We start from the raw sequence: 57,671 nt of genomic DNA on the forward strand, positions 1-57,671 counted from the left end.
TTCCGCCGCCGTCCGAAACTTTCTTAATATCCTGATTGCAACGGGTAAACTAGGCAAGCCGAATTGCGGCTACGGAGCGGTTACCGGGCAAGGAAATGGTCAAGGGGCAAGGGAGCATGGCCAGAAGGCAGACCAGCTACCGGGTTATCGGTCTATTGAAAATGAGGAACATCGGGCATACGTGGCCAATGTGTGGGGAATCGACCCCGATGAGCTGCCGCGTAAAGGGGTTTCTGCCTATGAAATATTTGAGAAAATCAATGAGGGCGACATTACCGGCATGTTTTTAATGTGCTCCAACCCCGTTGTCTCCAATCCCAATGCTGCCTTTGTAAAGAAGGCATTGCAGAAGTTAAAATTCCTTGTAGCTGTCGATCTCTTTATGTCTGAAACAGCTAAACTAGCAGATTTAATTTTGCCCACGTCCTCATATTTAGAAGATGAAGGAACGATGACAAATGTAGAAGGACGAGTAACGTTACGAGAAGCAAGCTATCCATGTCCGGGGGAAGTGAAACATGACTGGCAAATCATTGTGGACATCGCTCGTGTCTTAGGAAAAGAGAAATATTTTTCTTTTTCATCTGCAGAAGAAATCTTTAATGAATTGCGCGTGGCAAGCCGCGGCGGAATCGCTGATTATTATGGAATTACTTATGAACGGCTGCGAAAAGAAGGAGGAATATTGTGGCCATGTCCTGATACGGAACATAAAGGGACCGTAAGGCTGTTTGAAAAGTCGTTTGCCCATCATGATGGCAAGGCTAAGATGGTGGTGGTAACAAACAAACCAGTTGTTCCGAAAGAGGATGTATGCAAGGAGTTTCCACTGCATTTGACCACTGGAAGAGTGATGTCACATTACTTAACCGGAGTACAAACAAGGAGAAGCCCGGCATTAGCTGCAAGAAATTTTGAATCGTATCTGGAGATTCATCCAACGACAGCCGTAAATTACCTAATTCCAGACGAATCTTTAGTGAAAGTGGAATCGCGAAGAGGAAGCATTATTGTGAGGAGCAAATACTCGGAAACGATTCGACCTGATACCGTTTTTGTCCCTTTTCATTGGGCAGACTCGCAAAACGTCAATATCCTTGTCGGAGCAGACTTAGACCCAGTCTGTCGAATGCCTGGTTTCAAACTAAGTGCTGTAAAGATAAGTCCTTTAAATTAGAAATCAATGGGGACGGTTCTCTTGATTCGCTGGAATCAAGAGAACCGTCCCCATGATTTTTGTCTAGCTCCAGCGCCCTACGATAAGTCAACATCGAATCGCTACCGCTCTTCGTGTTTCCTTTATCTCAGTTGGAGCGCTCCATAAGGAACGCTTCGGCAGCAAAGCATCGCACGAAGGAAAAGCGATAGCTTTTCCGAGGAGGCCATACGCCGCTAAACAGGGCGCTTGCGCTTTTCTTATTATGCTAATCTCATTTTAAAGTCTTGATAGCCAAACTCGCGTACTACTTCACAATCTCCATCCGCCTTTTTTACGGCGATGGCTGGTAATGGCATGCCGTTGAAGGTGGTGTTTTTAACCATTGTATAGATGGCCATATCACCAAAAACTAAGCGATCGCCGCTTTCTAATGGCTGATCAAATGAATAGTCTCCAATGACATCACCAGTTAGACAGGTTTGTCCACCTAATCGATAGGTATATGGCTTTTCGCCTGCTTCGCCTGATCCAAAAAGAGGTGGGCGATAAGGCATTTCCAATACGTCAGGCATATGACAAGATGCAGACGTGTCAAGGATGGCAATATCCATTTTGTTTTGGTGTGTATCAAGCACAGTTGTAATTAAATAACCAGCATTTAAAGCCACAGCTTCACCAGGCTCAAGATAAACTTCTAAACCGTATTTGTCTTGCATTCTCTTAATGCAAGCTTCTAATCTCGGAATATCATAATCTTCTCTAGTAATATGATGTCCGCCGCCAAAGTTAATCCATTCCATTTGCGGGAGCCATTCACCAAACAATTCTTCCACTGCATTTAAAGTGGTTTCTAAGTCATCAGAGTTTTGCTGACAAAGTGTATGGAAATGCAATCCTGAAACACCGTCAAGCAACTCCGGACGGAAATTCTCTTTAATCTCACCGAATCTAGATCCTGGTGAACATGGGTCATAGATTTCGTGCCCTATTTGAGTAGAGCATTGAGGATTGATGCGCAAGCCGACTTTTTTGCCAGCTTGAAGAGCTTTCTCTTTAAATTTTTCTAACTGTGAGAAGGAATTGAAGATGATATGATCACAAATTGAAATAATTTCATCTATTTCATCCGCACGATAGGCAGGGGCAAAGACATGATTCTCTTTGCCCATTTCTTCGTAACCCAAACGTGCTTCAAATAATCCACTTGCGGTTGTACCACTTAAATATTTTCCAATGAGGGGATACATTGTTGTCATAGAGAATGCTTTTTGTGCTAAAACAATCTTAGCTCCTGTACGTTGCATAACGCCATTAAGGATTTTTAGATTCTTTTCGACAAGAGCTTCATCGACGACATAACATGGTGTAGGTAGTTCTTCAAACCGCATTTTAACGAATTAGCTCCGCTTCTTTTGTTTTTGCAGGCTCATCATCAACAAGAACTGGATTAAAGTCTTCTACCCATGGAAGTCCCCATTTATTTAACTCTTCCATGAATGGATCTGGATCAAATTCCTCAATATTGAATACGCCTGGTTTATTCCATTTGCCAGTCAAGACCATCGCTGCCCCGATCATGGCTGGAACACCTGTTGTATAAGAAATGGCTTGAGAGCCGACTTCTCTATAGCACTCTTGGTGATCACAAACATTGTATACGTAATAAGTTTTTTCTTTGCCGTCTTTTTTCCCTCTGAAGATACAGCCGATGTTTGTTTTACCCACTGTACGAGGTCCTAGAGAAGCTGGGTCTGGTAACACAGCCTTTAAGAATTGAAGTGGAATGATTTGTTTACCTTCGAATTCGATTGGCTCGATAGAAGTCATTCCAACGTTTTCAAGGGCCTTTAAGTGCATTAGATAGCTTTGGCCAAATGTCATGAAGAAACGGATTCGCTTAAGTCCAGGGATGTTTTTCGCAAGAGACTCAAGTTCTTCATGATATAACAAGTACATATCTTTTTTGCCAACTTCTTTAAAGTCATAAACACGCTTAATTTCCATTGGCTCGGTTTCAATCCACTCGCCATTTTCCCAGTAACGTCCGTTAGCAGAAACTTCACGGATATTGATTTCAGGGTTGAAATTTGTAGCAAACGGATAGCCATGATCGCCGCCGTTACAGTCAAGAATATCGATATATTCGATTTCATCGAAATAATGTTTTAGTGCGTAAGCAGAGAATACACCAGTTACACCTGGGTCAAAGCCGCTGCCTAAAAGAGCAGTAATGCCAGCTTTTTCAAAGCGCTCTTTATATTCCCACTGCCACTTGTATTCAAATTTAGCCGTATCTTCTGGCTCATAGTTTGCTGTATCCATATAGTGTGTCTTTGTTGCAAGGCAAGCATCCATAATCGTTAAATCTTGGTATGGCAATGCTAAGTTCATAACGATATCTGGTTTTACTTCATTAATTAACGCGATTAACTCTTCTACATTATCTGCATCGACTTGTGCAGTCGTAATTTTTGTTTTGCCGCCATCAAGTTTAGCTTTTAGCTCATCACATTTTGATTTTGTACGGCTTGCAATACAAATTTCTTCAAATACGTCACTGTTTTGAACACATTTATGAACGGCAACAGATGCAACGCCGCCTGCACCGATAATAAGCGCTTTTCCCATTTTCTTATCCCCCAACCTAATAGATTTTTGAAAGCAAAACGGAACCCGTAACAATAAAAAAAGCAAGTGCAATAACGCATTAATAAACTGCGCACAACACTTGCTTTGATATATTCCATATTAAAAAGGGTATATCCATGACACAAATGGTCATATCTATACTCTACCAAGTCATTAGACATTTTGGCAGAAAGCTTTTTAATATTCATAATATATCGTTTTAGGATCAGAGTCTATATAGCAAATAATCACTTTTACCACTCTTATTGACCGTTTCACAAGTTGTGTGCATATGCACTGGTTGTAAAGTAACCAACTTATAAAATTTGAGCTTTTAACTCAATCAATAAGGCAACCAAAGTTGCCAATCGGCAGTTGACCCGGCTGTCCGTATGGCCTTAACTTCCAATTAGAAGTGGTCAAGGTTATCTGCTTGGAAAGATCCAGATATATTGAATATTAGCTTTCCAAAATCATGCTACTTTATAGTAGCAGTATATAATGAGAATGGCAAGTGAAAAATTATTTTTTTTATCAATTTTCTAAGGGCTATTTATTTTGTCAATTAATACGGGATCAATTCCAATACTTGAGCGACTGATGTGTTGCAATAATACCACTGCTGAAAGTACAAGGGTTTTGAAAAAATTTTTTGAAAATTTTCACTCGCTTGTTCGTTTTATGGTTTACCATAACGCTTGTTTTATGCGGAAATCAGTAAATAACTATCTATATTATGTTGCTTTTTTGCAAAAGTGCTTTAGATCTAAGTGAAATGCCTAATTTGTTTGGCCGAAATGCCGCTGGATATGCAAGCTAAATGGCTGCGGGTAATTGATAATAATGAAGTGCGGCGGCACACATTGTGCAAAATGTCCCAATCAACTGCAGTTTATCTTGGCGCCGAACCAAGATTTATGGAAAATGGTGAAGAAGGGACCTTACAGAGAAAATTTATATTACCGGATGTAATTCCTATCTGTTATTTATCGAAAACTGAAGAGAATGGACACTGTTATTGGCAGGAAGAATAATAAAAAAGGTTAAGATGACATTAACGGGTTCGGTTTTGAAGTACAAAATTAAAAAACAATACAATTAGGAGTCCAATTCGCAAATGAATTGGACTTCTTTTATTTGTTGATATATAAGGATTTATTCCATTTTAAAAAGCTGATTGACGCTTAAATTAGCATCTTAATTAGCAACTGTCTGCTGTCCATCAGATTGCCTCCAAAAGTCGTGTTAAAAATAGTGTTATTTTTATGACTAAAGGGTTGGTTTCTTATGCAACTAACGAAGCAGATTAATTAAACAAGGATAAAATAAAATAAGTTTGCTTAGGGAATGATATAAAAAAAGTGATAATGAAGAAAAAGAAAACAATGAAGGTATTTTCCTTAGCTATGATAATCATTCCGTGGCTTTCTGTTCTGTTTATGGATAAAAAATCATTAATAAGGTATTTACCTGTAGCAAGTTTTATTAATTTATTTATAAGTGTTTTTAGTGTCATCGCAAATAAAAGAAAATGGTGGATAAATAAAAATCCATTTTCTCCAGGTAAAGTAGATTTTACATACATATTAGGACCATATTTTGTAGCAACGTTATGGATTTTTAAACTAACTTACGGTAATTTCATAAAATATTTGATTACCAATGTTGTACTAAATACTCTTAACGCTTTTCCAATGGCACAAACGTGGGAAAAGGTTGGCACATTTAAATTTAAAAAAATTAATCACATTGGTTGGTATTTTATTTGTATAATACTTTCGATTATTATTTACGGTTATCAATATTTAGTTGAAAAGACAATTGTGAGTCAAAATAAGATGAAATCAGAATTATAATATCCATCCCTTAAGATACTTTTTGTCCTACTAACAAGGGCTTTTGTTCAGGTATACAGACGAAAAAAGGCATTGCTAAAATAATGATAAGTTTGTGAAGGAATATACTTAAACAATAGGATGCTTTAGTTCCATAAGCAGATATATAGAAAAATGCTCAGAGTTCTTATACCCTGGGCATTTTTTATGCTAATTATTGTGTTAATTTGCTTGTTAATTCAATTGCCAATTTAACTGTGATTTTAACATTTAAATTAACTTTTTGTACCTCAAAACCGACCCCGTTAAGATGACATTCATCCTTTTTTATTCCCATTCCCTTGGCTGATAGTTAAGATCATGAAATAATTGCTCTTTTTCTTTTTTACTTAAATCACGCCACTGACCGATAGACAAGTTTCCTAAATGGATATTCATAATCCTTGTCCGCTGTAGTCTGACGACCTCGTACCCTAACGCAGTACACATCCTGCGGATTTGACGGTTGAGTCCCTGTGTTAGGATGATTTGAAAGACATACTTCGATAGTTGTGTAACTTTGCACGGTAGTGTTTTGGTATCCAATATTTCTACACCACTCGCCATCTTTTTTACAAAATCGGCTGTAATTGGTTTGTTTACTGTGACAATATATTCTTTTTCGTGTTTATTTTCTGCACGGAGTATTTCGTTGACAATATCACCGTCATTAGTAAGCAGGATTAGCCCGTCCGAGTCTTTATCGAGCCGACCAATATGGAAAATCCTTAATGGGTGATTAACAAAATCAACAATGTTCCCCTTTATATGCCTCTCCGTTGTACTAGTAATCCCAACTGGTTTGTTTAAGGCAATATAAACGTATTCCTTTTTTACCTTAATAGGGTTACCATCGATTCGGACTACATCACCAGGCTCGACCTGGCTGCCCATTTGAGCCGCCTTACCATTAATTGTGACCCTGCCCTCGCCAATTAACTTATCTGCCCCTCTTCTAGAGGTCTTACCTGATTCACTAATAAACTTATTAATCCTAATAATAACCACAACCTTTAGTGGAATTGTTGGATTAAGAATAACCTAATGTCCCTGCCTTTTTCAAGGTGCCTGTCACCATTACTCTTAATTGCAAGTTAAAAACTTATCCTATCCAATCATATTATGAAAAAGAATGTCGAAATTTAAGTCGGTTTGTAATAAGGCACTTTAATATTTCTATTAATATGGTTCAATCTTCAAGTTTAAGTAAGCAAAAGGTATAGGATATGGGGGGCTTCAGTCATTTCGATAAGGCGACTGAATTGGTGAAATACAATAATAATTGATACCTTCTTTATAGGCTGCTGATTCAGGGGCATGCTATCGACCCTTTTTCTTTTAGATGCTCCGCCTCAGCAAAGGGGAGAAGGTGCTTTTTTTATTTCAATTTCTCTTGATTAGAGATATGTGTTTACAAGTATACAAAGTGTAAACGATAACTGTTTACTTGTAAACATTTTGTATACTTTAAGTTTACAAATTTGTACGCATGTAAACAAATAAGTACACATGTTGATATAAAGCTAAGTAAACAAGGTGTGTATTCATGTTTACAAAAATGTACACATTTCAGGAAATATTTATATAGTGATTGTTTTTTTAAAATTTAATTTCTTGGGTAGCCTATTATTGAAGAATTATATGGTGGAAAATGTTATGTTTAGCAGAATGATAAAATTGGAGAGGCTATATGAAATAATATCATTCTTATTTCAAAAAATATTCCAGGAAACTTCCAAAATTGTTGGATTAAAAATTGTTGGGTGAGTTTGTGAGCGGTTCACATGTAATTGGTATAGAATTAATAGAAAAATATAATTGGAATTAAAATGGATCTTCAATCAGGTGAATTTCCGCCTTAATATGTCTCTCCAGTTGTACTGTTGTTTCCAAGTGGTTTATTTAAGGCATATAGAAATAGTCTTTCTTGACTTAAATGGGACTTCCAACACTCCGTACCTCATCACCATTCTCGAACTAGCTGCTCATTTTAGTTTTTTGGTCATTATTCGTAACCCTGCTCTCGCTAATTAACGTATCTGCTCCTCTCCTGGAGGTCTTACCCGATTCACTAATAAACTTATTAATTCTAATGGTAACCTCAACCTTCAGAGGTATTTTTAGATTGGGAATGACCTAATTACCCTAACTTTTTCTAGGTGCCTGACACCATTATTCTTAATTGCAAGTTAAAAACCGATCCAATCATATTAGGAAGAAGAATGTCGAAATTTAAGTCGGTTTGCAATATTGCACTTTAATAAAACAATTAATAATGGTCAATCTGCGAGTTTAAGTAAGCTAAGGGTAAAGGAGATCAGGGGCAGCCAATTAGATAAGGAGACTGGATTGGTAAAAACAATAATTGGTAATTTCTTTAAGGATGCTGATTCAGGGGCATGCTATCAGCCCTTTTCCTTTTAGATGCTCCGCCTCACAATGGGAAGAAGGTGATTTTTTTATTTCAATTTCCCTTGGTGAGAGATATATGTTTACTAGTATACGGTGGATGTTTACTTGTAAACTTATGGTATACTTTCTGTTTACATACTTGCATACAGGTAAACAAATCAGTACACAAGTTGATATAAAGCCATGTAAACGATATGTGTATTCATGTTTACAGAATTATACACATTGCTGATAATATGTAAAAAATGTGTTTTAGCAGAATGACAAGGTTTAGTTCATATGAAGTAAAGTCGGTCTTGGGATAAAAGATATTCCAGGAAGGGTCCAGAATAACTAGGTTGAAAATTGTTGGGTGAGTTTGGGATTCATGAAAATATAAAAGGAAGTAAAAGGGACTTTCGAATAGGTGATCTTACTGCCTAGGTGCATGAAAACGGACTGGATTGAGGTCGGAGGTAAAAGGAATCACCTTGACTAAAATAGAAAAGGGTTTGCTCGATGAAGGAGGTTAAAGTATTTCAACTCCAACCGGTGAACTATTTTCGACATCTACTATATAATTATAGTGGTTTGGATATTGCTATGAGTTTATTTAGCTAAATAGATTGTTAGAGGCGACTGAATGTAAAATTTAATGACTTTTGTATGGTGAGATATAGCTGAGAACTTGATTAGCTATCAACATTCAGGTGCATAACTTATGATATTCCATTTTAGTTATCTGTCTCATCGACTGGTGAAGGAAATTTTTTTTGTAAGAATTTTTCTCTATCAGAAAGATATGTTTACTTGTATACAAAAACGTAAACAAAACTGTTTACAGGTATACAAATTTGTAAACAGTTTTGTTTACGAGTATACTTTTTGTAAACGTTAAGTTTACCAGAATGAAATACAAGTAAACAAAATGGTATACATGTTGATATAAAAGGATGTGTACTGTGTCGGTATTCTTGTTTACAAAAAAGTATACAATGGTGGTGGTAAAGTTTACGAAATGTTTACTTTTTTACACTTTTATTTCTGTTCTAAAAGTCCCATTGAAGAATCTTACAATTTGTTTTAGTCTAATAGATACAGAGATTTAATACATAAAACTCTTAAAACTGAAAGGGAATGATATATATGACTAAATCTAGAGTTGCAGCAATAGATGTAGGTAATGACTCCATTAAGGCTATTTTCGGAGAATTAGATTACGAATTGAATATTCCTAATATTATCGCTCGTGATACAGAGGACCGCCCTGTTATCGGGATTGAAGAACTTGATAGTAAAGATCCACTAGATGGTATTCATATCAAAGTCCACTCCCCTGCCCTCAAAGAGAACAACGTTATTTACCGTGTTGGTAATTTAGCAACCAAAACGGATAATGCAACCGAATTAGACCCAGGCAGCAGCAAATCAGAAGAAGATCAAACGCTAATCATGCTTCTTGCGACTTTAGCATTGGATGCAGTGCAACAAACTGGCTTTCCAAAAATTAAAAATGTGATTGATGCTTCTTATACATTGGGAACTGGTCTTCCACTTCGTGAAGTAAAGGAAGGTAAGGATGCAGGATATCGCTCAAGATTGGTTGGAAATGTTCACCAGGTTGAATTTTTAGTGACACCGAAATACCAAGGACTAAAGGTTAATATTAAATTTAATGAAGTTAAGGTTTATCCGGAAGGATTTGCCGCATATATTAATCTAGTAATGGACAACAATTCAAAGATCATTAACAAGGATTTAATTGATAAACGTATCTTAATACAAGATATTGGCGGATTATCAACTGATATCGCCGTGATTAAAAAGCGTAATGTTGATGATGATAAGGCGCAAGGTTTTAATCTTGGGGTTTCAGAATCATTAGAAGCGATTCGTGAGGAAATCCGCAAAAAGCACGGTGTTGAACTTGACAGCCGCCGTGATGTAGTTGAAATCATTACAAGAAAAAATGATCGTAATCATATAATGGTTAAAGGAAGCCGGACAAGCGTTCATGATATTACGGACCGTATCTTACTTGATTTAGCCAAAAAGCAATATCGCTTGTTACGAAATGTTTGGCAAAAAAATTCTCAGACAGAGATCTGCTATTTTGTCGGCGGTGGGTCCCATGTCTTAAAAGATTACATCAAAACCTTAAATAACAATTTAGATGGTTATAATATTGAATTCTTTGAAGACGATAAAGAAAGCATTTGGATGATGGCTAATGCGTACTATAAGCTAATCATGGATTTTGTGAGAAAATCGGAGAAGCCTAAAGAACCAGTACCAGTTAAAGCGAACTAGGTGAAATTGTATGAAAAAAACTTCCCAAAATGAAATTAAGAGAGGCCAAGCAATCTCCTTCCGTGTCCCTTCTGATGCGCCTGACCATATTGTGAAGCATTTGCAAAGGTTAAAGGAGACAGAGCGGAGAAATTTCTCCAGTTCCATTGCAGAGTTTGTTATGCAAGGGGTAAGTCAGTCTTTTTCACGTGAAAAAGAGACCATTACTATTCCTCTGCCTAAGAGGTTAACAAAGGTTCAGCGGGATTGGTTAAAGCATGAACATTCTGAAGCAATGCTTGGCAGTATTCTCTATCAATTAATAGCTGATCCGGTCCGGGCCACTTCTTTATTAGCCTCGTTGAATAGTAATTCTTTAGATTTGGATGAGGCCTTATACCTTCAGGAAAATCTTTCATCTGTGCCCATTCCAGCCTCAGCTGGGCGGGCTGAGCTCTCAAGCTCTATGGAAGAGATTGCGGTCGGTTTGGATGATTTGGACGACGACTTAAGTTCATTTGACTGGGAAACTGCAGAGAAGCCAGAGCAGCCTGAAGAGGAAAAAGAAGAGGATCTAGATCCAGATGATCTTCTTGGTGGTTTTTTGGCTAATATGAATAAATAAAACCGGAGCCCCGCCTTGCATAAGACGGGGCTTTCCTGATTAATGCTGCTTATTCGGTAATTTATAACCTTGATGTCCTTTACTTTGACGTTCCTTATTGTCTTTGTCCTTTTCTTGTCTTTCATGCAGCTTTTCAACAAACTCATGTGTTGTATTGTCTTCCATAATTTAAAACCCTCCTTTTAAAAATGAACCATAGTTAGTCTGCCCTAACGTTTGGGCAATATGTAATGAAAAATGAGATATAAACTTACACCTAAGGAATACATATAAGATATGGTTTTTTTAAAACTATGAATATATGAATAGGTGGTGGGCCAATGGGGCTGCCTGCTGATATTGTCCTTGGAAATGGATCCCTTAATGAAGCGCTAATTTTAAAAAGGGAAATCCTTTATAAAGGAATGAACGGCCGATTTGTCGAAAGGTTTTTTCTGTCTCCAACTAATAGTTATATTTTTAAACCATTGACCAATAATGACCAGTTAGGAAAAGAAGTCTGGATCCATGATCATATTCTCCCGCAATTTCCTGCCATCTATCCTAAGATTATTTCCTACAAAATATGTGATGAACCTGAATTGAATTGGATGATATTAGAGGACCTCGGGACACTCACCCATGAATTTAATGAAACAATTGGTTTAGAAGTCATTAAATGGATGGCTTGGTGGCATTCCATCCCGATTGAAAAAATAAAAGATGTTCCGACCACGGCATTAAAGCCAAAATTTGAAGACATTATAACCGATGTCTGCTGTTTCAAGGGTGAATTTCTACATCAACTTCCTGAACTGGGATTGGAAAGGAAGTCCATAGAGCATGTTTATTTGCTGCTAGAGAAAAACAAACTCTCAAATCGGAAAGTTTTATCCCATGGAGATTTACATTTAGGCAACTATTCAATAGTTGGAGATGAACTAAAGATTTTGGACTGGGAACATACACATTTAAATATGCCCTATTGGGATTTGTATCACTTAATTGATATGTCACATCCGCTTTTTCCGAAAAGGGTAACACAAGAGCATCGGCAGCAACTTTTGAAAGAATACGTTGACAGGGTAACTTTTGAATTGGATTGTGGCTTGTTTATGAGAGAGTACCATCTTTTTTCGGCCATCTTCTCTATTTGGATGATTGGACTAATTAAGAAGGATCTGCAGGCGAGTGAGCGTAAATGGCCTGAGGAGCAATTGAATAGGCAATTGGGGGAAACGGTTGTAAGCTTAAAGCAGTGCGCTGAGGCATTATTTTGCTAACCCGAGGGATAGGTCCCTGGGTTAGCTATTTTTGTTTAAGCTTTTTGTTCTGTTAGTTTGATGATTTCAACGATGGTCTGGGTTGCTTTAACCATGTTTTCTACAGAGATAAATTCAAACTTTCCGTGGAAATTTTCTCCGCCTGTAAAAATATTAGGTGTTGGGAGACCCATAAATGACAGCTGTGAGCCGTCTGTGCCACCGCGGATTGGCTTGGTGATTGGCTTAATATCTAGGCTGACCATCGCTTCATGGGCGATGTCGACGATTTCCTTGACCGGTTCAATTTTCTCTCGCATGTTATAGTATTGGTCTTTTAGTTCAAGCACGATTCGATCGGAGCCGTATTCGGCTTGCAAGACACTGACAATATTCTGTAGTGCCGTCTTGCGGTCATTGAATTTCTCACGGTCGTGGTCACGAATGATATAATGCAGATTCGTTTGCTCAACATCACCGTTGAATGCGAGTAGATGATAGAATCCTTCGTATCCTTCGGTATGTTCTGGTGCTTCATGCGGCGGAAGTTTGCTATGTAGTTCCATGCCAATTTTTATAGAGTTAATCATTTTGTTTTTGGCTGAGCCTGGGTGGATGTTGCTTCCATTGATAGTGATTTTGGCTCCAGCAGCGTTAAAGCTTTCGAATTCTAATTCGCCGAGCGGACCGCCGTCCACGGTGTAGGCATATTTTGCATTGAAAGCTGCAACGTCGAACTTATGTGGACCTCTGCCAATTTCCTCATCCGGTGTGAACGCAACGCGGACCTTACCGTGTTTGATTTCTGGATGCTGGATGAGGTATGCCATTGCGGTCATGATTTCTGTAACGCCAGCCTTGTTGTCTGCGCCAAGTAGTGTGGTGCCGTCTGTTGTGATTAGGGTGTGCCCTTTGTAATCCGGCAGGCTAGGGAATTCTTTTGGTGACAGGATGACGTTTAGTGCTTTGTTTAAGACGATCTCACCACCGTCATAGTTTTCGACGATTTGCGGGTTGACATTTTTCCCGGTGAAGTCGGTGGCGGTGTCAACGTGGGCAAGGAAGCCGATGGTTGGAACGTTCTTGTTGGTGTTGGCTGGCAGTGTCGCCATTACATAGCCGTTTTCATCGATGGTGACTTCTTGCATGCCAATTTGGTTGAGTTCGTCTACTAACATACGTAGCAGCGTCCACTGACCTTCGGTTGATGGACATGTGTCGCTGTTTTCATTTGATTGGGTATCTACTTTTACATAGGAAGTAAATCTTTCAATGAGCTCATTTTTCAATTTTGCTGCACTCCCCTATTATAGAGTTTTTGTGAATCATGAATATCATATCACTTTGAGGAGGTGGATACACGTTCTTGAGGTATTTTATATAGGTTCTACTCTTGAGATTGGTGATTATCCTTGGATGTGAGCCGTTTACTCTCGTATGAGAGCTGCTTCCTCTCGGATAAGAGCGGTTTACTCTCGGATAAGCAGTCAAAACTCTCGGATAAAGGTTAAATACTCTCGAGAAGAAAACATACTCACGTATGAGAGCGGTTTACTCTCGGATAAGCAGTCAAAACTCTCGGATAAAGGTTAAATACTCTCGAGAAGAAAACATACTCACGTATGAGAGCTGTTTACTCTCGGATAAGCAATTAAAACTCTCGGATAAAGGTAAAATACTCTCGAAAAAAAGCATACCCTATTAAAACTAGGGCATGCTTTTCTAAAAACATATCTACTCAAACATAAAATACGTCCTATCTTTAAAATTCCCCTCAAAACGCATATCCATACTCTTTAAAATTCGAATGGCAGTATGAATATCCTCCACCCCCAAAAACTCCCGACACTCCCTGTTCGTAATACTCCTCTTATGAATCAAAAACCATTCCCGCAACGTTCGCTCATGGGCGAGATGATCCTTGGCGTTGCAAAATGGACAAACCCAGGTTCGAGGCAGCTTCACCATCCCACTCCTACCGCATAACAAACATCTAACTCCAGGCTTAAAATCACTAAAAGGAATATGATAAGTCTCACAAATAGGTTTGGGAATATACATCTGGTGGCTGTTAATAAGCTCCGTTGACAGCCAATGAAAAGTATCTAGATCTACCTTCTGTTTCTGCCGTGGAATATTTTCCAGGTATGAAGGAATCAAGTTGGGAAATAAAATCTTTGTTTTCTTAGGGGGAACCGCCACAATTTGTTTCGGGAAAGCTAAGACAACGGCACCGTAAAGGGGAATCGTGATGTTCCGGCTCCTTAGCCAGTCGGAAAGTAACTCATAATTTCGCTCCAATTGAACCACTGGACTATCAAACCCATCCTTATGTCCATCCTCCCTAGTCCTAATCAATTGTGGAGGATTGTCCTTAAACTCTAAGGTCCCACCAATATTTTTAACCTCTAACACTGCGCCAAACCAGGGACTTAACGTAAATGTATCTATTTGAAAATCAGAAGTGGGAGACAAATCATGAAAGATGTGGGTGTCAAATGAAAAGGAGTACTTGCGAAGGACTTCAGCAACACGTTCTTCCCCACCTATTCCCGCTTCAATAGATGCTTGTTTAGATGCCAAAAGGGGTAAAGCGGAATGACCACTGGGAAGGCGGCTTTGTGCGGAAACTAAACCTTCTAGCTTCAATGAAGGATCACGACTTTTAAGACAAATATAAAACACCTCCTCTCAAACTACTTGCATCGTAACACATCCTCCTTACGGTAACTATTCTCCTTGAATCAATTTCATATTTTTGTAAAAAATATAGCCTATCCACCCATTGACCAGAGTAGTCAACGGGATTATAATAACTCCATTGACTGATGTGGTCAACGATTTAAAGGGAGGCTGCGCCAGTGTTCGAAAAATTTTTCAACCTAGACTCGGAAAAACAGGACCGAGTAATCAATGCTGCCATAAAAGAATTTGCCCAGAAAGGATATGATAAAGCGTCAACCAATGAAATCGTGAAAGAAGCCGACATTTCTAAGGGATTGCTTTTTCATTATTTTAAAAACAAAAAACAGCTGTTCTTATTCCTATTTGACCACTGCATCCAAATCATTACCGATGATTTTTACAAAAAAATTGATCTAACAGAGACCGATTTTTTCAAACGAATCAGGGAGGCGGTCTTAATCAAAATGGACCTGCTTGCGAAATACCCTGACATCTTTAAATTTATTGAAGAAGCCTATATGGATGATGCCGACGACATTAAATCGGAAATTGGGAAAAAAGTGAAGGAATTAACGGAGATTAACTTCGGAAAGATTTATGAGGGTATTGATTTTACCAAGTTCCGAGAGGATATCGATATTCAAAAAATCTTAAAGATTATTACCTGGACGTTTGAAAAATTGAGTGAAGAAGAGCTGAACAAAGCAAAGATGTTACCCAATCATGAGATTGATTATCCTGCGATTCAGCAGGAAGCAGAGCAATACTTCAATGTCTTAATGAAGGTGTTTTATAAATAAACAGGGGGGCAGGAACCATGAATGTGATTGAAATTAACAACCTAACCAAGACTTATGGCAAGTCAAGAGGGATTACGGATATCAGTTTTCATGTGGAACAAGGGGAGATTTTTGGCTTTATTGGACCAAATGGTGCCGGTAAATCGACGACGATTCGCACGCTGCTCTCCTTGATTTATCCAACAAGCGGCAGTGCCAAGATTTTTGGAAAAGACTGCATTCAGTATGCACCGGAAATCAAAAAGGAAATTGGTTACCTGCCTTCTGAAGTTTTTTACTATGACAATATGAAGGTGAAGGATCTCTTAAAATACTCCGCAAGCTTTTATAAAAAGGACTGCAGTAAGAGAATCAAAGAGTTAGCGGAAATAATGGACCTTGACTTGAATAAAAAAATTGATGATCTTTCCTTGGGAAATAAAAAAAAGGTAGGGATTGTTCAAGGACTGCTTCATGAACCAAAGCTGATTATTCTTGATGAACCGACAAGCGGGCTGGATCCGTTAATGCAGCAAAAATTCTTTGAATTGCTGGAAGAGGAAAATCGGAAAGGCGCTACGATTCTTTTTTCCTCGCACATTTTGAGCGAGGTTCAAAGACTATGCAATCGAGTAGCGATTATTAAAGAGGGCAAGATTGTTACGGTAGAAAAAATAAGTACCTTACAAGAAAATAATTATAAAAAGTTTAAGGTGGAGCTGAAATCGTCCCTGGATTTGCAGTATTTCAATATCAGCGGTGTTAGTAAATTGGAGGCTAAGGGGAATGTGGTCAGCTTTTTATTTAAGGGGAATATTAACGCGGTGCTGCGGAAGATAGCGGAAATGGAGGTTGGTAATCTCTGGATTGAGGAGCCGGATCTGGAGGAGATCTTTATGCATTATTACGAAAAGGAGGCTTAGGAAACGATGAATATATTTTTTCATGAGTTAAAGGCGTATCGAAAATCGACGCTGATTTGGACCTTTTCGTTAATCATGGTGGCGTTGTTGTTTTTGTCGATGTATCCCTCCTTTGCTAAAGATGCAGATGAGTTTAAAAAATTGTTAGCCGGCTATCCTTTAGCGATGCGAAAGGCAATCGGACTTAATTTGGAAAATATTTTTACGATATTGGGTTTTTATAGCTATGCCTTAACGTTTACGACTATATGTGCTGCGATTCAGGCAATGAATCTAGGAACAGGTATTGTCAGCAAAGAAGTTCGAGAAAAAACGGCGGATTTCCTGTTAACAAAGCCGGTTACCCGCACACAAATTTTGACTAGTAAACTACTGGCTGCCTTTACGTCCCTGCTTTTTACCAATATCGTCTATCAGATTGCCGTTACCTTCATCGCTTTTCAAGTTAAAACGGAGGAGTATAGTGTTAAAAAGCTAATGTTGTTGTCATTGACGATGTTTTTTATTCAATTAATCTTTTTGAGCATCGGTATCATCATCTCGGTGATTGTCCCGAAAATCAAGTCGGTCCTCACGGTGTCATTAGCAACCGTGTTTGCTTTTTACTTTTTGGGTGTGATTAGTGAGACATCAGGTGATGATGTAAAACGGTATATATCGCCGTTTAAATACTTTGATCACATCTATATTATGAAACACGCAAACTACGAAGAACCATTTCTCATTGTCGGCGCCATCATGGTCGTAGCAGCGATTGTGGCTAGTTATTTTATCTATGCTAAAAGGGATATACATGCCGTTTAGGGGGATTCGATTATGAATATATTTTTAAAGGAATTAAAATCCCATCGTAAATCGCTCATCTTTTGGAGTATTGGTGTGTTTCTGATGGTCTTATCCGGGATGAATAAATATGCTAATTTGTATTCTTCTAAACAATCGATGAATGACTTGATGGCGGATATGCCTAAATCCTTGCAGGTGATTATGGGGGTCGGCAGATTGGATCTTTCGAGGGCAAGCGGCTATTATGGTATGCTATTTGTGTATTTACTGTTGATGGCGACGATTCATGCGGCGATGCTTGGAGCTGGAATTATCGCAAAAGAGGAGCGCGATAAGACGTCAGAGTTTTTATTTGCTAAGCCTGTTTCGAGAACAAACGTTATTACCGCCAAATTAGCTGCGGCCTTGTTTAATATTGTGGTCTTTAATCTAGTCACACTTGTTTCGTCGATGGTCATAGTGGCTAAATATAGCAAGGGTGAAGAGGTAAATAGCGATATAAGCATACTGATGGTGGCAATGTTTATTTTGCAGCTGTTGTTTATGATGATGGGCAGTGCGATTGCGGCATTTAAAAAGAAATCGAAGAAGGCAGCTTCTTTGTCGGCGGGCGTTCTTCTGCTTACGTTTATTTTGTCTGTCGTGATTGATTTGAATGAGAGTATGAAAAGTTTGAAGTATTTGAGCCCGTTTAAATATTTTGAGGCAAAAAATGTGATGTATGGCGGCGGACTGGAGCCAGTCTTTTGTTTTATTTCCTGTCTATTAATTGTCGCTTTTACAACCATAACCTATCTGTTTTATAAAAAAAGAGATTTAACTATATAAAGACCGGGGGGATTTCCTCCGGTCTTTTTATTATTTTTCCCTAGCCATTTTGATCAGTGTATTCATATCGCTTGCGAGCTTTGTATAGTTGGTCTGATCTGCTTTGATATTTGCTTTGATTCCATCTATTAGCGGCATGGCTTTGGCATTCGTAATGGTTAAGATTTGAACTTGGCCGTCAAAGGCTTTGGTCATTAGGTCTTTCGCTTTGTCTAGGTTATCGTCGGTATTAAGTTTATCGGCGTCTACCCCATCCAGATTCCCTTTGCCAGAAAGTCCGGAAGTGTTGGTTAATACTTTTTGTTGCATTTCATCGTAGCGTGTAGAGGTGGTTGCGGCTTGCGCTCTTGCAAGGATTACGGTGTCGTCAAGGACAAATACCTTAATCCCTGGAATTCCTGCTGCAGAAAGCCGTGATTCTAAATGGGAGGATATTCCTCCGTCATGAAGGCTAGAGCTTCCAATTAAGCTGTAGACATTGGTCCCCAGCCCATTGGTTGTTTGACCGTTGGCATTGGTCGTTTGTTTCTTGGCTCGATCAACACTTGGAATCACGTTTGGATTATTAGTTGAACCGTGGACATGGCCATTTCCTTTTGTATTTAATGACTGGTCATGAAGCTTTGCGGCATCGACCTGGTTTTCTCGCTGCTGCATGGAGCACCCAGTCAGAACGAGAAAAGAAATCATAACCGGAGCATAGTAATTAGTCCAAATTCTCTTCATTTTTTTGTCCTCCTTTTTTTTATTAATTTTTCTCTTACCTTTTATAAGTATGAATGGTTTATTTTGGAACATAATAATCGCAAAGCAGGGATATTTCTGTCATTTTTGGATGAATGTCCAAACAATACTCTGGAGGTGCACATCTTGGTTGAAAAAAATAAAGAAAATCCAGATTCAGTATCTAGAAGGTCTTTTCTTCGTAACGCGGGTTTAACGGTTGGCGGACTAGTCGTTGGTGGTAGTATCGGTAGTCTATTCCCACGGAATAAAAATGATGGAACCACAAAAGTTACCGAGACCACGAAAAGTGAAGATTTAAATCAAGCTCTGATGTATTTCACGAAGGAACAATTCCTTGTCATTCAAGCGGCAACAGAGCGTATTTTTCCCGAGGATGATCATGGACCAGGTGCAAAATCTCTTGGTGTAGCTTATTTTATCGACCATCAATTAGCAGGCTATTGGGGTTTTAATGGCCGTGAGTATATGCAGGCCCCCTTTTATCCAGGTGAAAAAGTTCAGGGATACCAGGGGCGGTTAAAGCGAAGAGAAGTATTTGATATAGCGATTCGTGAAATTCAAAACCACAGTAATGCTGTCTACAAAAAAAATTTCACGGATCTAACAGAAGAAGAACAAGATGCCATTCTTACAGACTTTGAGGGCGATAAGGTGAATATTACAACGATTTCTCCAAGTGGTTTTTTCCAAATGCTGCGAAGTGTCACTTTAGAAGGTGCCTATAGCGACCCGTTATACGGGGGAAATTTGAATATGAATGGCTGGAAGATGAAGAATTACCCAGGCAGCCAGATGGCATATGCCGATATTATTGATAAGGACTTTAAAAAGATAGCACCACAAAGTCTAAAAAGCCACATGAATCAATAGAAAAGCGGAAGCGCCTTGCTCAGGGGCGACAGGCGTAAGACGAGCCGGCGAGAAGGCTGCTCTTTAGCCTTCTTGACGGATTGCCTTACGACCCCGAGCCCCTAGGCGCTGCAGCTAGCCAATAGAAAAGTGGAAGCCATATAAAATTATTTTTATAAAAAGAAGGTGGAGTTATGGCACGAAAACTGCCAAAAGTAGATGTTGTCATCGTGGGTGTTGGTTGGGCAGGAGGAATTATTGCCAAAGAACTGACCAAAAAGGGATTAAAAGTTGTCGGCTTAGAAAGAGGAAAAGAACGAAAAACAGAAGATTACTATATGGTTCATGATGAATTACGCTATGCCCTGCGCTATGAGCTCATGCAGGACCTGTCACGTGAAACCATTACCTTCAGGGGCAATGAAAAAATACGAGCTCTTCCAATGCGGCAATATGGTTCGTTTTTGCTCGGGGATGGGCTTGGCGGATCTGGCGTACACTGGAACGGGCAAACGTTCCGCTTTTTGCCCTATGATTTTGAGATTTATAGTAAGACCGTCGAGAGGTATGGCAAAAAGAAAATTCCAGCCGACATGTCACTTCAGGATTGGGGCATTACATACGACCAGCTTGAGCCCTATTACGATCGATTTGAGAAAACAGCGGGCATATCAGGAGAGGAAAATCCACTTGGTGGAAAACGGTCTGATAAATATCCGACACCACCCATGAAAAAGACACCTGCGATTCAGATGTTCGAAAAGGCAACGAAAAATTTAAAGCTTCATCCGTATATGATGCCATCAGCTAATTTATCAGAGTCTTATAAGAATCCTGATGGAATCCAGAGGGCTGCTTGTCAATATTGTGGTTTTTGTGAGCGTTTTGGCTGTGAATATGGCGCCAAGGCCGATCCGGTTGTCACCGTGATTCCAGTTGCCAATAAAACAGGGAACTTTGAAATAAGAACCCATTCGAATGTAAGACGAATTTTAAAAACGGGTAATAAAGCGACAGGTGTCTTATATACAGATGTCACAACCGGTGAGGAAATTGAGCAGCCTGCAGATATAGTGGTCGTAACAAGCTATGTATTTAATAATATCCGCCTTCTCTTAATGTCGGGAATCGGTAAACCATATGACCCTAATTCGGGAACCGGTGTAATTGGGAAAAACTATGCCTACCAAGTAATTAAAGGGAATGCGATTGGCTTTTTTGATGACAAGGAATTTAGTACCTTTGCAGGAGCGGGTTCACTGGGAATGTTGGTTGATGATTTTAATGGTGACAACTTTGACCATAGTAATGTGAATTTCATTCATGGCGGGATGATTTCATTACAGCAAACCGGTTTAAGGCCGATTCAGAACAACCCTGTACCAGGAGGAAAGCCAACCTGGGGGAAAGAATTCAAGGCAAATTCCGTGAAATATGCTAATCGCTTTTTAACGGTTGGCTCTCAAGGTTCTTCGATGCCGTTTAAGCGACACTTTCTCGACCTTGATCCCACCTATAAGGATGCATTTGGCGATCCGCTTATTCGAATTACCTTTGACTTTGAGGAACAGGACCGGCAAATGTCTAAATACCTTGCAGGTAAATGTGCCGATATTTTAAAGGAAATGGGTGCCAATCATATTGATACGATGAAAGATTTAGGTCCATATGATATTACTACTTATCAATCCACCCATAATACCGGCGGTGTCATTATGGGGGCTGATCCGGCGACCTCTGCTGTCAATAATTATTTGCAAATGTGGGATATGGATAACCTATTTGTCATCGGTGCATCGGCATTCTCGCACAATTCTGGCTATAATCCAACTGATACGGTCGGAGCTTTTGCTTACCGTGCCGCAGAAGGAATACTTAAATATCGGGATAAGGGCGGACAAGTGGTGTAAGCAGTGCTTGTTGATAGATTTACCTGTGCAGATAGTGTTAAGATGAAAAAATAAAATAAAGGGAGAGATATGCATATGACCGAACAGAATGAAAACGCTGTACTTCCACCGAAAACCTGTTCCATTGAACGGTTGGTGACGGTAAAAGCAGATGTGGAGAAGGTATTAGCAGGAGAAAAAACAGCAACACGCCGAAATGGTCGCTATGCCGACCCTGGTGAAATCATGACACTTGAGGGTCGCCAGTTCGTCGTCGAAAAAGTATATTCACAGAGCTTGGGCGAATTAACAGATGATGATGCCCGCCGCGAGGGCTTCAACACGGTTGAGGAGTATAAACAATCGATCCTTTCCTACCACCCTGGGATGCCTTGGCTGCCGCAAATGCGTGTCTGGGTTCATGAATTCCGCCCAGTAGAAGCTGAATAAGAAAAGCGCAGGCGCCTTGGTCAGCCCCGACAAGCATAAGACGCTCCCAAAACGAAGGCGTTTTTTGCCTTCGTTTTGGGAGTGGCTTATGACCTCGAGGGGCTAGGCGCTGGAGCTAGACAATTTTCAAAGTCAAAATTTAAACTTTCTTATCATAGGAAAACCAAAATGGTCCATTTATTGTAAATGGACCATTTTGATTTTATCATGCTTAAAAATTGTTTTATTACGGGAGTCGAAATTATAATAGGTTTATGAAAGTTTGCAGATAGATTGGGTGAGATCATGAGGTTTTTATCTAAATACGCAAAAAAATATTGGAAATCGTTTAGCATTGCTGTCCTGTTTCTCACCTTTGAGGCGATAAGTGATTTGATGCAGCCAACCATTATGGCCAAAATTATCGATGTAGGTGTGGTTCACAGGGATATTCATTATGTCTTAAAAATGGGCGGTGTGATGCTCCTGATTACGGCAGTCGGTGCCATTAGTGCGTCTACTCGCAGTATTATTGCCAGCATCGTCTCGCAAAATTTTGGCACCGAATTGCGCTCCGATTTGTTTAGAAAGATTCAAACCCTATCGTTTAAAAATCTGGATAAGTTTAACCGCGCCTCATTGATTACTAGATTAACAAATGATGTCACCCAAATGCAGGTGTTCGTGAATGGATTGATGCGGATTTTCGTGAAGTCGCCGCTGCTAGCGATTGGCGGACTCGTAATGGCCACGCGTCTTAATCTGCACCTCTCTGTTGTCCTCGCCGTGGTCGTACCGATTGTAGCCTTATTAATCTTTCTTAACCTGCGCCTTGGGTTCCCGCTTTTTTCGAAGGTTCAACAGGCTTTGGATCGGGTGAATTCCGTTATGAGGGAATATTTATCAGGTGTGAGGGTCGTCAAAGCTTTTAACCGTTTTGATGTCGAGATTACTAAGTTTGCCAATGCTAATGACCAGTTTAAAGATCAATCGATCGCCGCAGGGCGACTAATGGCAACCTTCAGTCCAGCGATTATGCTGACCGTGAATCTTGGGATTGTCGTTGTCCTTTGGATTGGCGGGTTGGGGGTGGAATCCGGTAATATACAGGTCGGGCATATCATTGCCTTTACCAATTATATGACGCAAATTCTCTTTTCACTAATGATGATTTCAATGGTATTTAATATGTTTGTCCGAGCAAGGGCTTCTGGCGGCAGGATTAATGAAGTCTTTTTACTAGAAGACACTTTCCTGCACGAAACGGAGGCGGTACCGCCTCCGTACGGTCAAGAAACAGGCCGGATTGATTTTGAGGATGTCACGTTTTCCTATGAAGGAACAAGTGGCGAGCCCGTCTTAAAAAGGATTAATTTAACGATTCTGCCGGGGGAAACGGTCGGGATCATTGGCTCAACCGGTTCTGGAAAAAGCACCCTCGTCGGATTAATCCCCCGTTTTTATGAGGTAACAAGTGGGATGATTAAAGTCGATGGTCAGGATATTTCACAGCTTCATCCGCAAACGCTTCGAGAAAAAATTGCGATTGTCCCGCAAAAAAATATTCTCTTTACTGGGACGGTAGCTGAAAATATCCGATGGGGAAATGAAAATGCCACGGACGATGAAGTCAGGACGGCTGCAGCCATTGCCGGTGCAGATGATTTTATCGCGGCGTCACCGGAAGGCTATGCAACAAGAATTGGCCAGGGCGGCGTGAATTTTTCTGGCGGGCAGAAACAGCGGCTTTCAATTGCTAGGGCCTTGGTGAAAAAACCAAGTATCTTAATTTTGGACGACAGTACGAGTGCCGTTGACGTGGCGACTGAGGCGAAGATCAAAGCGGCTTTGAAAAAATATGCCCAAGGTCTTACCTGTTTATTGATTGCGCAGCGGATTACTTCGATTATGGATGCTGATAAAATTGTCGTGTTGGATCATGGTGAAGTGGTTGGCGTAGGTACGCATAGTGAATTACTTGCGGAATGTCGTATTTACCAGGAAATCTATCAATCACAGATGGGCAAGGAGGTTTTGTAAATGTCCAATGCAAATGAAACAACACAAACTACCCCTCCTCCCCTACGACCTGGCGGAGCCAATCGCTTTCGTGGTCCTGTTGTGAAACCAAAAAACTTTAAAGGAACACTAAAGCGACTGTGGTATTATTTCGGCAATGAGCGAAAGATGCTAAGCTTGATATTCCTTTTTATAATTGTTGATGGCGTCCTGATGCTCCTTGCCCCGTATTTAATCGGAAAAGCGGTCGATGCGATGAGTCTGAATCAAGGAAAGGTCAATTTCACGATACTTGAAGTCACCATTATCGTGTTGACCAGTGCCTATGTTGCCGATGCAGCATTAACCTTTTTGCAGGGCTGGCTGATGGCTGGTGTGGCGCAAAGGGTTGTGAAGCGTCTTCGTGAGGCGATCTTTCAGAAACTGCAAAAGCTGCCGGTATCCTTTTTTGATTCGCGGACGCATGGGGAATTGATGAGCCGCTTATCAAACGATGTGGATAATGTCAGTAATACGATTTCTCAGTCCACTACACAGTTAATGTCCGGAGTCATCGTAATTGCTGGATCGTTAATCATGATGATTATCTTAAGCCCTATTTTAACGTTAGCAAGTTTAATGACCGTACCGCTTGTTTTTTTCCTAACCAAGACGATTGCGAAACGGACGAGTGTATTTTTTAAAGACCAACAAGTAAAGCTAGGTCAATTAAATGGCCATATTGAAGAAACGATCTCCGGTATTGAAGTCGTGAAGGCCTTTAATCATGAAAACCAGGTGATTGAAGAATTTGAAATGGTTAATACCAAGCTTCGTGATGTCGGCCTTAAGGCGCAAGTCTGGTCTGGCTTTTTAATGCCAATCATGAATGTGATTAATAATTTTGGCTTTGCGATTGTCGCGGTTATTGGCGGCGTCTTGGCTGTAAAAAGTATCGTAACAGTTGGGGCGATTGCGAGCTTCATCACGTACTCCCGGCAATTTGTCCGTCCGTTAAATGACCTGGCGAATATATTTAATATCCTACAGTCAGGTGTGGCAGGTGCTGAACGTGTTTTTGAAATCATGGACGAACCAGAAGAGCCAGTCGATGCAAAAGAAGCCGTTGAACTGCAACATCCGCAAGGTCATGTGGTGTTTGAAAATGTTAGCTTTGGCTATCGCCCGGATGTCCCGATAATAAAGAACGTTAATTTTGAAGCAAGTGTGGGCAGCAGTACGGCCTTGGTAGGTCCGACAGGTGCAGGAAAAACGACGATCGTGAATCTATTGACGAGGTTTTACGATGTCACCGAGGGACGAATACTGCTGGATGGACATGATATTCGTGACTATACAAGGGATAGCTTGCGGAAATGTTTTGGGTTTGTCTTGCAGGATACGTATTTATTTTCTGGGACGATTAAGGAGAATATTAAATACGGTAAACCTGATGCTACTGATGAAGAGGTCGTGCAAGCTGCACAAATGGCCAATGCGGATGTGTTTATTAACCGTCTGCCTAATAAATATGAGACGGTTTTATCAGAAAATGGCGGAAACCTTAGCCAGGGCCAACGGCAGCTGTTAGCGATTGCCAGGGTCATTCTTGCGAGACCGTCACTGCTGATTTTAGATGAAGCGACCAGCAGTATTGATACAAGAACAGAGCTTCATATTCAAGAGGCGCTGCTTAAATTGATGGAGAACAGAACTAGTTTTATCATCGCGCACCGCCTAAATACGATTCGGGATGCTGATAGGATTATGGTGATCGACAATGGGCAAATCATTGAAAAAGGCAGCCATGAACAGTTAATGAAAGCAAAAGGTCGTTATTATCAAATGTTTTTTAATCAGTTTAAAAATGTAGAAGGAGCACTTGATTAGGGTAACACTCCCAGTTGGGGATAAATAGTAGAAACAAAGAGAATTCACTATCGAACAACGGACCTCTTTAAGTTGCAAAATAACAAATCACAACAGAAAAAAGGGTACAAAATCAAAATGATTTTCGTATCCTTTTTTTATTGAACTCTCAACCTTTTTTAAATCACATAGTGGCAAATTATCATCGGTTGTATCCGAAGTCTGGGCATCTTCGGACAGAAGAAGGAAAATTATCATCAGCCGTGTCCGAAGTCAGAATATCTTTAGACAGAAGAAGGCAAATCTCATCGGCCGTGTCCGAAGTCAGAGTATCTTTGGACAGAATAAGGCAAAATCTCATCGGCCGTGTCCGAAGTCAGAGTATCTTTGGACAGAAGAAGGAAAATTAACATTGGCTGTGTCCGAAGTCAGAGTATCTTCGGACAGAAGAAGGCAAGATCTCATCGGCCGTGTCCGAAGTCAGAGTATCTTCGGACAGAAGAAGGAAAATTAACATTGGCTGTGTCCGAAGTCAGAGTATCTTCGGACAGAAGAAGGCAAGGTCTCATCGGCCGTGTCCGAAGTCTGGGCATCTTCGGACAGAAAAAGGCAAAATCTCATCGGCCGTGTCCGAAGTCAGAGTATCTTCGGACAGAAGGAGGCAAATTAACATTGGCCGTGTCCGAAGTCAGAGTATCTTCGAACAGAAGAAGGCAAAATCTCATCGGCCGTGTCCGAAGTCAGAGTATCTTCGGACAGAAGAAGGCAAGATCTCATCAGCTGTGTCCGAAGTCAGAGTATCTTTGGACAGAAGGAGGCAAATTAACATTGGCCGTGTCCGAAGTCAGAGTATCTTCGGACAGAAGAAGGCAAGATCTCATCGGCCGTGTCCGAAGTCAGAGTATCTTTGGACAGAAGGAGGCAAATTAACATTGGCCGTGTCCGAAGTCAGAGTATCTTCGGACAGAAGAAGGCAAGATCTCATCGGCCGTGTCCGAAGTCTGGACATCTTTAGACAGAAGAAGTCAAATTATCATCGGTTACGTCAAAAATCTAAATACAAGAAAAAGTATGCCGAATTCTTATGTGAATACTCATGCCTTTTCTTGCGTAATTTCATTTATTTTTTTGCTTTTTGCACCTCAAAAGAGAACCCGTTACTAATCATAGTGTAATCCCCTTTTTGACAATTATTAATGACAAGTGTCAAGACAACTGGTAGAATACCTATGTTTAATTTATTATGTCCGATACCTAAAAATATGGTTTTGGGGAATAATGTAAATACTTGTTACATATAGGGGGTTCTACATGAAAAACAAGAAGGAAGTATCTACTCGTAGACTGCTTGGTATAGCGGGAATGGGCTGGATGTTCGATGCCATGGATGTGGGGATGCTCAGTTTTATAATTGCTGCTTTAAAGGTAGAATGGAATTTAACGCCAGAAGAAATGGGCTGGATTGGCAGTGTCAATTCAATTGGCATGGCCGTGGGTGCATTTGTTTTTGGCCTAATGGCTGACCGAGTCGGCAGGAAAAATGTCTTTATCATTACCCTACTCCTTTTCTCAGTAGGTAGTGGAGGCTCGGCATTAACGACGTCTCTAACAGCCTTTTTAATCTTAAGATTCTTTATTGGTGCCGGTCTTGGCGGTGAACTTCCAGTTGCCTCAACACTTGTATCAGAGAGCGTTTCAGCCGATAAACGCGGAAGGATTGTCGTCTTGCTCGAAAGTTTTTGGGCTGGCGGCTGGTTAGTCGCTGCCCTCATTTCATACTTTATTATCCCGAAATTTGGCTGGCAGGTGGCGTTAATCATTAGTGCCATCCCGGCGCTTTATGCCTTATATTTACGGATGGGACTGCCTGACTCCCCTCGTTTTACGGCTGTAAAGGATAAACAGAAAGTTTCAGCTCTTGAAAGTTTACGAAAATTGTTCTCTAAGGATTATGGTCGTCAAACCGCCATGCTATGGATTGTATGGTTTTGTGTTGTCTTCTCCTATTATGGAATGTTTTTATGGCTTCCAAGTGTCATGGTTTTAAAGGGGTTCAGCTTAATCAAAAGCTTTGAATATGTTTTGATCATGACATTGGCTCAGCTGCCAGGTTATTTTACAGCGGCATGGTTTATTGAAAAATTTGGACGGAAATTCGTTTTAGTCATTTATTTAATTGGGACAGCGGTAAGCGCCTATATCTTTGGATCCGCCGAAACTACGGCAACGTTAATGATCGCTGGTATTCTGTTATCATTCTTTAACCTAGGAGCATGGGGCGGATTATATGCCTACTCACCTGAACAGTATCCGACGATTATTCGCGGAACAGGCACAGGCATGGCCGCTTCCTTTGGTCGGATTGGCGGAGTACTCGGACCATTATTAGTTGGGAACCTCGTGGCCCAGCATGTATCGATTTCAACGATCTTTATGATTTTCTGTATTTCGATCTTAATCGGGGCATTGGCTGTCTTTACTTTAGGAAAAGAAACGAAAAACCAAGAATTAGTATAGTAATATGTCAAAAGGGATTCCTTATGGGGAATTCTTTTTTTGTCATAACGAACAAAAAGGGATTCGACAAAAATATTAATAACATATCGGTATTGCTTTCAAAATATTGTTCACTAACACTTTACAGTGGTAAAGCGACTTCTGAGAAAAGTCGTTTTAATTTTTTTTATTCTTTAAATTATTTTAAAATACTGTATAATAGGACTAGACGAACTCCTATTTATTATGTACAATGTTTTCAGAATATTATAGCTTTTTAAACAGTTAGACAAAGATTTGGGGGATTTTTTTAAAAAATAGGGGGTAGTTGGATGAAAAAAAGGAAATTAACTGGAATCTTTATGTCTTTTTTTGTGGCAGCTGGGGTATTAGCAGGATGTAATTCAAGTGCTAGCAGTGATGGAGAAAAAGGCGGTACCATTAAGATTGGTGCTAACCTGGAACTCTCTGGCGGTGTGGCCTCCTATGGTCAATCGGCTAAGGAAGGTATTGAATTAGCGATTGAGGAAATTAACAAAAAAGGCATCGATGGCAAAAAACTAGAATTAGTGACCGTCGACAATAAATCAGATGCTGCTGAAGCAACAAGTGGTGCATTAAAATTAGCTACACAAGATAAAGTGTCAGCGATGATTGGTGCAGCAACAAGTACAAACACCCTTGCCCAAGTACAAATTGCCCAAGATAATAAAATTCCATTAATTACACCTACTGCAACCAACGCTACCATCACCTATAAAGATGGAAAATTGAATGATTATGTCTTCCGTACCTGTTTCATTGACCCATTCCAGGGTACTGTGGCGGCCAACTTTGCAACTAATAATCTTAAAGTGAAGAATGCGGCTGTTTTAATTGACAGTTCAAGTGATTACTCAAAAGGTCTTGCAGATGCTTTTAAAAAGGCATTCAAAGCAAATGGCGGCAAGATAGTGGCGGAAGAAGCATACGTGGCGAAAGATACCGACTTCCATGCTACCCTAACACGTATCAAAGCGGAAAATCCAGACTATGTCTTCCTTCCTGGTTTCTATGAAGAAGTGGGACTGATTGTCAAACAAGCTCGCGAGATTGGTTTAAACGTACCATTTATGGGCGGGGACGGCTGGGATTCTCCTAAACTTGTAAATATTGCTGGTGCTAAATCGCTAAATAACACTTATATTACGAACCACTATTCTTCAGGTGATAGTGATTCCAAGGTTCAAGCATTTGTTTCAGCATTTAAAGCAAAGTATGATAATAAATCACCGGATGCCTTTAGTGCATTAGGTTATGATACGGTGTACTTCCTTGCCGATGCGATTAAGCGTGCTGGAAGCAGCGATCCTCAAGATATCCAGAAGGCACTCGCTGAAACGGATGGCCTTCAGCTTGTATCAGGTAAAGTGAAGCTTGATGACCATCATGATCCAATTAAAGCCGCTGTTATTCTCGAATACGTAAATGGTCAACAACAATATAAAACGAAGGTTAACCCGTAACTAGAAAAGCAGAAGCGCCTTGCTCAGGGGCGACTGGCATAAGACAAGCCGGCGAGAAGGTTGTTCTTTAACCTTCTTGACGGATTGGCTTATGAACCCGAGCCCCTAGGCGCTGCAGCTAGACAGATGACAAATTTTATAGTTTGCCAAGGGATAGGGAGCGTTGACGTTCCCTATTCCAATTTTTAAGAATAATAAGAAAATATTGTAAGCTTGATTTTAGAAAAAGAAAAAGAGGAGTTCATTCATCAGAAGGAGTGTAAACATATGGAGTTAATACAACAGCTCGTCAACGGTATATCACTAGGCAGCATCTATGCACTAATTGCCTTAGGATATACAATGGTCTACGGAATTGTTAAATTGATCAATTTCGCCCATGGAGATGTCTTCATGGTAGGTGCATTTATTGGTTTTTATTCGATTACCATTTTTCATCTAGGATTTTTCCCATCACTACTAATCTCAATGGCCGTATGTGCCCTCTTTGGTGTTATTATTGAGCGTATTGCCTACAAGCCATTAAGGAATGCAACAAGAATTGCTGCCCTTATTACCGCTATTGGTGTATCACTGTTTATTGAATATGGAACGATTTATCTGCGCGGCGCACAGCCTGAAGCCTATCCTGACAATCTAGTTCCGTTAAAAGATCTAAATGTTTTTGGGGTAACGATCAGCGGTCAGTCTATTCTAATTTTAGGAACGTCCGTTGTACTAATGCTTCTTTTGCAGTTTATTGTCCATAAAACAAAAATTGGAAAGGCAATGCGTGCCGTTTCTCATGATATGGATGCAGCTAGATTAATGGGAATTAACGTAAATAACACGATCTCTGCTACTTTTGCCATTGGATCTGCATTAGCAGGTGCAGCAGGTGTTATCTTCGGAACATACTATACAAAAATTGATCCGCTAATGGGGATTATCCCAGGCTTAAAAGCCTTCGTCGCAGCTGTTTTAGGCGGTATCGGTATTATTCCGGGGGCCATGACAGGTGGGTTAGTATTAGGTGTTATTGAATCACTTGTCAGCGCCGCAGGTTACTCATTATGGCGTGATGGCGTTGCGTTTATTGTTCTTATTTTAATTTTAATTTTCCGTCCGGCAGGATTATTTGGTAAAAATATTAAGGAAAAGGTTTAAGGGGAGGCTTCTACGATGAATATTTTTGGACAAGCAAAGTTTTTCTGGACATCCGTCGTTTTAGCCGTTGTTTTGGCAGTGGTCATGCAATTTTTAATTGCCGGTGGTTCCATCAACCAGTTTTATGTGAATACCTTATTTTTTATGGGCATTAATATCATTCTAGCGGTTAGTCTCCATTTAATTATTGGGATTACCGGACAGTTCTCAATCGGACATGCCGGCTTCCTCGCAGTAGGTGCCTATGCATCAGCGATTATGACGATGAAATTAAGCATGCCGTTTCCAGTTGCTATCATTGTCGGCGGTTTAGCTGCAGCAGTAGCAGGACTTTTGATTGGAATTCCAACCCTTCGTTTAAGAGGAGACTATCTTGCCATTGCCACACTTGGTTTTGGTGAAATCGTGAGAATTGTCTTTTTAAATATTGATTATGTGGGCGGAGCCAGCGGTATGACGGTTTCCCACTTAACCACATGGCCTTGGCTAATCGGCTGTGTTTTGTTAACCATCATCGTGATTGTTAACTTTACAAACTCAACCCATGGCCGAGCTTGTATTTCGATACGAGAAAATGAGATTGCTGCGGATGCAATGGGTATCAACACAACGTATTATAAAGTTGCCGCCTTTGTGCTTGGTGCCTTTTTTGCCGGTATTGCCGGTGCCTTGTATGCTCATAACTTTTATATTATCCAACCAACTAACTTCGGATTTTTGAAATCATTTGATATTTTAATTTATGTAGTACTTGGTGGATTAGGCAGTATGTCAGGTGCGGTGATTGCGGCGATCCTATTAACGATTATTTCAACATACCTTCAAAGCTATCCGGAACTGCGGATGGTTATCTATAGTTTAGTCTTGATTGTTATGATGCTTTACCGCCCGCAAGGTTTAATGGGCACAAAAGAAATTACCTCATTCTTTAAAGTTGGTAAATCGGCTAAAGGGAGGAATGCAGCATGACGCAGTTGCTGAAAGTAGAAAATGCCGGAATCCGATTTGGCGGCTTAAAGGCTGTTTCTGATGTAAATTTAGAATTGAAAAAAGGCGAGCTTGTTGGTTTAATCGGTCCAAACGGTGCCGGTAAAACAACATTCTTTAACCTTTTAACAGGTGTATATGTTCCGACAGAAGGAAGCATTTCCTTAGACGGGGAAAAACTTAATGGCTTAGCTCCCTATAAAATTACGAAAAAAGGGATTAGCAGGACCTTCCAAAATATTCGCTTATTTAATGAGTTATCGGTTTTGGACAATGTTAAAGTCGCTTATCACGCTCTTGCGAAGCATTCAATCTTCAGCTCGATCTTCCGCCTCCCTTCTCACTTTTCTGGTGAAAAGGAAATGGAAGAAAAGGCAATTGAATTTTTGAAGATCTTTAAACTTGATAATGTATTACATGAAAAGGCAAAAAATTTACCGTACGGTCAGCAGCGCCGGTTAGAAATTGCCCGTGCCTTAGCGGCAAATCCTAAGCTGTTATTGTTGGATGAACCAGCAGCAGGTATGAACCCGCAGGAAACGGAAGAGCTGATGAATTTAATCGCCTTAATTCGTGAAAAATTTGATCTGACTATCCTGTTAATTGAACATGATATGCTTCTCGTAATGGGTGTATGTGAACGGATTTACGTACTCGACCATGGTCAATTAATTGCCAATGGTACACCAGAACAAATCAGAAATAATCCAAAAGTCATCGAAGCGTATCTTGGTGAGGAGGTCTCTTAATGCTTAAAATTAATGATATGAACGTGTATTATGGCAATATTCACGCATTGAAGGGAGTTTCCCTTGAAATCAATCAAGGCGAAATTGTCACCTTGATTGGGGCCAATGGTGCCGGGAAAAGTACGCTATTAAAAACGATTTCCGGGTTACTAAAGCCTAAAAACGGGGAAATCATCTTTGAAAATGAGCATGTCGCCGGTAAAGCAGCTCAATCCATCGTGAAACGGGGAATTTCCCACGTTCCTGAAGGACGTCGTGTTTTTGCTAACATGTCAGTAGAGGAAAATCTAGAATTAGGTGCCTACTTACGTAAGGATAAAAGTGGGATTAAAGAAGATTTTGAAAAAATCTATCAGCTATTTCCACGCCTTGATGAACGGCGTAAGCAGTTATCAGGTACGCTTTCAGGCGGGGAGCAGCAAATGCTTGCGATGGGCCGAGCTCTAATGGCGAGGCCGCGTCTGTTGCTGTTAGACGAGCCCTCCATGGGTCTTGCACCTCTTTTAATAAAAACGATCTTCGAAATTATCCAGGAAATAAATAAAACGGGGACAACCATCCTTCTCGTTGAACAAAATGCCAATATGGCTTTATCGATTGCCGACCGTGCTTATGTCATCGAGACCGGTAAAATTGTTGCTTCTGGAACAGCAGACGAACTCAGCCAAAGCGATCAAATTCGTGCAGCTTATCTTGGTGGGCATTAATCAAAAAAAGGTATCGGAATTTTTCCGATACCTTTTTGTTAGTAGAAAGTATAATTGACTTTGAGAATTGTCTAGCTCCAGCGCCTAGCCCCTCGAGGTCACAAGCTTATCCAGTTGCGGCTCCTTGGGACTCAAGTCATAAGCCACCCCCTGAAGAAGGCAAAGAACGCCTTTTCAGGGTGCGTCTTAGCCTAAAGTCCCAGAACAGTCGCCTCCACATTTAGATCAATCCGTCCAAAAGGTTAAAAGGCAACCTTTCGGCCGGCTTGTCTTTTGCTTGGCTACAGAAAGCTATCGCTTTCTGTACGTATTAAGGGCGACTAGTCTTTGACCCTGCTTTCACCGGCCAGTCGACAAGTCGCCCTATATCGGGGCTAATCAAGGCGCTTGCGCTTTTCTTTTTACCCCTTCACCTTCCGATACTCCGTTTCAAGCCTAAATTGCTCGCGGCGCCGCGGGCTAAGGAAATGCCTAATTTTATTAACATAATCTTCATACAACTGTTCTATTCCGACTAATGCAAGTGAAAAGAAGTTCGCATAATTCTTTTGGACTTCCCACTTCAGTTCATTTTTACCGCAAATACTATATTTATTTAATTCATCAATTTCTTCTTGAATCTTGGCGAATTCCACTGCCTGTTCTTCTGCAGGAAGTGAAAGAAAATGATCAATTTTGCCAATATATTCCTTGGATTTTTCAATCTTTACTTTGATTTCAAAATAGTCTTCCTGACTAATCAAATCGTATTCTAGCTTAAAGTCATTAAGACGTTCTGCCGCTTCATAAGTGGCGTTAACGATTCTCTCCCGGGTCATGTATTTGGTTTCATAGCTAAGCATATGCTTCCAGGATGGCTGTGTAATCGCCTTACGGTGGTCCTCAAGAGAGTGACAAAACTTTTTATAGCCATGAATTTCCGGATGCTCAAAGGCAGGGCTGGCTGGATCAAGGAATGGTGCCAAGGGTGCCACAAAGTAAAAGAGCCGCGGATCCTTATGGCAAGCCAGATGAATCGTTTCGCAGAAATCGATGTTTTCTACAGCACTCGTGTAAGTCTGTCCGGGAATACCGACCATAAAAAATAGGTCAATTTTTTTACAGCCATTTTGTAATGCAAAATTAAGAGTTTCGATCACTTTTTGGTTTGTACAGCTGAATTTCCCATTATAGCGACGGATCTTTTCATCAAACGTTTCTAGTGTGATTTCAATACTATATTTTGGAACGCTTTCATTCATCATTTGGAAGAATTCTTCATCTGCATACTGGAATAACTCAAACACGATTTCATTTTTTAAATGCAGCTCTTTTACACGGCTGAAAAATTCCTTAACATATTCCCGTCCACCTTGACGCAGGTCATGTAAAATGAAAATCGGTGCCCGGCTAAAGCGGGCAATAAATTGGATATCTTCGACAAGCTTCTTGGGTGAGCGTAAGGCCAAGGAATTGCGGTTACAGTTTTGGTCATATGCCTCTTTTGAGCCGCCGCAGATTAAACAGTTTTGGGTACAGCCTCTTGCAGTTAAAAGCGCAGTGTTTGGATATTGCAGCCAGCCGTTGTATGGCAGTGGGTCTAGAAAATTGCGATATTTAAACACAGAACGGATTGTGTAGCGATAGCCTGGTACATCCACATCGTCTAAGTCTTTGGGTACGTATGTGATTGGATTGTAGCCAATCTCTTTGCCTTTTTTCCAGGTAAGGTTTGGAATGTCTGCATAATGGGTATTGCCGGCTTCGATTTTATTCATGAGTAAAAGCATCAGCTTTTCAGTTGAGTCCCCACGCATCACAAAATCGATAAATGGATATTCAATCAGTTCTTTATGATAATAGGTTGCTGATAGGCCGCCAAAAATAATCGGTATTTCAGGATGGAGATTTTTCACTATTTTTGCGAGTTCAACACTGCCATGTGCATGCGGCAGCCAGTGAAGGTCAATTCCGAATGCTTTTGTTTTCATTTTTTTTAGTTTTGCTTCAACATTAAATTTATTACTCATCAGCATGCGATTCGCGATATTGATGATTTTTACTCTTAGACCGTATCGTTCTAAATAATCGGCAATACTTGTCAGACCAATCGGATACATCTCAAACACTGGTGAGGATGGAACCACATCACTGATTGGTCCGGCAAGCAGCGGATTCTTTCTGAAGTCATATACACTCGGTGCATGTAATAATACCAAATCGTATTTCATTGCTTTCACCTCAGTTGATTTATGGAGGAATATTTTTTTATATAGGAAGCGTTTTTATGCGATTAATTTCACAAGGATAAATGGCTTCATAACAGCCATTTTCCCTTTCATTATGTATTTTTTTATGTTCTTATTTGTAGTTTACTATAATGATAGATGGATAGAGTGACAAATGGGTGACAGATTTTGGGTGATTTTGTGTATAACTGGTTTTTTATCCGAAAATGGTAGATGATATAATGCGTTCATACTATTGGTTAAAGGGATGATATTTATGGCACAAACAAAAACGAATGCGATGCGGATTCTCGACGCGAAAAAAGTAGAGTATGGAATGCTGACATACGATAATAAAGACGGCAAAATTGATGGGATTTCAGTAGCGGAGAAGATTGGGAAATCTCCTGACAGAGTCTATAAAACGCTTGTCGTCCAGGGAGCAAGTAAGAATATTTTTGTGTTTGTCATTCCAGTTGCCGCGGAACTAGATTTAAAAAAGGCGGCTAAAGCTGCGGGAGAAAAAAGTATGGAGATGCTGCCCATGAAAGACATTCAAAAATGGACCGGCTATATTCGCGGCGGCTGCTCACCGATTGGCATGAAAAAGGAATATCGGACGTTCCTTGATGAAAGCAGCAAGGGCCTTGAGGAAATGGTCGTCAGTGCCGGAAAAATCGGCATTCAAATGGTACTTACCCCTGATGACTTGCAGGAGGTAACAAAAGCAGAGTGGGCCCCTTTGACAAAATGATGTAGGACTAATTACTTTAATTTTTCATGTAAGATTTTTTCATAGGCACTCACCTAATGAGCAAATAAGCATAGGATAAAGTGAACTTAGAGGTTATTTAGATTATGTTGATTTGTTAAAAGGGAGTGTAAATGGTGGCGGGAAAGATCAAAAATTATTTTGCCGGCGGTAATACTGCTAGAGGCTTTTGCAGTCTGTATGACTCCAATTTACAAGGATTAGATCGATTGTTTATCTTAAAAGGCGGTCCGGGAACAGGCAAATCATCGCTTATGAAGAAATTTGGCCAGGAATGGCTTGAAAAAGGCTATGATATTGAGTTTCTCCACTGTTCATCTGATAATCAATCCATTGATGGTGTGATTATTCCAGGGTTAAAGGTGGGTTTGGTTGACGGTACGGCGCCGCATGTGATTGAACCAAAGGCACCTGGTGCGGTTGAAGAATATATAAACCTTGGCGAGGCTTGGAATTCACGCGCCCTAAATGCACAAAAAATTGCGATTGTGAAGCTGACAAGTCAGATAAGTCATTCATTTCAGAAGGCCTATGCAACGTTTAACGAAGCATTGGAGATCCATGATGAGTGGGAAAAAATTTATGTAAACAATATGGATTTTGCCAAGGCCGATCAATTAACGAATAAATTAATTAATTCCTTTTTCGGTATAATAAGGTTAAATAAAACCCCGGATATTCGCCATCGCTTCTTAGGAGCTGCTACACCGCAGGGTGCGGTCGATTTTGTTCCAAATCTGACGGAAGAGATTCCAAAGCGCTATTTTATCAAGGGGCGTCCTGGATCAGGAAAATCAACTCTGTTGAAAAAGCTGGCGGTTGCCGCAGAAGTGCGCGGGATTGATGTGGAAGTCTATCATTGCGGTTTTGACCCGCACAGCCTTGATATGGTGATTTTTAGGGAGCTGGGAATTGCAATCTTCGACAGTACCGCCCCTCATGAATATTTTCCAAGCAGAGATAGCGATGAAATTATCGATATGTATGAATTATTAATTGAGCCGGGTACAGATGAGCACTTTGCTGATTTTATTGAAAATATTTCTGAAAAGTATAAAGATAAAATCACAGAAGCAACAAGGTATCTTGCTAAAGCAAAATCTCTGCATGACGAGCTGGAAGAAATTTATGTAGCGGCAATGGATTTTTCAGTGGTTGAAAGGATTTATGAAGAAATTTCTATGGAAATAAATGAACTGGCTTTAAGTAAGATCCAATAAGAAAGAATAGTGCCGGGAGATCCCGGCACTTTATTTACATAAGAATGTATAAGTTTCTACTTCGAGAATGGTCCAGCTCCAGCGCCTAGCCCCTCGAGGTCACAAGCCAAGCCGTCCAGAAGGTTAAAAGGCAACCTTCCGGCCGGCTTGTCTTGTGCTTGTCGGGGCTGACCAAGGCGCTTGCGCTTTTCTTAATGTGGATTTGTCTTACTTTGCTGGCCCTTGTTGCGTTTATTACCCTTACTATTATCACCGCTGACAAACTCGGTGCCAAATTCAGCTTCTGAGTGCCCTGCTTGTGGTGAATTTTGATTGCCGCTGCCTTTATTAAACTTCTTAGTCATCTATGTATCCCCCCTGTCTGCTAATAGTGTGTCATCATTCCATGGGTTTATTCGGATAAAATAAAGGAGAAATCAGGGAAAAATAGAACTAGAGATAGAAGATAGTGAGAGGATGGATGTTGATGTTAACGAGGACCGCGTTATTAACAAGGCTATTTGAAGATAACCGCAATGCCTCAAACGCTGTACCAATGGCAAAATATATGAAAGGTCATTTTCCTTTTCTGGGAATTAAGACTCCTTTACGCAGGGAATTAGAAAGGCAATTTTTTAAGGAAACCGGGATTTTAAATGAGCCTTTTAACAAACAATTAATAGAGGAACTTTGGAACAAGCACGAAAGGGAATACCAGTATACCGCTCTGACTTATATGGAGAAATCCTTAAAAAAACTGCAAAAAAGCGACTTGCCTTTCATGGAATGGTTAATTTCAACCAAATCGTGGTGGGATACAGTTGATGCCATTGCCCCTAAACCAGTGGGAAAAATTGCAGCCATTTACCCGGAGGTCATCGAGGAAACGTTGGATGGCTGGGCAGTACATGAAAATATGTGGCTCCGGAGAGCAGCGATTCTTTTTCAGCTAAAATATAAGGAAAAGACGAATGATGCTTTGCTTTATCGATACATATTGAAAAACGCAGACAGTAAGGAATTCTTTATCCAAAAGGCTATTGGCTGGGCGTTAAGGGAGTATTCAAAAACAAATCCTGCATCGGTGAAGGAATTTATCGAAAATTATAAGTTAGCTCCGTTAAGTGTCCGTGAGGGAAGTAAATATATTGGTTGAGCTTTCCATTCTAAAGTGACTGGAAAGCTGTGTTAGTATAGAGACAGAAAATATGAAAAAGGTGAACAACATGATTAAGTGTATTGCATCAGATATGGATGGAACGTTATTAAATTCAGTACAGCAGATTAGTGAGGAAAATAAACAAGCAATCCTAAAAGCACAGGCGGAAGGAATCGAATTTGTGGTTGCAACAGGAAGGTCCTACCAGGAAGCAACTTATTTGTTATCACAGGCAGGATTAAGCTGTCCTGTTATTTGTGTGAATGGAGCAGAGGTCCGCGGAGAGGAGGGTGAAGTACTTTCTTCTACCCCCATTAGTAAAACGCTCGCTAGAGAGGTTGCAGCGAAATTAACCGAACATGATGTCTATCACGAAATCTATACGGACAAGGGTGCTTACTCGCTTGATCCTGAGAAGGCTGTTTCTATTCTAGTTGATATCATCGTCAGTGCCAATCCCAAGGCAGACCCTGAGGAAATTAGAACGGCAGCAGCGGCAAGGACTCGAGATGGATTAGTCCATCAAATCGATGATTACGAGCTTTTATTTTCGGATGGGAATTGTAAAATTTACAAGGTTTTGGCTTTCTGTTTAGATGCTAAAAAGCGAAATGAAGCGGGTGAAGATCTTCGTGCATTTGCAGACCTCGATATTACCTCTTCAGGGCACGAAAATCTGGAAATAACAAATAAAAACGCTCAAAAGGGTCTTGCTTTAGAGGCATTTGTGAAAGCAAAAGGGCTGGAAATGGCGGATACTATGGCAATTGGTGATAACTTGAATGACGTTTCGATGCTTGAAAGGGCCGGGAGATCGGTTGCCATGGGTAATGCAAGTTATGAAATTAAGGCGCTTTGTGATGTGATTACGGATACCAATGATGAACACGGGGTCGCGCAGGCGATACTAGAGGTTTTATAATAAAGATGTATTTATGGTAAGTTTTGTTGCTTGAGGACAGAACGGCGTAAGAAGAGAGGGAAATGTCTTTAAGAAGGGTTCTTGAGGACAGAACAGTCGTAAGAAAAGTGGGAAATGTCTTTAAGAAGGGTTCTTGAGGACAGAACTGTTGTAAGAAAAGAAGGAAATGTCTTTAAGAAGGGGCCTTGAGGACAGAACAGTCCATATTAACGTAGGAAGTGTCCTTAAGGTGTAGCTAGAGCCATCTACTTTAACCAAATCAACCAACAAAATACACCTTTAAAGAGAAAAGGCCCTTCAAATCGTGAAGGGCTTTTTGTTATGAAAATTTATAGGTCCAAAACCGTTCATTGTTAAGCCAAACCATCAATTGAGGGTCCTGATTTTTAAGCTTTTCTTCAGTATCTTTAAAGGAATGTTCGGTTTGTGACCGGTGTGCCTTTATTGCTGCCAGCTTCTTATCGGCAACAGGTGTAATATTGTTGATGATGTCGGCTTCGCCCAGCTCATCGATACAATTTTTCGAGAAGGCTACACAGTGTAGGGTTGGACGTGCGGCTGCCGGCATCTTTTCAACTGCCCGTACGACCGCCGCACCGGTGGCGTCATGGTCTGGATGCACGGAATAACCTGGATAGAAAGTAATAATTAATGAGGGGTTGACCTCATCAATAATTTCCGCAATCCGATTGGTCAATTTGTCATCATCTTCAAATTCAATCGTTTTATCACGATACCCGAGCATCCGTAGATCTTGAATCCCTATAGCATCTGCCGCTGCCTTCAGCTCTTCTTTTCTTATTTTCGGAAGTTCTTCCCGATTGGTAAATGGAGGATTCCCCATATTCCGTCCCATTTCCCCTAAGGTCAAGCAGGCGTAGGTAACAGGTGTTCCGTTTTGAACATGTGTGGCAATTGTGCCGGATACCCCAAACGCCTCGTCATCCGGATGGGGGAAAACGACTAAAAGATGGCGCTCTTTTTCCATAAAATCATGCTCCTTTCTCTTACTATTAGGACGTTTTAGCGCTACTGAAAAGCATTCAATGTCCTTCGTTGAACCAACGCTATTATGCAAAAGGTGTCTGACTAATTTCTAATGCAACGGCAAGCTTTCCGTTGTAATCATGACCAGCCAATAATAGATGATTTTCTTCATCAATCTCAAAATGGGTGATCCCTTCTGCATAAATCCAGCCAAGATTTATTTTTAACCCAACCCGATAAGGGCCGCTTCCGGTTATTTTCCCTAGTTCATAACGGACAAGGGCATTGCGGATATAAGCTCCGGCAGAAAAGAAGGTTTGGTCGTTATGTGATGCGTATGCACCATTGGTTGTCTCAAGATGCACATACACATCCTGATCAGCAAAACGATTAATGGCTTCTTGAACCTTTTTAACATCAATGGCTTCCAAAATGCTGCCTCCTTTCCCTTTTGACAAGATGAATAATTACTATCAATATGGTTGTTAATAATGTATTTATCATACTAAAATCATTTAAAAAAAGCGAAGTCTGTGCTTAAAAAGAAGAGCGCAAGCGCCTTGGTCAGCCCCGACAAGCTTAAGGCGCTCCCAAAAGAAAGGCGCATTTTGCCTTCCTTTTGGGAGTGGCTTAAGACCTCGAGGGCTAGGCGCTTGCGCTGGACAATTCTCGAAGTCGAAATTTATACTTCCTTATCTTTAAAAGAAGAGCGCAAGCGCCTTGTCAGTGGCGCTTGCGCTTTTTCTAATTATTCCCCACAGTCCTCACAATACTCTGTGTTTGCTTTTTTACTGCGGTAGGCACCATGCCAAGTTGGGCCGACATATTCATTTAAAGGGAAACCTTGCTGGATTCCAGCAGAAACAAATCTCTTTGCCACATCAACCGCATCGTAGACAGAATTTCCTTTCGCGATTTCCGCAGCCACTGCCGCAGAATTCGAGCAGCCTGCACCATGGGTATAGCTTGTTTCAATTTTTTCAGATTCGTAAATTTGAAATTCCTTTCCATCATAAAGAAGGTCAATCGACTTGTCTTCTGTTTGAAGCTTGCTGCCGCCTTTTATTAACACGAATTTGGCACCTTGATCATGAATTTTTACTGCTGCTTCTTGCATTTCCTCAATGGTCTTTGGTGTCTTGATTCCTGCCAACTGACCAGCCTCAAAAAGATTCGGTGTCACCACATATGCGCGTGGAAGAAGCAACTCCCTCATCGCGTCAGCAGTTTCCGGATTTAAGACCTCATCTTCCCCTTTACAAACCATAACAGGGTCAATGACAACATGCTTTAATTGGTGCTCATCTATTTTGCGTGCCACGAGCTCAATGATTTCTACCGTTCCGAGCATTCCTGTCTTCATCCCGTCAATACCAACAGACATAATCGTATCTAGTTGCTTTTCTAAGAGAGTGGTGTCAATTGGAAAAACATTATGATGCCAGCCTTTTGGGTCCATTGTAACGATACAGGTAATGCCGGTCATCCCATATACACCAAGTTCTTGGAATGTTTTTAAATCTGCTTGCAGCCCTGCTCCGCCGCTCGAGTCCGAACCAGCGATAGTTAAAACCTTTTTAATAGCCATTATGTACGCCTCCTAATCAAAAATTAACTCCGTTCTTATTATAAATCAAAATAGAAATTATAACAGGAATCGACATCGTGACCAATGTGTTGAATAGTTACAAAAAAATGACAAATGGACCATTAGTCCTATTATCAAGCATTCCGAGTGATAAATATTACTTTCAAAATATCGTCATCGAAGTACGATAAAGCCAATTGGTATCTATTATTTAGATGTAATCGTTTTCTCTACAGCGGATATGAAAGTATAAAAATTGACTTTGAGAATTGTCCAGCTCCAGCGCCTAGCCCCTCGATGGTCTACAGCCACTCCCAAAAAGAAGGCAAAAAGCGCCTTCTTTTTGGGAGCGTCTTAAGCTTGTCGGGGCTGACCAAGGCGCTTGCGCTTTTCCATAGGAGGACATTGTATGAACAGAAAAGGCTGTCCCGATGAATATCCTATTTCCTTAAATTTAAACGGCTATGAGATAGCTGTTTTTCAATTGACCAAAAACGACCTGGATGATTGGGCATATGGATATTTATTTTCTGAAGGATTTATTCAGAAAGAGAGCGACATAGAAGCCATCGCCATTGACGAAGACATGGGAGCCATCCATGTTTCCCTTAACGAAGACTTTGATGACGAACAGTTTTTCTCAAAAAAGAAACATTATACAGCGGGCTGCGGCAGAGGAGTTACTTTTTTTTCCATGACCGATGTTAAAAACTTCGCCAAGGTTTCTTCAGGCCAAACATATGATTTAAGTTATCTATTAAAGAAAAGAAGTGAATTTGCCCAAAATTCTCTTCTATACTTAGAAACCGGCGGCATGCATGGGGCTTGTATTGTGGAGGAAGACGGCACCATCACCATCCGAGAGGATATTGGCCGTCATAATGCAGTTGATAAAATTATTGGCCACTCATTACGTAAGGGTTTATCTCCCGAACGGTTGATTTTACTGACAACCGGAAGGGTTTCATATGAAATGCTCTCCAAGGCTGCGAAGTATGGTTTTCCTGTCATCGGGTCACGAACTGCAGCCACTAAACAGGCTGTTCAGCTGGCTAAATTTTTGAATATAGAGGTAATCGGCTATTTAAGAGGGAAAATGGCAACGATTTATACCTCAGCAGGAAGAGTCAACAACGATCTGACACAAGGGCTAGAAGTGGAGAGAGAGTGAAGGGGGGAATGAACCGAAAAAGCAAGCAAGAATTTATAGAGAGAGAAAAAAGCGTTTAGTTGCCATGCCTTAAAAAGTAGGGCGCATCCGCTTTTGTGGATGTTCTAAATATTCAATGGGAAGGAGAATAGTGATGGTTGAAATGAACTTAAACCGTCGGCAATTCTTAAAGCTATCAGGTGCAGCCGCAGCTACACTTGCGGTGGTTGAACTTGGTTTTAATGATCAAAAAGCCTATGCCAAAACAAAAGATTTCAAGATTGCCAAAGCGACTGTAACACCAACCGTTTGCTGCTTTTGTGGTGTAGGCTGCGGAATTCTTGTCCACACCAAAAATAATACCGTGGTTTATACGGAAGGGGATCCGGATAACCCAATTAATGAAGGCAAGCTATGTAGTAAAGGAACCACATTAAGACAGATTTACACTTCTGAAAAGAGGGTTACAAAACCCCGTTATCGTGCACCTGGAAGCGATAAGTGGGTAGAAAAAGATTGGGAATGGATGCTTGACACCATTGCTAAACGGACAAAAGAAACGCGTGATACATCATTTGTTGAAGTAGAAAATGGAATCACGGTTAATAAAACCGAAAAGATTGCCAGCCTAGGCGGTGCGGCACTCGATAACGAAGAAACGTATTTAGTTTCCAAATTAATGAGAGGGCTTGGTCTTACATATTTAGAGCACCAGGCACGAATATGACATAGTTCTACGGTTGCCGGTCTGGCACCTACATTTGGTCGTGGAGCAATGACTAACCATTGGAATGATCTACAGCATACGGATTGTGCTTTGATTATGGGTGCAAACCCTGCAGAAAATCACCCCATCAGCTTTAGATGGCTAACAAAAGCGAAGGAAAAAGGCGGAAAAATTATCAGTGTGGACCCGCGTTACACACGTACATCTGCGGTCTCTGATATTTATGCGCCGCTCCGTTCTGGTACGGATATTCCGTTCATCGGCGGGATGATTAAGTATGCACTTGAAAATAATCTCATTCACAAAGAGTATGTTGTTAACTATACAAATGCTTCGTTTATTGTGAAAGAAGGCTATGACTTTAATAATGGTCTTTTCTCCGGTTATGATGAAGCGAAACGCACCTATGATAAAACAAAATGGGTGATTGAAACAAATCCGGATGGAACACCAGTGAAGGATGTAACATTACAAAATCCTCGTAGTGTTTTCCAATTAATGAAAAAGCATTATTCACGTTATGATGTGGATACCGTTACTTCTGTAACAGGAACACCAAAAGAAGATTACGTAAAGGTTTGTAAAACCTTTTGTGAAACGAGCAAGGTCGGCAAAGCAGGAACCATCCTGTATGCAATGGGTACTACCCAGCATACAGTCGGTTCGCAAAACGTTCGAATTTTTGCTATTCTGCAGCTAATTTTAGGAAATATTGGCTTACCAGGCGGAGGCATTAACGCTATGCGCGGTGAGTCTAACGTTCAAGGATCAACAGACTTCGGACTATTATGGGATAACTTAACAGGCTATCTCGGTGCACCAAAAGCAATGGTCCCAGAGCATGTAACATTGAAAGGCTACTTGGAAAAAGAAACACCCAAAACAGGCTATTGGAGCAACAAGCCTAAGTTTGTAGTGAGCTTGCTGAAATCATGGTATGGTCAGAATGCGACCAAGGATAATGAGTTTGGCTATCAATTTTTACCAAAAGGCAATAAAAACTACTCACACATTAACTTGTTTAAAGCCATGTACAATAATGAGCTTGACGGTGCATTCCTTTGGGGAACGAACCCGGTTGTCGGCGGACCAAATGCTGGTAAGGAGAAAGAAGCACTTGGCAACTTAAAATGGATGGTAGCAGTCGATCTTTGGGAAACGGAAACTTCGGCATTCTGGCAAAAAGAAGCTGGTAACGATCCATCCAAGATTAATACAGAGGTATTCCTGCTTCCAGCCTGTTCTTCTTATGAAAAAGAAGGCAGTGTTTCAAACAGCTCACGCTGGATGCAATACCGCTGGAAGGCGATTGAACCAAAAGGTGAATCCCGTCCAGATCTTGATATTGTCCATGAACTTGCCGTCAGACTTAAAAAGCTCTATGCCAACAGTTCAAAATCTGCAGATAAGCCATTCATAGCTCTGGATTGGAACTATGGCACGGGAGAAGCACCTGATTTAGATCAGATTGCCAAGGAAATTAATGGCTATGATTTAATAACGGGCAAATTATTAAAAACCTTTGGTGATTTAAAAGATGATGGAACAACCTCAAGCGGGAACTGGATTTATTCTGGCTTCTATCCAGAAGAAGGAAAAAATCTATCACAACGCCGTGACAATGTAGATACAGGCGGAGAAAACTACTTGAATTGGTCCTTCGCATGGCCTGCCAACCGCCGGATTTTATACAACCGTGCGGCAGCTGACCCAAGCGGAAAGCCATGGAGCCAAGAAAAAGCCATCATCTGGTGGGATGCGGCTCAGAAGAAATGGACTGGAAACGATATTCCGGACTTTAAAGCCGTCACAGCACCAGATGCACCAGGCGGTAAAGGCGCCTTTATGATGAATAAGGATGGAGTAGCATTATTGTTTGCTCCAACCATGAATGATGGTCCATTCCCTGAACACTATGAGCCATTTGAAAGCCCAGTACCAAATGCTTTCTCTGATGTGAATTTGAACCCTGCGGTTGTCATCAATGACAGCGACTTCAACAAAAGGGGCTACCTAGTAGATTATCCAATTGTCGCTACTACTTATCGGGTAGAAGCACACTGGCAATCAGGGACCATGACTCGTAACCAAGAGTGGCTGTCAGAGATTGCTAGATACATGTTTGTGGAAATCAGTGAAGAGCTGGCAAAAGAAAAGGGTATCAACAATAAAGATAAAATTATCGTTACTTCAGCACGCGGCCAAATTGAAGCCTATGCAATGGTAACGAAGCGCTATAAACCATTTACGGTAAGAGGCAAAAAAGTGCATCAAGTCGGAATGCCATGGAATTTTGGTTATAAGGGATATGCAACAGGGGCTACAGCGAACCGCCTAACTCCACATATTGGGGACGCTAACACAATGATTCCGGAATTTAAAGCATTCCTTTGCGATATAAGGAGGGCTTAAGGATGGCTGAATATGTAAAATACGTGGATGTGACCAAATGTGATGGCTGTAAAGCCTGCATGGTGGCCTGTAAAAACTGGAATGACCTCCCTGCTGAGGTAACGGCGTTTCAAGGAAGTGCACAATCACATCCAAAGACAAGTGCGGATACATGGAACTTTTTACAATATGTCGAACATGAAAATGGCCAAGGTGATTTAGAATACCTATTCCGCCATTCTTCCTGCTTCCATTGTGATAAGGCTGCCTGTGAAAAGGTGTGTCCTGAGAGTGCCATCAGCTATTCCAAATATGGCTCAGTCGTGATTGATCATGATAAGTGTGTCGGCTGTGGCTATTGTGTGGAAAACTGTCCATTTGAAGTCATTTCGTTAAAGACTTACAAAGATAAGAACGGTAAAGAATATCGAAAATCTCAAAAATGTACAATGTGTACGGACCGCCTTGAAGAGGGTCTGCAGCCAGCGTGTGTAACAACTTGCCATACGGATGCATTGTCGTTTGGCAATAAGGCTGACATGCTTGCGAAAGCACAGAAACGTTTAAGTGAAATAAAGGAGCGTTTCCCGAATGCCAATATCTATAATCCAAAAGGTGTCGGCGGTACACATACGATTTATGTATTAGCAGAAAAACCGAATGTATATGATCTTCCAGACAACCCTAAGGTCCCAACCTCTGCGGTGCTTTGGAAAGACTATGCTCAGCCAATTGGAAAAATGATGATTGGGGCTACCACCATGGCCGTAGTCGGTGCATTTATTACCAATAATATTATCAGTAAAAGAACGAAAAGCCATGAAGATAGAGGTGATAGCCATGAGTAATTATCAAAATCACCCAAAGGGAAATCAACAAATTCGCCGCTTTCCAAAGGCATTTGTTTGGGCGCACGCGATTAATGGGATTGCATTTTTTGCTCTTTACATTACGGCTCTGCCAATGTACACCGAATTCTTTGACTGGCTGTATCCGGTTCTTGGAGGTCCTGCCAATGCAAGGCTGTTGCACAGGATTTTCGCTGTTATATTCGTGACACCTACTTTCATCTTGTTAGTATTTAGTCCAAAGTTCTTTTTCCTTTGGATGAAAGAATTAATTACCTGGAAGGCACGGGATATAGCTTTTTTTGGTAACTTTGTAAAAGAATTATTTGGTTTCAAGTTTGATCATGTAAAACAAACATTCTTTAACGCAGGAGAAAAAATCAACTCGATTATTCAAATCTTCTGCGCGATTTTAATTATCGCTTCAGGTTTCACGATGTGGTTTCCGCAATTTTTCCCTAGAGCACTAGTGCAATGGGGCTACTTCCTGCACAACGTTGGTTTTGGATTAGGAATCGCGGTTATTGTCGGCCACATTTACCTTTCAGTTGTTCACAAACACTCAAGACCTGGCTATTCTGGGGTTGTGACTGGTAAGGTGCCTGCTTGGTGGGCAAAAGGCCACTATGAAGAATGGTATGATGATGAAGCCAAAAAAGGCAATTTCCCTGACCTAGACGATCCTAAACGCAAAAGGGGAGCTTAATAGTAAATTCTACGGGGGAATGGCTGTTAGTTATCAAAACAGTCATTCCCTTTAAAAAACAATAAAGAGGTGACAACGATGATTAAATCCGTTGTTTCAAAAGAATATCAGGAACTGCAAAAAGAAATCGTTACGCTTCAAGAAAAATGGAAGCTTCAACTAAACCCGGACATCATCAAATTCCATCTTGATCAAGCAGCTATGGAAGTTGGTGTTCCTGCGGCGGCATTTACGTCTATTGATTTTCAAATTTCTCTATTTTTACAGTGGATAGAGGAAGTATCCGGCCTGCTCATCACCCATCATCCAGAGTTAGCGTCAGAGCTTGCAGGCATTGCTACCTTGCTGAACGAGGAAACGTTGAACCGCTGGATTGAAGAGGCATTCGTCTTCAATCAGGGATATTTCGCTGCCTTTGCTAAAGAACACGGTCTTCCGGAATGGAGCCCGCAATTCCTAGCAGAGACGGCCTTGCGTCCATACCTGCAACTGACAGCAGAAAAGATCCAAGATCAGGTCAACCGCGCTGTCCCTGGTGCGGGCTGTCCAGTGTGCGGCGAGCCCGTTCGATTGGCGACACTTGATCAGGATGGAAAAAAAATCATCCATTGTCCGCGGTGCCTTGCACATTGGACTGCACGGCGACTAGAGTGCTCGCATTGCGGGAATGAGGATCATCAAACCACTTATTTTTTAGAAATTGAAGGCGATGCAACCTCTAAAATCCAAGTTTGCGAGCAATGTAACGGCTATATTAAAATAGTGGATACCAGACAATATATCACAAAACCATCTATCGCTTTACTGGACCTTAACTCCATCCATCTCGATATGGTCGCCCAGGAAAACGGGTATTTTTCCAGCGGATTGAAAAAAGAGACTAATTAAGAAGGTGTCATTTATGAAAGCTGCAGCTATCATTCTAGCGGGCGGGATATCCAGCAGGATGGGAACGAATAAAGCCCTGCTGAAAATAAATGAAAAAACAAATATTGAAAGAATCATTGAACAGTTGAAGCTCCTTTTTGATGATCTGATCCTTGTCACCAATGATGCGAAAACATATGAGTTTTTAGATGTCCAAATGGTCCAAGATCAATATCCCGGGATGGGGCCGCTTGCCGGGGTGCATGCAGGGCTTAATGTCTCCAACTACGATGTCAATTTGGTAGTGGCCTGTGATATGCCGTTCATTTCTAGTGAACTAGCTGAAGCCCTTCTAGCCAATGCTTCTAACTATGATGCGGTGGTACCGGTCATCAATGGTAAACAGCATCCGTTATTTGCTGTTTATCAAAAACAAGTAGCTAAAATGGTTGAGGAACGAATCCAATCAGGGCAGCTCAGGATGAAACACTTGCTTGACGATTTGAACGTACTCTATTTAACCGAAAAAGAGCTAGCAACCTATAGTCCTATTGCGTTAGAAAAAGTTTTTTTTAATATGAATCATCCAGAAGAATATGTAGAAGCCAAAAAGTGGGCAGAGTCCGATGTTTCAAATAGATAGGAAGATTTAAAGGGGAGTAAGAGAACCATGCAATTTTTCAAAGTCAAAACAGTCGAAGAAACATGGGCCTTAATAGATGAACGGATTCCGGCCATCGGAGAGACAGAGGTCAGGGAGCTGGCCGAGGCCCTTCACTATATAGTAGCGAGTCCGATTACGGCTAAGGAAAATGTGCCGAGCTTTGACCGCTCAACAGTGGATGGATATGCCGTCCGTGCAAAAGATACGTATGGTTCCTCTGAATCCATGCCCGGGTTTTTACAGGTTGTTGGCGAAGTGAAAATGGGCGAGGTTCCTGCTGTAGAAGTGATTCAAGGCACAGCCGTTTACGTCCCTACAGGCGGCATGCTGCCAAAGGGCAGTGACAGCGTAATGATGGTTGAACATTGTGAAGACGTTGATTCCCTGCTCAATACCTACAAACAGACAGCACCTGGGGAAAATGTGATTCGAGCTGGTGAGGATATTCGAGAAGGTGAAATACTGCTGAACCGCGGGACAAAGCTTAGACCACAGGAATTAGGTGCCCTCGCTTCATTGGGTGTCACACATGTGAATGTTTATAAAAAATTGAAGGTCGGTTATTTGTAATCTGGTGATGAAATTGTTCCTTATCAAACAGCGAAACTTAGAGACGGGCAAATTCGGGATATTAACTACTTAACCATTGCCGGACTGGCTAATGAGTGGGATGTCGATGTGGTCTACGGAGGGATTGTCCGTGATGACTTGATTGAATTTCGAAACAAAGCCCGCGATTTATATGATCAGGTTGATTGCTTAATTCTATCTGGCGGAAGCTCTGTCGGTGCAAAGGATTATACCAAAGATGTGATTCAATCGTTAGGCGACCCGGGGGTATTTGTCCACGGCATCAGCATCAAGCCGGGGAAGCCAACGATTCTAGCACAAGCAAATGGGAAACCCGTCATAGGGCTGCCAGGGCATCCTGCAAGCGCCATGATTATCTTTAAGCTGTTCGGTGAGCGAATTCTTCGGAAACGAAAGGGAGAAATACTTGAGTCGAGACTTGAGCGTATTTTTGCAAAAATAACGAAAAACATCCCATCTTCTATGGGACGGGCCGATTATGTCCGTGTCCGTCTGTTTGAAAAAGAAGGCGAATGGTGGGCTGAGCCGATTATTGGCAAATCCGGGTTAATTACTACACTGGTGAAAAGCGATGGTATTGTGGAGATTAGTTCAGAAAAAGAAGGGGTTTCACAGGGTGAAGCGGTGCCTGTGATTCCAACAAGGTAAGGGGTCTAAACGATGGAACAGACACAATATAAGCGGAAAATTTATTTAGAGGATAAACCCCGAGTGGAAGCGCGAGAAGAAATTCTCGCTGCCTTTTGGCAGACATCTGAAATGGAATGGATTCAGGTGTCAGATGCACTAGGCCGAGTAACCGCAGAGCCCATCTTTGCACAGGTCTCCATGCCACACTACCATGCTTCAGCCATGGATGGTATCGCCGTTGTCGCAGAAAGCACGTACCAGGCACACGAACAAAATTCGCTTTTCCTTAAGATTGGTGAACAATTTAGGTTTGTTGACACAGGCAATGCCATACCTTCCCCATTTAATGCGGTAATCATGATCGAGCATGTCCAGATTGTGGATGACGAAACCATCGAAATTATTGAACCAGCCACACCTTGGCAGCATATCCGCCCGATTGGTGAGGATATTGTTCAAGAAGAGATGCTGTTTCCGCAAGGCCATACCTTAAGACCGGCTGATTTAGGCGTGTTGTTGGCTGCACAGCAATTAATGATACCTGTAGTCAAAAAGCCGGTCGTCACCATCATTCCGACAGGAAATGAATTAGTCGAGGCCCATTCCGAGTTAGCACCTGGCAAAATTATCGAGTTCAATGGCACCGTATTCTCCGGCTTTATTAAAGATTGGGGCGGCGAACCACGCTTATCCAACATCGTGAAAGATGAACCGGATAAAATAAAGGAAGCACTCTTGAAGGCGACTGAAAACTCCGATATGATTGTAATCAATGCGGGCTCTTCGGCAGGACGGAAGGACTATACGGTCCATATTATTTCGGAAATGGGCGAAGTGTTCACCCATGGAGTCGCCGCACGGCCAGGCAAACCAGTTATTTTAGGAAAAATAAATGGAAAAATCGTCGTCGGTGTTCCAGGCTACCCAGTCTCAGCTTATCTTGCACTTGAATGGTTTGTTCAGCCGCTCATTTGCAAGTACTTGGGGATTCCTGTTCCCAAGCGGCAAACCGTAGCAGTCAAGCTCGGGCGCCGCATCGTCTCCTCGATGGGGGCAGAAGATTTTATTCGAATGAATATCGGCTATGTGAATGGACAATTTGTTGCTAACCCGCTCACACGCGCGGCGGGGGTGACCATGTCCTATGTAAGAGCAGACGGCCTATTAATTGTCCCTCCTAACATCAGTGGCTATGAACAAGGCGACACCGTAGTGGTCGAGCTATTAAAACCGCTCGAGGAAATCAAGAATAGCATCGTGTTCAGCGGTAGTCATGATCTTACCATTGATTTGTTATCCTCCCAGCTGAAACGAGCTAGGACAGAGATGAAAATCGTCTCTTCCCATGTCGGCAGCATGGCCGGCATCATGGCGATCAAGAAAGGCGAGGCCCATGTAGCGGGTATTCATTTGCTAGACCCAAGTACAAAACAGTACAATATATCATATGTAAATAAATTATTAGCCGGTCAAGACGTCGTTCTCTATCCTTTTTTAAAAAGGAAGCAAGGCTGGATTCTGCCACAAGGCAATCCCCTTGGCATAGAATCCGTCACAGACTTGGTTCGGACTGTCGCCAATTTCGTAAACAGGCAAAAAGGGGCAGGTACCCGCATCTTGTTTGATTTGTTGCTTGATGAGGCTGGACTCACGGCGGAGGAGATTACCGGCTATGACCGCGAGATGTTCTCCCATTTAGCCGTGGCAGCAGAGGTGAACGGCGATGCCCACTGCGCGGGGCTGGGGATTTATCCCGCAGCAAAGGCATTGGGCTTAGATTTTATTCCGATTGCCGACGAAGAATATGATTTAGTGATGAAGCGAGAGTTTTACGAAAGTGACAGTGGGCAACAGCTAGTGGAAATCATTCATTCACCTGCCTTTAAAAAACAGGTTGAGAAAATAGGTGGCTACCAAGTGGTCGAGCCTGCCGTGCCCAAAGCAATAGAAGGATGAGGTGATAGAATGAAAATGTATGAAATCGCAAAAGACCCCATTGAGGTCCAAGCTGTGATTGATAAAGTCATTCAACGGGAAGCCGGTGCGATTACTACCTTTATTGGAACGGTTCGGGAACTGACAAAGGGCAAGAGAACCTTGTTTTTAATCTATGAAGCGTATGAGGCGATGGCTGTAAAAAAATTAGAGCAAATCGGCCGTGAAATCGAAGAGCGCTGGGAAGGTTCACGTGTGGCCATCACGCATCGGGTTGGCCGTTTAGAGATTACGGATGTAGCAGTGGTTATTGCGGTTTCGACACCGCACCGCGCTGATGCTTACGATGCCAACCGCTATGCGATCGAACGAATTAAAGAAATCGTTCCTATTTGGAAGAAGGAACATTGGGAAGATGGTGAAGCGTGGATGGGCAATCAGCTTGAAACGGTTGCCTATCCTAGCGGCAAGCCGGAGGCAGGTGATTTAGATGAATAAGGTCTTATTTTTTGCCCATTTGCGTGATGCTGTCGGTGAGGAGTCTTTAGTGTTGGAGGCTGCTGGTAAAACGGTAGCGGAGTTAAAATCGGAACTAGCGGCTAAATACGACTTGCCCCGTATGGAAACAGTGATGACCGCCATCAATGAAGAGTTTGCTTCCAATGACGAGGTCATTTGTGACGATGATGAGATTGCGTTCATTCCACCGGTAAGCGGCGGTTGATGCCTTGGGACAGCGTTTTGGCTTTGGTATTGAAAAAGTGCCGATAAATGGGTGGAAAGTGCTGATAAACTTTGAAAAAGTGCTGATAAATTGGCAAAAACGCTGATAAACTCGAAAAAAGCGCTGATAAAGTTCAACATTTAGCTTTGAAGAGGATAGGAAGATGAAAAAAGCTCGCCATTTGGCGGGTTTTCTTATGATGGGGGAGTTTCTATGCATGAACGCTATTCACGGCAAGTCCTTTTTCCGGGGATCGGCAAGGAAGGACAAGCAAAGATAAATCAAAAGCATATCCTTATCATTGGGGCTGGGGCGTTAGGCTCTAGTAGTGCCGAGGTGCTGACGCGGGCCGGAGTCGGGAGAATCACCATTGTCGATAGAGATTACGTCGAAGCGAGCAATCTTCAACGTCAACAGTTGTATACCGAAGAGGACGTTGCCGAAAAACTGCCAAAGGCAGCCGCAGCGGAAAAACGTCTTCGAGCTATTAACTCTAATGTAGAAATACGGGGGATCATCGGTGACGTTAATCCGGAGTTGCTCGAGGAATTGGCTGTAGGTGTGGATTTAATCATGGATGCGACGGATAATTTTGAAACCCGGATGGTTTTAAATGACGTTTCGCAAAAATACAAGATTCCATGGATATACGGCGCCTGCGTCGGCAGTTTTGGGATGAGTTTTTCAATCATTCCAGGAAAAACCCCCTGTTTAAATTGTTTGCTGCGGACCATCCCGCTTCAAGGAATGACCTGTGATACGGGGGGAATTATTTCTCCTGCAGTCCAAATGGTCATTGCCCATCAAACAGCGGAGGCCCTGAAGATGCTGGTTGAGGATTGGGAGGCCATCAGAACCACCTTTGTCAGCTTTGATTTATGGAGAAATCAATATTCTAGCCTAAAAATGTCCAAAGCGAAATTTACCGGCTGTTTGTCCTGCGGTGAGGAGCGGACTTATCCATATTTGGACGAGGAAAACAGAACGAAGACAACGGTCTTGTGCGGCCGCGATACCGTCCAAATCCGCCCGTCCCATCAAGGAGAGGTCTCGCTAGAAAGTCTCGCAGACCAGCTTCGTTCATCAGGCTACCAAGTAAAGGGCAATCCTTACTTGCTATCCGTTGAAATGGGTGCAGAACGGATGGTTGTTTTTCAAGATGGCCGCGCACTCATTCATGGAACGAAGGATTTAACACACGCCAAGTCAATCTACCAAAGAATACTAGGATAAATAAGAAACCCGGACCAGGAATGGTGCGGGGTTCTTACGTTTGAATGATAAGAATTTTAACTTCGAGAATGGTCCAGCTCCAGCTTGTCGGGGCTGATCAAGGCGCTTGCGCTTTCCTATCCTTCGACAATGTTCCACGTGAAACATGTCGAAGGGTAGGTGAGGACTATTTTTTCGTAAAATAGCCCATAATCATGTAGAATAGAAACGAGAATAGATGTAGAGGTGTAGTACGTGAATATATCTGTTGATAAACTACTGGCAAAAATCGATGAGGAACTAAAATTAGCTAAAGCGGCGACAAAGGAAGAAAACTTGCGGGAAAAGATTTACTCTATTAAAATATTGTGCGAACTCATACTAGATGAAAAGCAGGTGGCCGTGAAGCCTTCGGCACCAATACAGCCTGCGGTCACACAACAAGTCTATCAACAGCCATCCATCAATCAGCAAGTACTCCAGCAGCCATCACCATTTCAGCAACCCAAAAAGATTGAAATGGACGATGAAGCAAACGGGGATTCATTATTTGATTTCTAAAAACGGAGGTGTTTTACTTTGAAAGCTTTTATTATTGTTGGTGCTATTAATGCCTTTTTAGCAGTTGCGCTCGGAGCGTTTGGAGCACATGGACTGAAGGACAGACTAGATGCCTACTATTTAGACATTTGGAAAACGGGTGTAACCTATCAAATGTTTCATGCAATCGGCATCCTCATTATCGCTATGCTTCTTGGTAAAGTGCCAATGAGCTCACTATTTAATTGGTCAGGGTGGTTAATGCTCGCAGGGATCATTTTCTTTAGCGGAAGCTTGTATATCTTAAGTCTCACAAAAGTGGGCGTGTTAGGTGCGATTACTCCGATTGGCGGAGTATGCTTTTTGGCGGCTTGGGTGTTAATGATTATTGGAGCGGTTAAGAATTTTTAAGACAAAAAAGGCATTGGGATAAACTCCCGATGCCTTTTTACTTTATCTTGGTGGGAAGGTTTGTAATGAAGGACCTGCACCATATGGATATTCGTACTCAATTTCTTCGGAGAAGGTAATATAGTCAACGGCTACCATTGGAATGAGGTAGCGCGTGCCGACTTGCGGATCACTTAAAATGACGTGGTCCCGTCCGGCAGCTTCGATGATGCCCTTAAACTCTTTCGCATTCCATTGGCTGTTTCCTTCAAAGGTTGCAAAAACCGTTACTAATTTCCCTTTGTTCAAGCGAAGAATATTTTCAATGTAGGATTGTTCAATTGGCAGCATTCCAGGTGAAGCTCCTGCTCCCCCTTGTGCTGGTGGTGTTGGCGTACCTCCGAATCCAGCTGGCGGAAATTGTTGTTGTGGAAATCCTTGAGTTGGCATAAAGCCTTGCCCGCCTGTCATTGGCTGCTGGGCCTGTCGGTCGGCTGCCCCTGGATAAGGCTGAAATCCTTGAGGATTGTAATATTGACTCATCTGTTTCCCTCCTATAAAAACTTCTTTCATAGACTAATACGAGTAGACGAAAGACCTAACAATTTTATTCATACTCCTGTGAACCGAAAATAGTGACAGTTTTTTTGGCTCTTTGCTCACCTCTTTTTGATGAGACCTTCGGAGCTTAATCTTAGACTCGCTGTTAAAATAGTATGAAAAAAAGAAATGAAATATGACTGTACGAACTTTGTTTGTAGACATAAAAAAAGTTCTCAAGAACGAGCCTGAGAACTTTTTGAAAAATTATACATGAAGGAAGATTGTGATGCGTTCTTCTTCAAGCAGGTTGCCGACGAAAAAGGCACCGAATTCGCCGTAGCGGGCGCTGACTTCGTCAAAGCGCATTTCATAGACGAGCTTTTTGAACTGGAGAACGTCATCGGCGAAGAGAGTAACACCCCATTCGTAATCGTCGAAGCCAACGGAACCGGTGATAATTTGTTTGACTTTGCCTGCATATGTACGTCCAATCATACCGTGGCTGCGCATCATGCTGCGGCGCTCTTCCATTGGCAGCATGTACCAGTTATCATCGCCTTGACGGCGCTTGTCCATTGGGTAGAAGCAGACATGCTTTGCTTTTGGCAATGTTGGATAAAGGCGTGCAAGGATTTGCGGGTTTTGGTATGGATCTTCACCTGCTGGCAGGTAGTTGCTGAGCTCGACTACGGATACATAGGAATGGGCAGGAATCGTGAATTCAGCCAGTTTGGTTTTATTAAATTGTGTTTCAATTTCATTTAGTTCCTCCATGGTTGGACGAAGGATCATCATCATAAAATCGGCTTTTTGACCGACGATTGTATATAAAGCATGGCTGCCTTCTTTTCGTTCTTGTGTTTCGTTCCAGTTTTCAACCAGACTTAAAAACTCGTGAATCGCGGCCTCGCGCTCTTCACTAGGGAGCATTTTCCAAGTTGTCCAATCAACGGTACGGAAATCATGAAGGCAATACCAGCCATCAAGCGTTTGTGCTGCTTCACTCATTATAATCACTCCTAAATAATCATTCTTCTCATTTCCAATCTTAACTATATCATAGTTTGACCAAGCCGCGCCTTTCTAACACCCCACGGGGATATTTTTATCGAAAAAGGTAATAGTAAGAAGGTGAGTGGAATTTTTTGAAAACAAAAACTTTTTGGTGTAACCGCTGTCTGTGACTTACATTGCTTGAAATTTTAGCATGGTAAAGTATGCTAGAAGTGGTAGATTAATAAGGAGGCAAATGGTTGTGAGTGATTTATTTGAAGGTTTAAAGCAGAAAATTTCTGGACGTAATTTGCGAATTGTTTTTCCAGAAGGATTAGATGAGCGGA

Annotated in this window: 55 protein-coding genes and 1 pseudogene (2 of these 56 cut by a window edge); 42 read left to right on the forward strand and 14 right to left on the reverse strand. The window is 41.4% G+C overall.

Annotated features, from left to right (window positions below; genetic code table 11):
* A protein-coding gene (gene nasC, locus JOC76_RS16115) for an assimilatory nitrate reductase catalytic subunit NasC (RefSeq protein WP_205179096.1) crosses the window boundary here: on the forward strand, positions 1-1,177 show its 3' portion. 959 nt of this gene lie to the left of the window's left edge; only the last 1,177 of its 2,136 coding nucleotides appear in the window; the start codon falls outside the window, past its left edge; the stop codon is at positions 1,175-1,177.
* A 242-nt stretch (positions 1,178-1,419) separates the two neighbouring features.
* Here the strand turns inward: nasC and nspC are convergent, their stop codons facing one another.
* Entirely contained in the window at positions 1,420-2,547 is a 1,128-nt protein-coding gene (gene nspC, locus JOC76_RS16120; RefSeq protein WP_205179099.1) for a carboxynorspermidine decarboxylase, read from the reverse strand.
* 1 nt (position 2,548) lies between these two features.
* Entirely contained in the window at positions 2,549-3,787 is a 1,239-nt protein-coding gene (locus JOC76_RS16125) for a saccharopine dehydrogenase family protein (protein WP_205179101.1), read from the reverse strand.
* A gap of 788 nt (positions 3,788-4,575) precedes the next feature.
* Between JOC76_RS16125 and JOC76_RS31045 the strand changes: the two genes are divergently transcribed.
* Both JOC76_RS31045 and JOC76_RS16135 read left to right on the forward strand, forming a co-directional pair.
* Positions 4,576-4,821, forward strand: coding sequence for a hypothetical protein (locus JOC76_RS31045; RefSeq protein WP_205179103.1), 246 nt, complete (start codon positions 4,576-4,578; stop codon positions 4,819-4,821).
* Between the two features lie 333 nt (positions 4,822-5,154).
* A complete protein-coding gene (locus JOC76_RS16135; protein ID WP_205179104.1) occupies positions 5,155-5,643 on the forward strand; it encodes a hypothetical protein in 489 nt (162 codons plus the stop codon).
* Between the two features lie 306 nt (positions 5,644-5,949).
* On the opposite strand, the gene rluF is transcribed toward JOC76_RS16135, so the two are convergent.
* The gene (rluF, locus tag JOC76_RS16140; RefSeq protein ID WP_205179251.1) at positions 5,950-6,660 is read right to left on the reverse strand and encodes a 23S rRNA pseudouridine(2604) synthase RluF; all 711 of its coding nucleotides are present in this window, start codon (positions 6,658-6,660) and stop codon (positions 5,950-5,952) included.
* A 2,538-nt stretch (positions 6,661-9,198) separates the two neighbouring features.
* Here rluF and JOC76_RS16145 point away from each other — a divergent pair.
* A complete protein-coding gene (locus JOC76_RS16145; protein ID WP_205179106.1) occupies positions 9,199-10,362 on the forward strand; it encodes a ParM/StbA family protein in 1,164 nt (387 codons plus the stop codon).
* A 10-nt stretch (positions 10,363-10,372) separates the two neighbouring features.
* Positions 10,373-10,966, forward strand: a complete 594-nt coding sequence (locus tag JOC76_RS16150) for a hypothetical protein (RefSeq protein ID WP_205179108.1) — start codon at positions 10,373-10,375, stop codon at positions 10,964-10,966.
* A 39-nt stretch (positions 10,967-11,005) separates the two neighbouring features.
* Here the strand turns inward: JOC76_RS16150 and JOC76_RS16155 are convergent, their stop codons facing one another.
* On the reverse strand, positions 11,006-11,131 hold the full coding sequence (locus tag JOC76_RS16155; protein ID WP_098527673.1) for a DUF4023 domain-containing protein: 126 nt from the start codon (positions 11,129-11,131) through the stop codon (positions 11,006-11,008).
* A 155-nt stretch (positions 11,132-11,286) separates the two neighbouring features.
* Here JOC76_RS16155 and JOC76_RS16160 point away from each other — a divergent pair, with 155 nt between their 5' ends.
* A complete protein-coding gene (locus JOC76_RS16160) occupies positions 11,287-12,228 on the forward strand; it encodes a phosphotransferase (RefSeq protein ID WP_205179110.1) in 942 nt (313 codons plus the stop codon).
* Between the two features lie 35 nt (positions 12,229-12,263).
* Here the strand turns inward: JOC76_RS16160 and pepT are convergent, their stop codons facing one another.
* Positions 12,264-13,496, reverse strand: coding sequence for a peptidase T (gene pepT, locus JOC76_RS16165; protein WP_205179112.1), 1,233 nt, complete (start codon positions 13,494-13,496; stop codon positions 12,264-12,266).
* 445 nt (positions 13,497-13,941) lie between these two features.
* Entirely contained in the window at positions 13,942-14,790 is an 849-nt protein-coding gene (locus JOC76_RS16170) for a nuclease-related domain-containing protein (RefSeq protein WP_239557759.1), read from the reverse strand.
* Positions 14,791-15,068: 278 nt separating this feature from the next.
* On the opposite strand from JOC76_RS16170, the gene JOC76_RS16175 reads away from it, so the two are divergent.
* Genes JOC76_RS16175 through JOC76_RS16190 form a run of 4 tightly spaced genes read left to right on the forward strand, consistent with a single transcriptional unit; the run spans position 15,069 to position 18,208 of the window.
* Positions 15,069-15,692: a TetR/AcrR family transcriptional regulator gene (locus JOC76_RS16175; RefSeq protein WP_205179116.1), complete on the forward strand. Its 624-nt coding sequence runs from the start codon at positions 15,069-15,071 to the stop codon at positions 15,690-15,692.
* Between the two features lie 17 nt (positions 15,693-15,709).
* On the forward strand, positions 15,710-16,594 hold the full coding sequence (locus tag JOC76_RS16180; protein ID WP_205179118.1) for an ABC transporter ATP-binding protein: 885 nt from the start codon (positions 15,710-15,712) through the stop codon (positions 16,592-16,594).
* A 6-nt stretch (positions 16,595-16,600) separates the two neighbouring features.
* Entirely contained in the window at positions 16,601-17,398 is a 798-nt protein-coding gene (locus JOC76_RS16185) for an ABC transporter permease subunit (RefSeq protein WP_205179120.1), read from the forward strand.
* Between the two features lie 12 nt (positions 17,399-17,410).
* Positions 17,411-18,208 carry an ABC transporter permease subunit gene (locus tag JOC76_RS16190; protein WP_205179122.1) on the forward strand — a complete coding sequence of 266 codons (798 nt, stop codon included), beginning with the start codon at positions 17,411-17,413 and terminating at the stop codon, positions 18,206-18,208.
* Positions 18,209-18,238: 30 nt separating this feature from the next.
* Here JOC76_RS16190 and JOC76_RS16195 read toward each other — a convergent pair whose 3' ends face one another.
* Complete coding sequence (locus tag JOC76_RS16195) at positions 18,239-18,934, reverse strand: hypothetical protein (RefSeq protein WP_205179275.1); 696 nt, start codon at positions 18,932-18,934, stop codon at positions 18,239-18,241.
* Positions 18,935-19,078: 144 nt separating this feature from the next.
* Here JOC76_RS16195 and JOC76_RS16200 point away from each other — a divergent pair, with 144 nt between their 5' ends.
* The 12 genes from JOC76_RS16200 (at position 19,079) to JOC76_RS16255 (ending at position 33,579) form a co-directional block, all read left to right on the forward strand.
* Complete coding sequence (locus JOC76_RS16200; RefSeq protein ID WP_239557760.1) at positions 19,079-19,825, forward strand: gluconate 2-dehydrogenase subunit 3 family protein; 747 nt, start codon at positions 19,079-19,081, stop codon at positions 19,823-19,825.
* A gap of 173 nt (positions 19,826-19,998) precedes the next feature.
* Entirely contained in the window at positions 19,999-21,714 is a 1,716-nt protein-coding gene (locus JOC76_RS16205; RefSeq protein WP_205179125.1) for a GMC family oxidoreductase, read from the forward strand.
* A 75-nt stretch (positions 21,715-21,789) separates the two neighbouring features.
* A complete protein-coding gene (locus tag JOC76_RS16210) occupies positions 21,790-22,143 on the forward strand; it encodes an ASCH domain-containing protein (protein ID WP_205179126.1) in 354 nt (117 codons plus the stop codon).
* Positions 22,144-22,428: 285 nt separating this feature from the next.
* Positions 22,429-24,162, forward strand: a complete 1,734-nt coding sequence (locus tag JOC76_RS16215; RefSeq protein ID WP_205179127.1) for an ABC transporter ATP-binding protein — start codon at positions 22,429-22,431, stop codon at positions 24,160-24,162.
* A complete protein-coding gene (locus JOC76_RS16220) occupies positions 24,163-26,010 on the forward strand; it encodes an ABC transporter ATP-binding protein (RefSeq protein ID WP_205179128.1) in 1,848 nt (615 codons plus the stop codon).
* 366 nt (positions 26,011-26,376) lie between these two features.
* Positions 26,377-26,919, forward strand: coding sequence for a hypothetical protein (locus tag JOC76_RS16225; protein ID WP_205179129.1), 543 nt, complete (start codon positions 26,377-26,379; stop codon positions 26,917-26,919).
* A 381-nt stretch (positions 26,920-27,300) separates the two neighbouring features.
* Positions 27,301-28,506 carry an MFS transporter gene (locus JOC76_RS16230; protein WP_205179130.1) on the forward strand — a complete coding sequence of 402 codons (1,206 nt, stop codon included), beginning with the start codon at positions 27,301-27,303 and terminating at the stop codon, positions 28,504-28,506.
* A 311-nt stretch (positions 28,507-28,817) separates the two neighbouring features.
* Entirely contained in the window at positions 28,818-29,990 is a 1,173-nt protein-coding gene (locus JOC76_RS16235; protein WP_205179131.1) for an ABC transporter substrate-binding protein, read from the forward strand.
* 267 nt (positions 29,991-30,257) lie between these two features.
* The gene (locus JOC76_RS16240; protein WP_205179133.1) at positions 30,258-31,136 is read left to right on the forward strand and encodes a branched-chain amino acid ABC transporter permease; all 879 of its coding nucleotides are present in this window, start codon (positions 30,258-30,260) and stop codon (positions 31,134-31,136) included.
* 15 nt (positions 31,137-31,151) lie between these two features.
* Positions 31,152-32,105, forward strand: a complete 954-nt coding sequence (locus JOC76_RS16245) for a branched-chain amino acid ABC transporter permease (protein WP_205179135.1) — start codon at positions 31,152-31,154, stop codon at positions 32,103-32,105.
* On the forward strand, positions 32,102-32,872 hold the full coding sequence (locus JOC76_RS16250; protein ID WP_205179137.1) for an ABC transporter ATP-binding protein: 771 nt from the start codon (positions 32,102-32,104) through the stop codon (positions 32,870-32,872). The genes JOC76_RS16245 and JOC76_RS16250 overlap by 4 nt, the downstream gene beginning before the upstream one ends.
* Entirely contained in the window at positions 32,872-33,579 is a 708-nt protein-coding gene (locus JOC76_RS16255; RefSeq protein WP_205179139.1) for an ABC transporter ATP-binding protein, read from the forward strand. The genes JOC76_RS16250 and JOC76_RS16255 overlap by 1 nt, the downstream gene beginning before the upstream one ends.
* A gap of 401 nt (positions 33,580-33,980) precedes the next feature.
* Here the strand turns inward: JOC76_RS16255 and JOC76_RS16260 are convergent, their stop codons facing one another.
* Positions 33,981-35,789, reverse strand: a complete 1,809-nt coding sequence (locus JOC76_RS16260; RefSeq protein WP_205179141.1) for a TIGR04190 family B12-binding domain/radical SAM domain protein — start codon at positions 35,787-35,789, stop codon at positions 33,981-33,983.
* A 274-nt stretch (positions 35,790-36,063) separates the two neighbouring features.
* Between JOC76_RS16260 and ybaK the strand changes: the two genes are divergently transcribed.
* Both ybaK and JOC76_RS16270 read left to right on the forward strand, forming a co-directional pair.
* A complete protein-coding gene (gene ybaK / locus JOC76_RS16265) occupies positions 36,064-36,540 on the forward strand; it encodes a Cys-tRNA(Pro) deacylase (protein ID WP_205179142.1) in 477 nt (158 codons plus the stop codon).
* 134 nt (positions 36,541-36,674) lie between these two features.
* Positions 36,675-37,778 (forward strand): PRK06851 family protein, encoded by a 1,104-nt coding sequence (locus JOC76_RS16270; RefSeq protein ID WP_205179143.1) that lies wholly within the window; start codon positions 36,675-36,677, stop codon positions 37,776-37,778.
* 191 nt (positions 37,779-37,969) lie between these two features.
* Here JOC76_RS16270 and JOC76_RS16275 read toward each other — a convergent pair whose 3' ends face one another.
* The gene (locus tag JOC76_RS16275; RefSeq protein ID WP_205179144.1) at positions 37,970-38,122 is read right to left on the reverse strand and encodes a hypothetical protein; all 153 of its coding nucleotides are present in this window, start codon (positions 38,120-38,122) and stop codon (positions 37,970-37,972) included.
* 122 nt (positions 38,123-38,244) lie between these two features.
* Here JOC76_RS16275 and JOC76_RS16280 point away from each other — a divergent pair, with 122 nt between their 5' ends.
* On the forward strand, positions 38,245-38,913 hold the full coding sequence (locus tag JOC76_RS16280; protein ID WP_205179145.1) for a DNA alkylation repair protein: 669 nt from the start codon (positions 38,245-38,247) through the stop codon (positions 38,911-38,913).
* 70 nt (positions 38,914-38,983) lie between these two features.
* Positions 38,984-39,838: a Cof-type HAD-IIB family hydrolase gene (locus JOC76_RS16285; protein ID WP_205179259.1), complete on the forward strand. Its 855-nt coding sequence runs from the start codon at positions 38,984-38,986 to the stop codon at positions 39,836-39,838.
* A 319-nt stretch (positions 39,839-40,157) separates the two neighbouring features.
* Here the strand turns inward: JOC76_RS16285 and bshB2 are convergent, their stop codons facing one another.
* The 3 genes from bshB2 to pdxK form a co-directional block, all read right to left on the reverse strand.
* The gene (bshB2, locus tag JOC76_RS16290; protein WP_205179146.1) at positions 40,158-40,826 is read right to left on the reverse strand and encodes a bacillithiol biosynthesis deacetylase BshB2; all 669 of its coding nucleotides are present in this window, start codon (positions 40,824-40,826) and stop codon (positions 40,158-40,160) included.
* Positions 40,827-40,908: 82 nt separating this feature from the next.
* Positions 40,909-41,256, reverse strand: a complete 348-nt coding sequence (locus JOC76_RS16295) for a YojF family protein (protein ID WP_205179147.1) — start codon at positions 41,254-41,256, stop codon at positions 40,909-40,911.
* A gap of 317 nt (positions 41,257-41,573) precedes the next feature.
* Positions 41,574-42,413 carry a pyridoxine/pyridoxal/pyridoxamine kinase gene (gene pdxK, locus JOC76_RS16300; RefSeq protein WP_205179148.1) on the reverse strand — a complete coding sequence of 280 codons (840 nt, stop codon included), beginning with the start codon at positions 42,411-42,413 and terminating at the stop codon, positions 41,574-41,576.
* 409 nt (positions 42,414-42,822) lie between these two features.
* Between pdxK and fdhD the strand changes: the two genes are divergently transcribed.
* The 15 genes and pseudogenes from fdhD to JOC76_RS16370 all read left to right on the forward strand — a co-directional run bounded on the left by fdhD (position 42,823) and on the right by JOC76_RS16370 (position 55,809).
* The gene (fdhD, locus tag JOC76_RS16305; RefSeq protein ID WP_205179150.1) at positions 42,823-43,584 is read left to right on the forward strand and encodes a formate dehydrogenase accessory sulfurtransferase FdhD; all 762 of its coding nucleotides are present in this window, start codon (positions 42,823-42,825) and stop codon (positions 43,582-43,584) included.
* Positions 43,585-43,717: 133 nt separating this feature from the next.
* Positions 43,718-44,290, forward strand: a complete 573-nt coding sequence (locus JOC76_RS31085) for a twin-arginine translocation signal domain-containing protein (RefSeq protein ID WP_205179152.1) — start codon at positions 43,718-43,720, stop codon at positions 44,288-44,290.
* Between the two features lie 12 nt (positions 44,291-44,302).
* Positions 44,303-46,702: pseudogene (fdnG, locus tag JOC76_RS16315) on the forward strand (formate dehydrogenase-N subunit alpha); the annotation flags it as partial.
* A gap of 2 nt (positions 46,703-46,704) precedes the next feature.
* Positions 46,705-47,529, forward strand: coding sequence for a 4Fe-4S dicluster domain-containing protein (locus tag JOC76_RS16320; RefSeq protein WP_205179154.1), 825 nt, complete (start codon positions 46,705-46,707; stop codon positions 47,527-47,529).
* A complete protein-coding gene (locus JOC76_RS16325; RefSeq protein WP_205179156.1) occupies positions 47,522-48,235 on the forward strand; it encodes a formate dehydrogenase subunit gamma in 714 nt (237 codons plus the stop codon). Before JOC76_RS16320 ends, JOC76_RS16325 begins: the two co-directional genes overlap by 8 nt.
* Positions 48,236-48,313: 78 nt before the next feature.
* The gene (locus JOC76_RS16330; protein WP_205179158.1) at positions 48,314-49,123 is read left to right on the forward strand and encodes a formate dehydrogenase accessory protein FdhE; all 810 of its coding nucleotides are present in this window, start codon (positions 48,314-48,316) and stop codon (positions 49,121-49,123) included.
* A gap of 13 nt (positions 49,124-49,136) precedes the next feature.
* Complete coding sequence (locus JOC76_RS16335) at positions 49,137-49,745, forward strand: molybdenum cofactor guanylyltransferase (RefSeq protein WP_205179160.1); 609 nt, start codon at positions 49,137-49,139, stop codon at positions 49,743-49,745.
* Positions 49,746-49,772: 27 nt separating this feature from the next.
* Positions 49,773-50,336, forward strand: a complete 564-nt coding sequence (locus tag JOC76_RS30730; protein ID WP_307784735.1) for a MoeA family protein — start codon at positions 49,773-49,775, stop codon at positions 50,334-50,336.
* Positions 50,337-50,348: 12 nt separating this feature from the next.
* On the forward strand, positions 50,349-51,005 hold the full coding sequence (locus tag JOC76_RS30735; protein WP_307784737.1) for a molybdopterin molybdotransferase MoeA: 657 nt from the start codon (positions 50,349-50,351) through the stop codon (positions 51,003-51,005).
* A 12-nt stretch (positions 51,006-51,017) separates the two neighbouring features.
* Complete coding sequence (locus JOC76_RS16345) at positions 51,018-52,943, forward strand: molybdopterin biosynthesis protein (protein ID WP_205179162.1); 1,926 nt, start codon at positions 51,018-51,020, stop codon at positions 52,941-52,943.
* Between the two features lie 9 nt (positions 52,944-52,952).
* Positions 52,953-53,420, forward strand: coding sequence for a molybdenum cofactor biosynthesis protein MoaE (locus tag JOC76_RS16350; protein ID WP_205179164.1), 468 nt, complete (start codon positions 52,953-52,955; stop codon positions 53,418-53,420).
* Entirely contained in the window at positions 53,413-53,646 is a 234-nt protein-coding gene (gene moaD / locus JOC76_RS16355) for a molybdopterin converting factor subunit 1 (RefSeq protein WP_205179166.1), read from the forward strand. Before JOC76_RS16350 ends, moaD begins: the two co-directional genes overlap by 8 nt.
* A 213-nt stretch (positions 53,647-53,859) precedes the next feature.
* On the forward strand, positions 53,860-54,879 hold the full coding sequence (locus JOC76_RS16360) for a thiazole biosynthesis adenylyltransferase ThiF (RefSeq protein WP_205179168.1): 1,020 nt from the start codon (positions 53,860-53,862) through the stop codon (positions 54,877-54,879).
* 234 nt (positions 54,880-55,113) lie between these two features.
* Complete coding sequence (locus JOC76_RS16365) at positions 55,114-55,419, forward strand: YwdI family protein (protein ID WP_205179169.1); 306 nt, start codon at positions 55,114-55,116, stop codon at positions 55,417-55,419.
* An 18-nt stretch (positions 55,420-55,437) separates the two neighbouring features.
* Positions 55,438-55,809 carry a DUF423 domain-containing protein gene (locus JOC76_RS16370; protein ID WP_205179171.1) on the forward strand — a complete coding sequence of 124 codons (372 nt, stop codon included), beginning with the start codon at positions 55,438-55,440 and terminating at the stop codon, positions 55,807-55,809.
* Positions 55,810-55,851: 42 nt separating this feature from the next.
* On the opposite strand, the gene gerQ is transcribed toward JOC76_RS16370, so the two are convergent.
* Positions 55,852-56,331 carry a spore coat protein GerQ gene (gerQ, locus tag JOC76_RS16375; protein WP_239557761.1) on the reverse strand — a complete coding sequence of 160 codons (480 nt, stop codon included), beginning with the start codon at positions 56,329-56,331 and terminating at the stop codon, positions 55,852-55,854.
* Between the two features lie 264 nt (positions 56,332-56,595).
* Positions 56,596-57,339: a hydrogen peroxide-dependent heme synthase gene (gene hemQ, locus JOC76_RS16380; protein ID WP_205179173.1), complete on the reverse strand. Its 744-nt coding sequence runs from the start codon at positions 57,337-57,339 to the stop codon at positions 56,596-56,598.
* Between the two features lie 247 nt (positions 57,340-57,586).
* On the opposite strand from hemQ, the gene pta reads away from it, so the two are divergent.
* A protein-coding gene (gene pta / locus JOC76_RS16385; protein ID WP_205179175.1) for a phosphate acetyltransferase crosses the window boundary here: on the forward strand, positions 57,587-57,671 show its 5' end (the start). The gene runs 887 nt beyond the window's last position; the window shows 85 of its 972 coding nt (coding positions 1-85); it begins with the start codon at positions 57,587-57,589; its stop codon lies beyond the right edge, outside the window.

The sequence above is a fragment of the Neobacillus cucumis genome, assembly GCF_016908975.1.
In the GTDB taxonomy this organism is placed as follows: domain Bacteria; phylum Bacillota; class Bacilli; order Bacillales; family Cytobacillaceae; genus Neobacillus; species Neobacillus cucumis.

Coding starts and splice junctions, on each gene's coding strand:
- JOC76_RS16185 (WP_205179120.1), top strand. CDS start 16,601: ATGAATATATTTTTTCATGAGTTAAAGGCGTATCGAAAATCGACGCTG.
- bshB2 (WP_205179146.1), bottom strand. CDS start 40,826: ATGGAAAAAGAGCGCCATCTTTTAGTCGTTTTCCCCCATCCGGATGAC.
- JOC76_RS31085 (WP_205179152.1), top strand. CDS start 43,718: ATGGTTGAAATGAACTTAAACCGTCGGCAATTCTTAAAGCTATCAGGT.
- JOC76_RS16275 (WP_205179144.1), bottom strand. CDS start 38,122: ATGACTAAGAAGTTTAATAAAGGCAGCGGCAATCAAAATTCACCACAA.
- JOC76_RS16190 (WP_205179122.1), top strand. CDS start 17,411: ATGAATATATTTTTAAAGGAATTAAAATCCCATCGTAAATCGCTCATC.
- JOC76_RS16240 (WP_205179133.1), top strand. CDS start 30,258: ATGGAGTTAATACAACAGCTCGTCAACGGTATATCACTAGGCAGCATC.
- JOC76_RS16195 (WP_205179275.1), bottom strand. CDS start 18,934: ATGAAGAGAATTTGGACTAATTACTATGCTCCGGTTATGATTTCTTTT.
- JOC76_RS16350 (WP_205179164.1), top strand. CDS start 52,953: ATGAAAATGTATGAAATCGCAAAAGACCCCATTGAGGTCCAAGCTGTG.
- JOC76_RS16360 (WP_205179168.1), top strand. CDS start 53,860: ATGCATGAACGCTATTCACGGCAAGTCCTTTTTCCGGGGATCGGCAAG.
- JOC76_RS16285 (WP_205179259.1), top strand. CDS start 38,984: ATGATTAAGTGTATTGCATCAGATATGGATGGAACGTTATTAAATTCA.
- JOC76_RS16220 (WP_205179128.1), top strand. CDS start 24,163: ATGTCCAATGCAAATGAAACAACACAAACTACCCCTCCTCCCCTACGA.
- JOC76_RS16125 (WP_205179101.1), bottom strand. CDS start 3,787: ATGGGAAAAGCGCTTATTATCGGTGCAGGCGGCGTTGCATCTGTTGCC.
- JOC76_RS16155 (WP_098527673.1), bottom strand. CDS start 11,131: ATGGAAGACAATACAACACATGAGTTTGTTGAAAAGCTGCATGAAAGA.
- JOC76_RS16145 (WP_205179106.1), top strand. CDS start 9,199: ATGACTAAATCTAGAGTTGCAGCAATAGATGTAGGTAATGACTCCATT.
- JOC76_RS16135 (WP_205179104.1), top strand. CDS start 5,155: ATGAAGAAAAAGAAAACAATGAAGGTATTTTCCTTAGCTATGATAATC.
- JOC76_RS16180 (WP_205179118.1), top strand. CDS start 15,710: ATGAATGTGATTGAAATTAACAACCTAACCAAGACTTATGGCAAGTCA.
- pdxK (WP_205179148.1), bottom strand. CDS start 42,413: ATGGCTATTAAAAAGGTTTTAACTATCGCTGGTTCGGACTCGAGCGGC.
- JOC76_RS16205 (WP_205179125.1), top strand. CDS start 19,999: ATGGCACGAAAACTGCCAAAAGTAGATGTTGTCATCGTGGGTGTTGGT.
- JOC76_RS16150 (WP_205179108.1), top strand. CDS start 10,373: ATGAAAAAAACTTCCCAAAATGAAATTAAGAGAGGCCAAGCAATCTCC.
- JOC76_RS16280 (WP_205179145.1), top strand. CDS start 38,245: ATGTTAACGAGGACCGCGTTATTAACAAGGCTATTTGAAGATAACCGC.
- JOC76_RS16335 (WP_205179160.1), top strand. CDS start 49,137: ATGAAAGCTGCAGCTATCATTCTAGCGGGCGGGATATCCAGCAGGATG.
- JOC76_RS16215 (WP_205179127.1), top strand. CDS start 22,429: ATGAGGTTTTTATCTAAATACGCAAAAAAATATTGGAAATCGTTTAGC.
- JOC76_RS30730 (WP_307784735.1), top strand. CDS start 49,773: ATGCAATTTTTCAAAGTCAAAACAGTCGAAGAAACATGGGCCTTAATA.
- fdhD (WP_205179150.1), top strand. CDS start 42,823: ATGAACAGAAAAGGCTGTCCCGATGAATATCCTATTTCCTTAAATTTA.
- JOC76_RS16250 (WP_205179137.1), top strand. CDS start 32,102: ATGACGCAGTTGCTGAAAGTAGAAAATGCCGGAATCCGATTTGGCGGC.
- JOC76_RS16325 (WP_205179156.1), top strand. CDS start 47,522: ATGAGTAATTATCAAAATCACCCAAAGGGAAATCAACAAATTCGCCGC.
- JOC76_RS16245 (WP_205179135.1), top strand. CDS start 31,152: ATGAATATTTTTGGACAAGCAAAGTTTTTCTGGACATCCGTCGTTTTA.
- JOC76_RS16320 (WP_205179154.1), top strand. CDS start 46,705: ATGGCTGAATATGTAAAATACGTGGATGTGACCAAATGTGATGGCTGT.
- moaD (WP_205179166.1), top strand. CDS start 53,413: ATGAATAAGGTCTTATTTTTTGCCCATTTGCGTGATGCTGTCGGTGAG.
- JOC76_RS16210 (WP_205179126.1), top strand. CDS start 21,790: ATGACCGAACAGAATGAAAACGCTGTACTTCCACCGAAAACCTGTTCC.
- nspC (WP_205179099.1), bottom strand. CDS start 2,547: ATGCGGTTTGAAGAACTACCTACACCATGTTATGTCGTCGATGAAGCT.
- gerQ (WP_239557761.1), bottom strand. CDS start 56,331: ATGAGTCAATATTACAATCCTCAAGGATTTCAGCCTTATCCAGGGGCA.
- hemQ (WP_205179173.1), bottom strand. CDS start 57,339: ATGAGTGAAGCAGCACAAACGCTTGATGGCTGGTATTGCCTTCATGAT.
- JOC76_RS16330 (WP_205179158.1), top strand. CDS start 48,314: ATGATTAAATCCGTTGTTTCAAAAGAATATCAGGAACTGCAAAAAGAA.
- JOC76_RS16230 (WP_205179130.1), top strand. CDS start 27,301: ATGAAAAACAAGAAGGAAGTATCTACTCGTAGACTGCTTGGTATAGCG.
- JOC76_RS16260 (WP_205179141.1), bottom strand. CDS start 35,789: ATGAAATACGATTTGGTATTATTACATGCACCGAGTGTATATGACTTC.
- JOC76_RS16160 (WP_205179110.1), top strand. CDS start 11,287: ATGGGGCTGCCTGCTGATATTGTCCTTGGAAATGGATCCCTTAATGAA.
- JOC76_RS16345 (WP_205179162.1), top strand. CDS start 51,018: ATGGAACAGACACAATATAAGCGGAAAATTTATTTAGAGGATAAACCC.
- ybaK (WP_205179142.1), top strand. CDS start 36,064: ATGGCACAAACAAAAACGAATGCGATGCGGATTCTCGACGCGAAAAAA.
- JOC76_RS16235 (WP_205179131.1), top strand. CDS start 28,818: ATGAAAAAAAGGAAATTAACTGGAATCTTTATGTCTTTTTTTGTGGCA.
- JOC76_RS16255 (WP_205179139.1), top strand. CDS start 32,872: ATGCTTAAAATTAATGATATGAACGTGTATTATGGCAATATTCACGCA.